At 62.3% G+C, this 50,012-nt stretch carries 45 protein-coding genes and 2 pseudogenes; 24 read left to right on the forward strand and 23 right to left on the reverse strand.

The window, feature by feature from the left end; translation table 11 throughout:
* Window positions 1-587 precede the first annotated feature (587 nt).
* Complete coding sequence (locus BG61_RS29140) at window positions 588-899, reverse strand: DUF4148 domain-containing protein (protein WP_035938682.1); 312 nt, start codon at window positions 897-899, stop codon at window positions 588-590.
* A 542-nt stretch (window positions 900-1,441) separates the two neighbouring features.
* Between BG61_RS29140 and BG61_RS29145 the strand changes: the two genes are divergently transcribed.
* Window positions 1,442-5,122, forward strand: a complete 3,681-nt coding sequence (locus BG61_RS29145; protein ID WP_232256415.1) for an AAA family ATPase — start codon at window positions 1,442-1,444, stop codon at window positions 5,120-5,122.
* Window positions 5,123-5,181: 59 nt separating this feature from the next.
* Complete coding sequence (locus tag BG61_RS29150; protein WP_035938730.1) at window positions 5,182-5,439, forward strand: DUF4242 domain-containing protein; 258 nt, start codon at window positions 5,182-5,184, stop codon at window positions 5,437-5,439.
* Window positions 5,440-5,707: 268 nt separating this feature from the next.
* On the opposite strand, the gene BG61_RS29155 is transcribed toward BG61_RS29150, so the two are convergent.
* Entirely contained in the window at window positions 5,708-6,757 is a 1,050-nt protein-coding gene (locus BG61_RS29155) for an alpha/beta hydrolase (protein WP_035938679.1), read from the reverse strand.
* A 286-nt stretch (window positions 6,758-7,043) separates the two neighbouring features.
* Here BG61_RS29155 and BG61_RS39445 point away from each other — a divergent pair, with 286 nt between their 5' ends.
* Window positions 7,044-7,844, forward strand: coding sequence for an AraC family transcriptional regulator (locus BG61_RS39445; RefSeq protein WP_051672856.1), 801 nt, complete (start codon window positions 7,044-7,046; stop codon window positions 7,842-7,844).
* Window positions 7,845-8,033: 189 nt separating this feature from the next.
* On the opposite strand, the pseudogene BG61_RS40460 reads toward BG61_RS39445, so the two are convergent.
* A pseudogene (locus BG61_RS40460) lies at window positions 8,034-8,261 on the reverse strand (transposase); the annotation flags it as partial.
* A 217-nt stretch (window positions 8,262-8,478) separates the two neighbouring features.
* Between BG61_RS40460 and BG61_RS29170 the strand changes: the two are divergent.
* Together BG61_RS29170 and BG61_RS29175 are read left to right on the forward strand one after the other, a co-directional pair.
* Window positions 8,479-9,618, forward strand: a complete 1,140-nt coding sequence (locus tag BG61_RS29170) for a sensor histidine kinase (protein ID WP_035938674.1) — start codon at window positions 8,479-8,481, stop codon at window positions 9,616-9,618.
* A gap of 80 nt (window positions 9,619-9,698) precedes the next feature.
* Complete coding sequence (locus BG61_RS29175; RefSeq protein WP_035938672.1) at window positions 9,699-10,178, forward strand: VOC family protein; 480 nt, start codon at window positions 9,699-9,701, stop codon at window positions 10,176-10,178.
* A 261-nt stretch (window positions 10,179-10,439) separates the two neighbouring features.
* On the opposite strand, the gene BG61_RS29180 is transcribed toward BG61_RS29175, so the two are convergent.
* Both BG61_RS29180 and BG61_RS29190 read right to left on the reverse strand, forming a co-directional pair.
* The gene (locus tag BG61_RS29180) at window positions 10,440-10,931 is read right to left on the reverse strand and encodes a universal stress protein (protein WP_035942501.1); all 492 of its coding nucleotides are present in this window, start codon (window positions 10,929-10,931) and stop codon (window positions 10,440-10,442) included.
* Window positions 10,932-11,224: 293 nt separating this feature from the next.
* Window positions 11,225-13,126: an FAD-binding monooxygenase gene (locus BG61_RS29190; protein ID WP_035938667.1), complete on the reverse strand. Its 1,902-nt coding sequence runs from the start codon at window positions 13,124-13,126 to the stop codon at window positions 11,225-11,227.
* 762 nt (window positions 13,127-13,888) lie between these two features.
* Between BG61_RS29190 and BG61_RS44200 the strand changes: the two are divergent.
* The 5 genes and pseudogenes from BG61_RS44200 to BG61_RS29210 all read left to right on the forward strand — a co-directional run.
* Window positions 13,889-14,005: pseudogene (locus BG61_RS44200) on the forward strand (3-oxoacyl-ACP reductase); the annotation flags it as partial.
* A gap of 59 nt (window positions 14,006-14,064) precedes the next feature.
* Window positions 14,065-14,265, forward strand: a complete 201-nt coding sequence (locus BG61_RS29195; RefSeq protein ID WP_035938666.1) for a hypothetical protein — start codon at window positions 14,065-14,067, stop codon at window positions 14,263-14,265.
* 415 nt (window positions 14,266-14,680) lie between these two features.
* Complete coding sequence (locus BG61_RS29200) at window positions 14,681-16,204, forward strand: CoA-acylating methylmalonate-semialdehyde dehydrogenase (RefSeq protein WP_035938665.1); 1,524 nt, start codon at window positions 14,681-14,683, stop codon at window positions 16,202-16,204.
* Window positions 16,205-16,568: 364 nt separating this feature from the next.
* Entirely contained in the window at window positions 16,569-17,111 is a 543-nt protein-coding gene (locus BG61_RS29205) for a helix-turn-helix domain-containing protein (protein WP_035938664.1), read from the forward strand.
* Window positions 17,108-17,524 carry a VOC family protein gene (locus tag BG61_RS29210; RefSeq protein WP_035938663.1) on the forward strand — a complete coding sequence of 139 codons (417 nt, stop codon included), beginning with the start codon at window positions 17,108-17,110 and terminating at the stop codon, window positions 17,522-17,524. The genes BG61_RS29205 and BG61_RS29210 overlap by 4 nt, the downstream gene beginning before the upstream one ends.
* Before the next feature lie 259 nt (window positions 17,525-17,783).
* Here the strand turns inward: BG61_RS29210 and BG61_RS43595 are convergent, their stop codons facing one another.
* Window positions 17,784-18,332 (reverse strand): hypothetical protein, encoded by a 549-nt coding sequence (locus BG61_RS43595; RefSeq protein WP_035938661.1) that lies wholly within the window; start codon window positions 18,330-18,332, stop codon window positions 17,784-17,786.
* A gap of 97 nt (window positions 18,333-18,429) precedes the next feature.
* Here BG61_RS43595 and BG61_RS29220 point away from each other — a divergent pair, with 97 nt between their 5' ends.
* Complete coding sequence (locus tag BG61_RS29220; protein ID WP_035938659.1) at window positions 18,430-20,445, forward strand: VTT domain-containing protein; 2,016 nt, start codon at window positions 18,430-18,432, stop codon at window positions 20,443-20,445.
* A gap of 262 nt (window positions 20,446-20,707) precedes the next feature.
* Here the strand turns inward: BG61_RS29220 and BG61_RS29225 are convergent, their stop codons facing one another.
* The 5 genes from BG61_RS29225 to BG61_RS42235 form a co-directional block, all read right to left on the reverse strand.
* Window positions 20,708-21,451: a FadR/GntR family transcriptional regulator gene (locus BG61_RS29225; protein WP_035938657.1), complete on the reverse strand. Its 744-nt coding sequence runs from the start codon at window positions 21,449-21,451 to the stop codon at window positions 20,708-20,710.
* A gap of 53 nt (window positions 21,452-21,504) precedes the next feature.
* Complete coding sequence (locus BG61_RS29230) at window positions 21,505-22,305, reverse strand: ATP-binding cassette domain-containing protein (protein ID WP_051672857.1); 801 nt, start codon at window positions 22,303-22,305, stop codon at window positions 21,505-21,507.
* Entirely contained in the window at window positions 22,305-23,306 is a 1,002-nt protein-coding gene (locus BG61_RS29235) for an ABC transporter permease (protein ID WP_370818099.1), read from the reverse strand. The genes BG61_RS29230 and BG61_RS29235 overlap by 1 nt, the downstream gene beginning before the upstream one ends.
* Before the next feature lie 8 nt (window positions 23,307-23,314).
* On the reverse strand, window positions 23,315-24,439 hold the full coding sequence (locus tag BG61_RS29240) for a sugar ABC transporter substrate-binding protein (RefSeq protein WP_035938652.1): 1,125 nt from the start codon (window positions 24,437-24,439) through the stop codon (window positions 23,315-23,317).
* A 106-nt stretch (window positions 24,440-24,545) separates the two neighbouring features.
* Complete coding sequence (locus BG61_RS42235) at window positions 24,546-24,728, reverse strand: hypothetical protein (protein ID WP_129572302.1); 183 nt, start codon at window positions 24,726-24,728, stop codon at window positions 24,546-24,548.
* 670 nt (window positions 24,729-25,398) lie between these two features.
* On the opposite strand from BG61_RS42235, the gene BG61_RS29245 reads away from it, so the two are divergent.
* The gene (locus BG61_RS29245; protein ID WP_035938725.1) at window positions 25,399-25,635 is read left to right on the forward strand and encodes a hypothetical protein; all 237 of its coding nucleotides are present in this window, start codon (window positions 25,399-25,401) and stop codon (window positions 25,633-25,635) included.
* A 48-nt stretch (window positions 25,636-25,683) separates the two neighbouring features.
* On the opposite strand, the gene BG61_RS29250 is transcribed toward BG61_RS29245, so the two are convergent.
* Window positions 25,684-27,459 carry a sigma-54-dependent Fis family transcriptional regulator gene (locus BG61_RS29250; RefSeq protein ID WP_051672859.1) on the reverse strand — a complete coding sequence of 592 codons (1,776 nt, stop codon included), beginning with the start codon at window positions 27,457-27,459 and terminating at the stop codon, window positions 25,684-25,686.
* A 526-nt stretch (window positions 27,460-27,985) separates the two neighbouring features.
* Here BG61_RS29250 and BG61_RS29255 point away from each other — a divergent pair.
* The 7 genes from BG61_RS29255 to BG61_RS29285 all read left to right on the forward strand — a co-directional run bounded on the left by BG61_RS29255 (window position 27,986) and on the right by BG61_RS29285 (window position 34,323).
* Entirely contained in the window at window positions 27,986-28,213 is a 228-nt protein-coding gene (locus BG61_RS29255) for a phenol hydroxylase subunit (RefSeq protein WP_232256414.1), read from the forward strand.
* Window positions 28,214-28,239: 26 nt separating this feature from the next.
* Window positions 28,240-29,259: an aromatic/alkene monooxygenase hydroxylase subunit beta gene (locus BG61_RS29260; protein ID WP_035938648.1), complete on the forward strand. Its 1,020-nt coding sequence runs from the start codon at window positions 28,240-28,242 to the stop codon at window positions 29,257-29,259.
* On the forward strand, window positions 29,237-29,524 hold the full coding sequence (locus tag BG61_RS29265; protein WP_199241986.1) for an MmoB/DmpM family protein: 288 nt from the start codon (window positions 29,237-29,239) through the stop codon (window positions 29,522-29,524). The genes BG61_RS29260 and BG61_RS29265 overlap by 23 nt, the downstream gene beginning before the upstream one ends.
* 19 nt (window positions 29,525-29,543) lie before the next feature.
* Window positions 29,544-31,139 carry an aromatic/alkene/methane monooxygenase hydroxylase/oxygenase subunit alpha gene (locus BG61_RS29270; RefSeq protein WP_035938646.1) on the forward strand — a complete coding sequence of 532 codons (1,596 nt, stop codon included), beginning with the start codon at window positions 29,544-29,546 and terminating at the stop codon, window positions 31,137-31,139.
* A 22-nt stretch (window positions 31,140-31,161) separates the two neighbouring features.
* Window positions 31,162-31,524, forward strand: a complete 363-nt coding sequence (locus BG61_RS29275; RefSeq protein ID WP_035938644.1) for a phenol hydroxylase subunit P4 — start codon at window positions 31,162-31,164, stop codon at window positions 31,522-31,524.
* A gap of 42 nt (window positions 31,525-31,566) precedes the next feature.
* On the forward strand, window positions 31,567-32,631 hold the full coding sequence (locus tag BG61_RS29280) for an NADH:ubiquinone reductase (Na(+)-transporting) subunit F (RefSeq protein WP_035938642.1): 1,065 nt from the start codon (window positions 31,567-31,569) through the stop codon (window positions 32,629-32,631).
* Between the two features lie 687 nt (window positions 32,632-33,318).
* Window positions 33,319-34,323: a hypothetical protein gene (locus BG61_RS29285; RefSeq protein ID WP_129572301.1), complete on the forward strand. Its 1,005-nt coding sequence runs from the start codon at window positions 33,319-33,321 to the stop codon at window positions 34,321-34,323.
* Window positions 34,324-34,580: 257 nt separating this feature from the next.
* Here BG61_RS29285 and BG61_RS29290 read toward each other — a convergent pair whose 3' ends face one another.
* The 10 genes from BG61_RS29290 to BG61_RS29335 form a co-directional block, all read right to left on the reverse strand.
* Window positions 34,581-35,915: an acetamidase/formamidase family protein gene (locus BG61_RS29290; protein ID WP_035938638.1), complete on the reverse strand. Its 1,335-nt coding sequence runs from the start codon at window positions 35,913-35,915 to the stop codon at window positions 34,581-34,583.
* Between the two features lie 77 nt (window positions 35,916-35,992).
* Complete coding sequence (locus BG61_RS29295; protein ID WP_169743323.1) at window positions 35,993-37,048, reverse strand: alpha/beta fold hydrolase; 1,056 nt, start codon at window positions 37,046-37,048, stop codon at window positions 35,993-35,995.
* Between the two features lie 11 nt (window positions 37,049-37,059).
* Window positions 37,060-37,836, reverse strand: coding sequence for an HvfC/BufC family peptide modification chaperone (locus tag BG61_RS29300; RefSeq protein ID WP_035938637.1), 777 nt, complete (start codon window positions 37,834-37,836; stop codon window positions 37,060-37,062).
* Entirely contained in the window at window positions 37,833-38,684 is an 852-nt protein-coding gene (gene bufB, locus BG61_RS29305) for an MNIO family bufferin maturase (protein WP_035938635.1), read from the reverse strand. Before bufB ends, BG61_RS29300 begins: the two co-directional genes overlap by 4 nt.
* 69 nt (window positions 38,685-38,753) lie before the next feature.
* Entirely contained in the window at window positions 38,754-39,023 is a 270-nt protein-coding gene (gene bufA2, locus BG61_RS29310; protein ID WP_035938633.1) for a BufA2 family periplasmic bufferin-type metallophore, read from the reverse strand.
* An 86-nt stretch (window positions 39,024-39,109) separates the two neighbouring features.
* On the reverse strand, window positions 39,110-39,880 hold the full coding sequence (locus BG61_RS29315) for an alpha/beta hydrolase (protein ID WP_035938631.1): 771 nt from the start codon (window positions 39,878-39,880) through the stop codon (window positions 39,110-39,112).
* Between the two features lie 88 nt (window positions 39,881-39,968).
* A complete protein-coding gene (locus tag BG61_RS29320) occupies window positions 39,969-40,463 on the reverse strand; it encodes a DoxX family protein (RefSeq protein ID WP_129572300.1) in 495 nt (164 codons plus the stop codon).
* Window positions 40,460-40,738, reverse strand: a complete 279-nt coding sequence (locus tag BG61_RS29325; protein WP_035938628.1) for a BufA1 family periplasmic bufferin-type metallophore — start codon at window positions 40,736-40,738, stop codon at window positions 40,460-40,462. The genes BG61_RS29320 and BG61_RS29325 overlap by 4 nt, the downstream gene beginning before the upstream one ends.
* Window positions 40,739-41,512: 774 nt before the next feature.
* A complete protein-coding gene (locus BG61_RS29330; protein WP_035938626.1) occupies window positions 41,513-42,130 on the reverse strand; it encodes a hypothetical protein in 618 nt (205 codons plus the stop codon).
* Window positions 42,131-42,257: 127 nt separating this feature from the next.
* Complete coding sequence (locus BG61_RS29335; protein WP_035938624.1) at window positions 42,258-43,283, reverse strand: AraC family transcriptional regulator; 1,026 nt, start codon at window positions 43,281-43,283, stop codon at window positions 42,258-42,260.
* Window positions 43,284-43,493: 210 nt separating this feature from the next.
* Between BG61_RS29335 and kce the strand changes: the two genes are divergently transcribed.
* The 4 genes from kce (at window position 43,494) to BG61_RS29355 (ending at window position 47,483) form a co-directional block, all read left to right on the forward strand.
* Window positions 43,494-44,432, forward strand: a complete 939-nt coding sequence (gene kce, locus BG61_RS29340) for a 3,5-dioxohexanoate:acetyl-CoA acetone transferase (RefSeq protein WP_035938622.1) — start codon at window positions 43,494-43,496, stop codon at window positions 44,430-44,432.
* 95 nt (window positions 44,433-44,527) lie between these two features.
* Window positions 44,528-45,874 carry an MFS transporter gene (locus BG61_RS29345; RefSeq protein ID WP_035938621.1) on the forward strand — a complete coding sequence of 449 codons (1,347 nt, stop codon included), beginning with the start codon at window positions 44,528-44,530 and terminating at the stop codon, window positions 45,872-45,874.
* A 45-nt stretch (window positions 45,875-45,919) separates the two neighbouring features.
* Window positions 45,920-46,660, forward strand: coding sequence for a 3-oxoacyl-ACP reductase FabG (fabG, locus tag BG61_RS29350; RefSeq protein WP_035938619.1), 741 nt, complete (start codon window positions 45,920-45,922; stop codon window positions 46,658-46,660).
* A gap of 31 nt (window positions 46,661-46,691) precedes the next feature.
* A complete protein-coding gene (locus tag BG61_RS29355) occupies window positions 46,692-47,483 on the forward strand; it encodes an SDR family oxidoreductase (RefSeq protein WP_035938617.1) in 792 nt (263 codons plus the stop codon).
* Window positions 47,484-47,852: 369 nt separating this feature from the next.
* Here BG61_RS29355 and BG61_RS29360 read toward each other — a convergent pair whose 3' ends face one another.
* Window positions 47,853-48,878, reverse strand: a complete 1,026-nt coding sequence (locus tag BG61_RS29360; protein ID WP_035938615.1) for a GlxA family transcriptional regulator — start codon at window positions 48,876-48,878, stop codon at window positions 47,853-47,855.
* A 191-nt stretch (window positions 48,879-49,069) separates the two neighbouring features.
* Here BG61_RS29360 and BG61_RS29365 point away from each other — a divergent pair.
* The coding region (locus BG61_RS29365) for an MFS transporter (RefSeq protein ID WP_035942502.1) at window positions 49,070-50,012 on the forward strand (943 nt) is incomplete at its 3' end.

The raw sequence follows: 50,012 nt of genomic DNA on the forward strand, positions 1-50,012 counted from the left end.
CCACCCACTGAGAATTCAAAAGAGGCGCTGTTAGTTTGTAATCGCCGCCGGAGTCCGTCAGCCGAGCGAACGCTAGCGGGTATGCAGCGACTCAGATGTGCGCTTTCATTCTCCAACGCCTAAGCTCCCGCGCGACGCCTTGTTGGTGCCGTTCGGCGGGCTCTTGAAATCGAGCGTCGTTTCACCATGTCTCGACGAAGGGTCTCAATCCTGCTTATTAACTCTTCCAGAATGTTTAACTGAAACGAAGCCGATATGACCGTCGATGGGTCACTGATAAAAGACTCTTGGAACTAGAACGCTTGATGGCTTTGTCTGATTCAGCATTCATGCAGCCACAACAGTTGGCGCGTCGAACCAAGCCCGAAAGGCGAGTGCAGAGATACTCTAGTTCGATCGAGAGAGAGTGACGCAGGAGACGGGAGGCGATAGATAGAGGTTGCCTGACGCAGAAAACACAGACTCGGCTCCGGCCTGAATTGCCCGGCCAGAGACGTTGGGACACTCCGCGTCGGCATCTCTCACATCGGGGACCGGCCACAAGTCAACCGCAAACAAGGCGGCGAGCCGACGTGGTGTCGCGCGCCTCAGTTGGGTGGCGGCGTCTGCTGGCAATCCGTCTGATACCAACGATCGACCTGACGCTGCGCCGCCTGCAGATCATCCGGATAGTACGGATCGAAGGACCTGAATGGGTCGTACCCCGCCTTTTCCAGCGCCGCCAGTTCACTTCGGTTGCGCTCGGGCGTGACGGGCGCATTGCTCCTGCGAGCGGCGAGATCGCGGCATTCCGTTGGGCTCAGATGCGCCGTGCCTTCGGGGGTGCCGCTTGCGGCACAGCCCGCGAGCGAGAACGTCAACGCGGAAATCATCGGCCAGATCTTCGGCGAGTGCTTCATGTCACGTCTCCCTTATTGAAACAACGCAGTATGACCAATGACAGCAGCGCCGGAGCAGCGGCTCGTGCGGAAGCCAGTGTGTGGCTTCGACTTTCACGCCCGCGCAAAAGCCGTCCATCGTGGAGACGGGCGTGCTTCCCCGAAGCCAGTCGCGGCATCAGTGAACGAACTTGCACGCCGGCGGTCGGCCACGCGCAGCAGGGTTTCGAGTAGATTGAATCAAACACCGATTCAAACTTGGATGGATCCGAGTTTGCTGTTCTTAGACGTGTTGGTCGCAAAACCACAAATCGTCGGTATGTGCTGTTCAACGGTACATCAATATCGACCACTCGACAAACCAGTGCGGCGAGAGCTTCGGACAGTTGACGCTATTTTTCGTCGAGTGGACGACAGGGAGTGTGCGCGGGTGACGCGCGATCAGCCGTGGCGTCAGTCGGGCCAATGTTCGTTACTCTTACTTAAGCGATGCCGCGGGACGCGCAGGCCGTCCTGGAGCAGTGCGCCAACCGGTGCTTGGTCGAACGGTCGGGAGAGGGCGCATGGACAAGTTGCGTTACGTGGCCGATCATAGTTCTGGACGTTACACCAGAGACCCGGCGATGACCGACGATCTGACGAAATGGCTGGTGCAAATTGGCCTCGGTGAGCATGCCGCGAAGTTTGCCTTGCAAGGGATCGACTGGGATGTGCTCGGTGACCTTTCCGAGGACGACTTGAAGGAACTCGGCCTGACGCTCGGAGACCGAAAGCGGTTCACAAAAGGGCTTGCGGCACTGTCCGGCGCTCATACGCCATCACCTGAACGCGCTACGGGACGACCCGTGCCGGGTTCGTCGCCTGCTGCCGCCGTCGAGGCCGAGAGACGACAGCTCACCGTGATGTTCATCGACCTGATCGACTCGACGGCGCTCGCTGAGCGATTCGATCCCGAGGACATGCGACGCCTGCTAGGGATCTACCATCAAGCCTGCGCGACTGCAATCGAAGCTTATGAAGGTCACATCGCGCTCTACGTCGGCGACGGGGTACTCGCTTACTTCGGCTACCCGAATGCGCACGAAGACGACGCGGTGCGCGCGGTACTCTCCGCTCTCGCCGTCGTGTCGGCGCTTCGCGTGGCCAACAACCGGATCGTAGCCGAGCATGGCGTACGGTTGCAGGTGCGAATCGGGATCGAGACGGGTCTTGTCGTCGCCGGGTCAATTGGCGCTGGATCTACGCTGGATCGCCATGCGATCGTCGGAGAGGCGCCGATCGTCGCCGCAAGGCTGCAATCACTCGCTCTGCCCGATGCGATCGTCGTGGGCCCGGCCACCCAACGCCTGATCGAAGGATCGTTCCTGCTCGAGAACCTCGGCTGGCAAAAACTGAAAGGGGTCTCGGGACCGGTCCGGGTGCACCGCGTGCTGGCGCAAACGGATGCGATCGACCGCTTCGGGATCAGGGCGGGTCATGGCATGACACCGCTCATCGGCCGTTCCGCGGAACTCGACATGATCCGGCAGCGCTGGAAGCAGAGCGTCGACGGTGAAATGCGCTGTGTCCTCTTGACCGGCGAGCCGGGGATCGGAAAATCCCGCGTGCTGCGGGCGTTCGGCGACAGCATCAGTGGAGACACCCATGAGGTCGTTGCGCTCCACTGCTCCTCGTACTATCGCAACAGCCCTTTTTGGCCGGTGCTGCGCTGGTTACAGCGCGTCTTTGGCCTCTGTCCCGACTCGTCCGACGCTTCTGATCTCGAACGGCTGGAGGCCGGAATCGCAAGACTCGGAGTCGAGGTCGACGAAACGCGTCTCGTGCTCACAACCTTGCTGGGAATTCCGGCGGGCGTACACCATCCGGCGATCGACGCCTCATCCCCTTCATTCAAGAGTCTGACGCTGGACGTGCTCGTCGCCATCATCGAAAGGTCGACGCGCGTTCAGCCAGTGCTGATGGCCGTCGAGGATGCGCACTGGATCGATCCTTCTTCGCTCGAATTCGTCCGGCTCGTGCTCGAGCGGCTGGTAGCCGTCCCGCTTCTGATCCTGCTCACAGCGCGGCCCGAGTTCGAACCGGGATGGACGTGTCCTCATCTCATACAGATCAACCTCGATCGCCTCGCGCGCCGCGATTGCGTCGCGATGATCGAACGGCTGACCGATGGAAAGCCGCTTCCGCACGTGGTGCTCGATCAGATCGTTTCGAAAACGGATGGCGTGCCGCTTTTCGTGGAGGAGCTGACGAAGACCGTCCTCCAGGGCGATCTGTTGCAGGATGCGGGCGTCAGCTACGAGTTGAGAGGAACGCCGCAGACGATTGCGATTCCGGACACACTGCAGGGCTCGCTGCTGTCGCGGCTCGACCGGCTGGAGCCAACCGTCAAGGAAACCGCCCAGATCGCGGCGACGGTCGGGCGGGAATTCGGCATGAAGCTGCTTGGCCTGATTGCACCAGGAGCGGACGGCGAGCTGCGCGAATCGCTCGACCGCCTGATTGCAGCAGAGATCATCGTTCGCGCTTCGGGCACGCCAGGGCAGGGAGACACGTATCTGTTCCGTCACGCGCTGATTCAGGAGGTCGCGTACCAGTCCCTGCTGCTTGCGCGCCGCCGCCATTACCACGCTCTCATCGCTGCCGCTCTGGAGGAACATTACCCGGAGATCGTCGAGCGGCAACCCGAACTCATCGCTCAGAACTTCGCTGCGGCCGACCTGCCGGACCGCGCAATCGGCTATTGGCAGCGTGCCGCGGAACGGGCGCTTGCGGGTGCGGCCTACGAGGAGGCCACCGCTCACGCGCAGCGCGGGCTTGAACTGGCAAACCGATGCTCTTACAGTGAGCAGGATCTTGCAATGCACCGATTGCCTCTGCTGCTGACAAGAGGCGGGGCGGAGCTCAGGCTGGGCCGCCGCGAGGCGATAGCGACCTTCGGGCAGGCGGCTCAGATTGCACGGGAACGGAACCTCCCGTCGTATCTCGTGCAGGCAGCGCTGGAGTTCGACACCGCCGAGACGTTCCTCGAAGGCTCCGGCAAGGCATCGCTTTCCTTGCTGGAAGATGCGCTTGCCCTGGTCGGCACCGGGGAGTCGGTCGAGCGTTGCCGCCTGTTGAGCCGACTGGTCCGCACCGTTCACATGACCGGTGCAGCTGAACAGGACGGCGAGGTCGCTTTGGAGGCAGTCGCTCTCGCGAGGCGCCTGAACGATCTGCCGAGCTTGTTCGATGCGTTGGCGTGCGAGGTGATGCATGTCGGCGCCCGTCCTTTGCCTTCGGACAAGTTCGGGGAGCGCGAAAGCGTATTGCAGGAGTTGAGCCAGATTGCAGAAACACTTGGCGATGCGCACTCCATCGGTCACGCATGCGCCCGATGTCTCACCGGCTACCTTGAGATCGGCGAGGTGGAACGCTTCGAGAGCGCGCTGGAAAGATATCGGCAGATTGCCACCTCCGGGCAGCATTTCGTCGACAGGTGGTGCTTGACGGGCGCGCAGGCGATGCGGGCGATACTCGTCGGCGATTTCACTTTGGCGCAGCAAAAGGCGCGAGAGTCGATGCAGATGGCGCAGAGCGTCGACGCTGAACTTGCGGCGGGTGTCTACGGCATGCAGATGTTCACAATACGCCGTGAACAAGGCCGGCTCGCCGAGGTAGCGCCGCTCTTCAAGCAGTTCGTCGACGAGCATTCGGAAGACAGCACGTGGCGCCCCGGGTTGATGTTGATCTGCTGCGATCTTGGCTTCGAAGCGCAGGCCCGCGCCAACCTCGATCGGATTGCGGAATCGGAATTTGGCATCCCCGTGGACAGCAAACGGCTCATCACGTTGACCTATCTGGCGGAGGTCGCGGCGCGCCTCCGGGATGCCGAGCACGCCGAACGCGTCTATGCCCTTCTCCTGCCGTTCCGGGCTCAGGTCGTCACGGTTCCCGTTTTTACGCTGTGCTGCGGATCAGCGGCACGCTATCTCGGCATGCTCGCCCATGCCCTGGGCGATTGGTCCGCCGCCGAAGAGCATTTCGAATATGCGCTGCGCATGGACGAGCGCTTGCGAGCTTGGCCATGGCTCGCGCATGGCCGGCACGAATTCGCGCTCATGCTTGCAGCGCGCAATCGCATCGAAGACAGAGCGCGGGCTCAAGACTTGCTCGCCACCGCGGCCGCCGCAGCCAAGGAACTGAAGATGTTCGCTCTCGTCGAGCGCATTGGTGGCGTTCAGACGGGCCAAGGGCTCAGAAATTAGCACACGGCTTTCGCACGGTTCGACGTGCAACGATGCAACCCATACTCAAGGAGAACCCCATGCCACGCTTCATGATTGAACGAAACTTTGCGGAACAACTCGAGGTCACCGGCGAAACTGCGCTGGCTGTGAAGCGGATCAACGAGGAGGAGGGCGTCGAGTGGCTCTTTTCGTACCTCAGCGCCGACAAGAAAAAGACTTATTGCCTGTATGAGGCGCCCAACGTCGAGGCCATCCGCGTTGCCGCACACCGTGCGAACCTGCCGGCCGATGTGATCATCGAGGTAAGCGACTTGCGGCCGGAAATGTTCAATTAGAGGACTGGGCGCGAATGGCGTCGCTATATTGCAGGGGCGATGCAACGAAGGAGCACTGCCGCCGCTCCCTATGCCCTTCGGTCACCTGCGTGCTTCTCCTTTACCCGCGCGTGGGCGAGGCTTGTGGCAGAAATACTGTCCACTGGGGTGTGCGCTGCACCGGCGAACGTTCGCTGCCGGAGGTTCGTATGGCTCGAGCATGCCTGTCCAATAGCTTCTGGCCGTGCCGCTCGTTGCGATCCGCGAAACCGGACCGCAACGAGCGCCGTTACTTGGCTAAATGATCCCGGATCCCATCGCTGATCTGCTGAAGGGCTGCTTCAGTCGACGGAACGTGACGGAGCGCGTTGAGAAGCACGAAGTCGTGAATGGTGCCGTTGTACCTGACAGCGGCCACCGTGACGCCAGCTGCCTTCAGTTTTCGTGCGTAGGCCTCGCCTTCGTCGCGTAGTGGATCGTTCTCAGCCGTCACGACGAGCGCCGGAGGCAAACCGGCAAGCTCCTCTGTGCTGGCACGCAACGGTGAGACGTAGGGGTTGTCGCGGGTTTCAGGGTTCGGCGCATAGAGGTCCCACCCGTATTGCATGAACGCGCGTGCAAGGAAGCGACCTGTGCCGAAAGCGTGATAGGAATCGGTGTCCACGCTCGCGTCCGTCGCCGGGATGAGCAGGGCCTGGTACCTTATCTTGGGACCCTTGCGTTCCTTGGCCATGATGGGCAGGGCAGCCGCCATGTTGCCGCCGACCGAATTTCCGACCACTGCAATCCTGCTGCCGTCCGCACCGAACTCATTCGCATGGGAGGCGACCCAGGTCAGCGCCGCATACGACTCCTCGAGTTGCGTAGGAAACCTGGCTTGAGGCAATGGCGTGTATTCGACAAACACGCCGACCTGGCCGGACCCGACAACCAGGTCGCGCAGAAGTCGTCGATGGTTGGCGAAGTTCCCGACGATCCACACGCCGCCGTGAATAAACAGGAGGACACCCGACTCCCCACGGATGTGCTCGGGCTTCATGATGTACAGCTTGACGGTGCGGCCATTCGCCGTGATGGTGCGCTCGCTTGTCGTGACCCCCGACATGTCGACGGGCGTCTGGTTTTGCAGGTCGGTCAGAATATCCTGCGGCTTCGGCTGGGGTAGCTCCCAGAACGGACTGCTATCCTTATTGATTTCGACGAGGAATGAACGCACCCGCGGATCGATATGTTCGTCCGTTGCGGGATCGACCGCCGCGGGTGCTGCGCGGGCCGCTCCCATCGATACAACTGCCGTCATCGCGGTCGTGGCCACTGCTTTCACGATATGCCTCTGCATGCTGATACCTCCTTTTTAGTTTCGACAGTCCATTTGATGATGTGTCCCTCAGGTTCTCACTGCTCCGATTCCGCTCCAGTTTACTGAGGGCGTCGTTTTGGCTTTGGCGAGAAATAATCATTTTTTTGAAGGTGGCGCGCATGACGCATGACGAGCGAGGCGTTGCCTGCGCGCTTGTTTTTGTGTTGCTAGAATGCGCCGGCATGAACGCGGGCTTTCGTCGGGAGAGGGAGTGAGGCTACACAGTGCAGAGCTTGTAACGAGAACCGCGGCTAGTTGGGGTGGCGTGAGTGCGGAGATTGTCGACCGCCGGTTCGACAGAAGCCCCGCGACGATACACACGCTATCGACGCGGCACGCGCTCTACGTCGAACTTACCAATGGAATCGTTTGTGAGCGGGAAGTGGTCGGGTTTCATTGCCGTCAATATATCTCCCGCATCCACCTGATGTCGTTCCGGCCCGCGGGCTGCACGGTCCGCGGCACGGCGAGCGGTTCGGGAGTCCACTCTTATGGCGTGGTATTTATCGATCCGGAATGCGAGGATCTGCGTCAGCACCTGGCGCAGATCGGCCGCGAGTGGGCGCCTTTCACCGGCCTGAGAAACCAGCGGCTCTGGGATGAGATGGCGCCATTGCTTGCGGAGTGTGTGTCGGTCGATACGAAGAAGCGACCACTCGCGCGTTTCTATGCAATGGGGCGGGCAATCGCATTGCTTGCCTTGCTGGCCGACGAGGCCGAACAAGCGTCGTGCCCGGGCAACGGCGACCGCCGCGTCAGGAGCGCGCTCAGCTGGATTGAGGACAATCTCACTCGCGAGTTCACGCTTGAGCATCTCGCGGACGTCACAAATACGAGCGCGTCACAGCTCGTCAGGCTCTTTCGCAAGACGCTCGGGTTGACGCCAATGGCCTATGTATCGCTCAAGCGTGTCCGCGAGGCGCAACGGCTGCTGGAGTCCTCTTCGATGTCGGTCGGGCAGATCGCACTGCATCTTGGATATTCGGACCAGAGCCATTTCACCCATCGATTCAGAGCGAACACGGGCGTTACGCCCGCTGCCTACCGGCGCGGCCTGCGCGTTTGACGCCGTGGCGCGCAGGCCAAGCGGACGTTCTCGCGGCGCGATCGTATCGCGGCCTGCTCACCGGGTAGATGGTTCGCGGTCGTCGCGGAGAGGGCGCATCCGCTGGCGCGGCATGGATCGCTGGTTGATTGATGATTCATCGCGCTGCCGGTATGTCAACGTGCGCTTCTTCGGGCACCACCGCGTATGCATTCGCTCGCTGTGCACCGAGTAGAACACCTGCAATAGCAGCGCATGCAGCAGCTTCCCGGGCGCAATCGAGGTCCGGCCGCTGTCCGCATACATCACACTAAACAGCCCATTGAGCCGCTTCAACGCCTCATTGACCAGCAACGAGTCAGCCGCAGCGGATGATCCGCCGGCACAAAGTCCTCCGGTTCCGACCGTTGTGAACAAAGGCTCATGCATTTCGCGCATCGCAGTCATTGCCCAAAGTCATGAACACGATATCCATGACGCGGTGGGCCAACCTCAGACGTTTTGACCGCATCCGGCGAACAACCGCTTCCGATAAATTGAGCCGTTCCCGAACCTGCGGCTTCCTCAGTCCAAAAGTGCGTCACCAGTTTGCGCGTAAGATGAGTACACGGGTCGATCCTGTTGCACCCCGTTTTATGCATCCGGAGATGCGAACATGCGCCTTGCTGACTTTATCTTGCGAGATATGGAGCCGATTCTGGCGCAATGGGAGGCGTTCGCGGCCACCCTCATGCCGGCGGCGGCAAACATGGGAGCGTCGGGGTTACGCAATCACGCGCAGCAGATCCTGCGCGCCGTGGCGCAGGACTTGCGAAATTCGCAAACCAGGGAAGCCCAGCGCGACAAATCAATGGGGCGAGCCCCAGCTCTGATCGACGCGACCGAAACAGCGGCGCAAACGCATGCCCTTCTCAGGGCACGCGCCGGTTTCAACATCAACCAGCTCGCCGCCGAATACCGCGCACTGCGCGCAAGCGTGCTTCGCTTATGGGCGGACGAATGCGAGCCCGTAGTGCCTGATCTGGACGACGTCATTCGTTTCAATGAAGCGATCGACCAGGCACTCGCTGAATCAGTCGCGTTCTTCAGTGCGCAGGTCGAGCAGAGTCGTAACCTCCTGCTCGGCATGCTGGGACACGACATGCGGAGCCCTCTGCAGGCGATTCAGGCGACTGCGTCGTATCTCGCAGCACTGAACGCAGGAGAGCGAGTGTCGGAAGCCGCCGGCCGCCTGATACGTAGCGGTGTGCGAATGCAAATGCTGCTTGATGATTTGACCGACTTCAATCGGACCAGACTTGGCCTGGGCATCAACGTCGTACCCGCAAATATCAATCTGGCGGATGTGCTTGCCGACGAGCTGGACGAGTTGCGCGCAATTCATCCCGACAGGCAGATGGATCTGCAAGTGAGCGGCGATTTGCAGGGGGCCTGGGACGGCCACCGCCTGCAGCAATTGCTTGGAAATCTCGTGCTCAATGCCGTCAAGTACGGGGCGCCAGACACGCCAGTGCACGTGGTCGTGACCGGCGACCTGACGCATGTCCGCATCGACGTCAGAAATCGCGGGCCTGTCATCGAGCCCGCAACGCTCGAGCGGATCTTCGATCCCCTGTTGCGGGGGCCGGGCCATCGGAGCAAAGACGACAGGGCGGGCGGCCTCGGACTGGGTCTGTATATCGCACGCGAAATTGCCAATGCACATCACGGCGCGATCGAAGCGCGGTCCGACGACACCGAGACCTCATTTTCAGTCTCGATCCCGCGTGCGGACGGAAGCCGCGACACGGCATAGACGAGCCCTTTCAGCAAGGACGAGTGACCCCGTGTCGTCGATTATCGCGTGCACATGCTGCACCGAATTAGGAGATTGCGATGACTGAGCTTGTAACATGCCTGTGGTTCGATGAAGGCAGAGCGCGCGAGGCGGCGGAGTTTTACGCCGCCACCTTTCCCGGCAGCCATGTCGGCGCCGGTCATATATCCCCTATCCCTGGCGTGGGTCAGGGCGCGGAGTTGACGGTGGAATTCACCGTGCTCGGCCGGCGCTTCATAGGACTGAATGGCGGTCCCAATTTCAAGGCGAATGAGGCGGTAAGTTTCATGGTCGAGACGGATAGCCAGGAAGAGACCGACCGATACTGGAACGCCATTGTCGGCAATGGCGGAGAGGAAGCGCCGTGCGGCTGGTGCAAGGATCAATGGGGTTTTGCGTGGCAGATCACGCCCAGACGGCTGCTGGAGTTCGTCACCGGGTCTGATCGTGGTGCCGCAAGGCGTGCGATGGAGGCGATGATGACAATGAAGAAGATCGATATATCCGCGATAGAACGCGCAGCGGCAGCGAACGATTAGCAGGCAGACGCGGCGGTTCGTCGGGTCAATCGATGTCGCCGGGCACGAAGCATTGACGATGCTCGACCACGTCTGCGCGTACCGCGAGCTGTCTTTTGATCACCGCGCGGACACGTCACTCGAACGGGAACTTCGATTTGTCGGCCGCATTTGACCTGCAACGTCTCGTAGGGTCGGGTGCGGCCAATCGGGAGCACTACGAGAGCAGGTTGGGCTACAGCAACGTCACCGGACCGCGATCGGCGAACACCGCTCATTCGACTACGTCGACGCGGGCGACACGCCCTGGGCTGTAGCGGGAGGTTGGGCCAGCAGGATCGAAAACGGCGGGTGCTGGTGAATGATCCATTCGGCGACGCTCGAGCGGAACACATTGCCCGCACCGCGGTGATGTTGATGACCAAGCACCAGCAGGTCCACGTGAAGATCGCTGGCTCGTTGCAGGATCACGCTCGCGACATTGTGCGTAGTGGCGCTCACGATCTCGCCGTGCGCGTCGACGCCCGCTTCGGACAGCCGGTCTATCAGCGCCTGGACCGCTTCACGGTCGGCATCCTCGGCATCGTCGTCCGCGGAGCGCACGCCCGGCCCCGCACCACCCGTGATATCTCCGGGCACGATATGGCTCTTCGCGACATGCAGGATGTATACGGTTGCACCCGTCATTCGCCCGATCTGCTCTGCACGAGCCTGCGCGGATCGGTTCTCTTCGGTGGGTAACGCATCGATTGCGACGAGGATGCGGTCGTACATGGTGCTGTCTCCGGTCTTTAGCCTTTCTCGACGGCCGAGCTGGCGAGCTTGCCTGGCTCGGCCCGGAGGGACGGTTCGATGAACGTCGAATGCAGCTCACGCGGACCGCGTGCACTCGGCACCAAGAGCGTCAAAAGCACACCCAGTATGCCGACGGCCGCAAGAATATAAAAGATGGAATTGAGTGCGAGCCCGGCACTGATCGGCAAGCCACCCAGCAGCGGACCAACAACTCCCCCGAGACGCCCGAATCCGGCGCGCCACGCAGCGCCAGCACCGCGCACGTTGATACGTCATGGCGTTGCAGAGGTTCTTGTGCCCCTTCGATCCAGCAGGAATCTTTCGAAGAACGTCGTGAGTTCGTCGTGTGCGTCCAGCCCGAGTACGGTCGAAACGTACTGATCGGGGCGGACAACGACAATCGCGCCCCTCTCACGGTCGATGCCCCGCAGGTCGAAGATGTCAGGACCGTTCTTGAGGTCGGGGGAGTAGGCCTTCTCGTAGTCGACAAGCCCGAAGCGCCCCTTGCGCGGAAGCAGTATCGACGGCAGCTCTTCGACCTTGAGGTCGCGGGGACCCTGCTGAAAGACCGCGCGAACGTCGATCACGCTGTCGATGTCCGCGCCTGCCGCCGTGAAGCGGCGGATCGGAGAATTCGGAGACTCTGCCAGGAAGGCGGCGAGCTCGCGCAGTCGCCGCCCGCTTGCGTCGGCAAAGGCATAAATGCGCCAGGCGCCATCCGCACGGGCCGCGTGTCCGAGGTGCTCCGGCTTGGCGTCGGCGACGCGCACGACAGGTGCGGAGTGGAAACGCATGCCGACTGTGAAGCCCCTTGCGAGATTCTGCTGGGGCGCCTCGGCGGTCAGAACCGTCGCCGGCGGGTAATGCGTCGCGACACCGGCCGTATAACGACCCGACCTCACGAAATACGCCTGAAGTTCGGCCGGGTCGACACCGCCCAGCTCCGGGTGGTTCGGATCCTTCGGCGGTGACGCCATGATTTTCGACCACTCCTTGTCGAAGTCGATGAGGCCCTGGGCAATCGCGTGGCGCTCGATGTTGTAGGTGCGCAGCAGTTCCGGTCTGGCACGTCCCTCGAGCACCGAGACCAGCTTCCAGCCGAGGTTGAAGGCGTCCTGCATCGAAACGTTCATGCCCTGGCCAGCCTTCGCGCTGTGCGTGTGGCAGGCGTCGCCGGCGATGAAGACGCGCGGCAGGCGCGAGTCGGCCTGGTCCGCGGGGACATCGTCGAAACGGTCGGTGACGCGCTGGCCGACCTGGTACACCGCGAACCACGCCACGCTTTTCACGTCGAGCGTGTAGGGGTGCAGCACACGTTGAGCGATCCCGATGACCTTCTCCTGCGTGTTTTCACGGAAGGCTTCGCGGTTGTTCGGGTCGATGTCGCCGAGGTCGACGTAGAGCCGCACCATGTAGCCGCCCTCGCGCGGGATGAGGAGGATGTTGCCCTCGTCCGCAGACTGGATCGCGGCCTTGAGCCGGATGTCCGGGAAATCGGTGACGGCCAGCATGTCCACGACACCCCAGGCGTGGTTCGCGAAATCGCCGCTCGGCACGGCGCCAATCGAATCACGCACCCGGCTGTGTGCTCCGTCACAGCCGACAACGTATTTGGCGCGAACCGTGCTCTCTGCTCCATTGGCCACTTTGCGCAGCGTGACCACCACCGGGTGCTCGCCCTCGGGCTCGACCTCGAGGTCCACGAATTCCACGCCGTAGCTGGGCTCGAATCGCATCGGCGAATTGCGCATGTAGTCGAGCAGGTACTGCTGCATGCGGGCCTGGTTCACGATGAGATGCGGAAACTCCGACAAGCCGTCCTCGGTATCCTGGACGCGACCGGTGCGCTCGATCCGCGAGCGATCCGCCTTTGACGGTCGCCAGAAGACAGTCTCGTTCACCCAGTAGGCCTCGCGCAGGAGCTTCCCGCTCAGCCCGAAGGCGTCGAACATTTCAACTGTGCGGCAGGCGACGCCGTCGGCCTGGCCTACCTGGAGCGGGCCGTCGCGACGCTCGACGAGTCGCGTGCTGATGCCTGGGAAAGTCGACAGTTGTGCCGCCAGCAAGGCTCCGGCAGGACCGCTGCCAACGATCAGGACGTCGACGGCGTCGGGAAGCTCCTCGGTGAGGATGTCAGGGTCGCCGGGCTTGTAGCCATCGAGATAGAACTGCACGTTCCCTCCTTTCTCGCTACGCCTGAACGGTTACTGCCTGGCTCTGGGCCATACTCGTCTTCACTAAGGACTGGTGGCGTCGCAAGGATTCCGGATCAAGCTCAAAGGACCTTTGGGTGGAATCATGTCGCGCGCGCGGAATTGGCAGACGAGTCGGACCCCCGGTATCGCGGGGACGTGGCGCAACTCGAATTACACTAACAGTAGACCATGGTAGCCTCGACGTCCAGCCATCGCTCCTGGACGTGGCTTGAGCCCCAGTCCTGATTCACGAAACAGCGGACAAGCCGCGCTTTGTGCCGCCCCACATTTCTCGTGCGCAGCATTTGCGCTCTGCACGACAAGATTCATCGTGGAGATGTGCTGGCGCATGCATACGCCCCGTCAGCGAATTCATTCCCACTCTGAAAACAATGACACGGATGTCAAGGAATGAATCTTTACGCCATTCCCCGCGTTCCATGAGTGTCACCGTTCCTTCGGCTTTTAGTTGCCGTTTTGCCAGGACGATTGTGAAGGAGTGGACCACATGGACGTTTAACGCAGCTCACCGGTCGCACCAGCCGGAACCGCCGATGGAACGGATGTTCTGCAAACGCCGCAGCCCGATTTCGATTTGTTCTTGCTGCGCAATACTGTTCGTCCAGCGCGGGTATGCAAAACCTGAGTCAATGCGTCTACATTTGCTTCCATCGGAGCCATTGACCCGATCGGCGTTGAACCCAGGGAACTCATTTTAGGTTCATGCATGGGCACCTCACAATGGTTGTCGTCGTTACCGGCGCATCGCAAGGCACTGGTGGAGAGGTGAAGGCACTTCGCAAGTTCGACTGCCGCATTGTAGCGACGGCACGTTCGATCAAGCCGTCTGAGAATCCATCGACCCGGATGAGTCAATAGGTCCTGCCACATTGGGTTATCTAGTGGAGAAGTGACAAATGAAATTCTCGGTGAAAGATGAAATTCGCTCTGACGATATTTCAATGATTGAGCGTGCGATGAAATCCGTCGACGCCGACGCGAAGGTCAACGTTGACATTGGCACGAAGACAGTAAGCGTGGATTCGTGGCTGATGCCTGAGGAGTTTCTTGTCGCTTTCGCGGATGAGGACTATGACGTGACCATTGCTGAATGGTAGCCGGGCATTTGACGGGGGCCGGTGAGGGTATGCAAATCACCCCGGCGCGTGTATCTGCGTTCAGCGCGTCCTTATCCGAATGCAGGTCTTTTGCGTCGCAAGACGGTCCGACATACAAACGACACGTGATTCTGGAGGTTTCGACATGATGGCCAGAAATGCGCAGGAAATGTCCCCAAGCCGTCACAGATAGAGCGCCAGTGCAAGCACGTAGAACGTAAAGTGTTCTCATCGGCGGTTGGAAGATCGCCAATCCTGGCGGGCACAGGGACCTGGTGGCAGGCGTCCGGGGGCACAAGCTGACGCGGACTGGATGGGCACTGAACGGTCGCACCCGCCGCGTGTGGCGTGGCGCGCGCGAGGGACGCGCAGGTTGCTCAAGCGTGTACCGCCAATCCATCTTATGGGAGGACGTATGTCCGAAGCAGATCAAGGCACCGTGCGCGTGCGCGAACTGAGTCATTTCATCAACGGTCAACGCGCTGCAGGCGCGAGCGGGCAGTACAGCGACGTATTCGATCCCGCGCAAGGCCGAGTGGCGGCCCGCGTGCCGGTCGCAAACGCAACTGAAGTCGCCGCCGCCGTCGCCGCTGCGAAAGCCGCGTTCCCGGCCTGGAGCGAAACTGCGCCGCTGAAGCGCGCTCGTCTGATGTTCAAGTTCAAGCAGTTGCTCGACGCGCATCAGGACGAACTCGCCGAGCTCGTTACGCGCGACCACGGCAAGCTGCTTTCGGACGCGAAGGGCGAGGTGCTGCGTGGTATCGAAGTCGTCGAATTCGCGTGCGGCATTCCGAACCTGCTCAAGACCGATTTCACCGATCAGATCGGCGGCGACATCGACAACTGGAATCTGCGTCAGCCGCTCGGCGTGGCCGTGGGCGTCACGCCGTTCAACTTCCCGATGATGGTGCCGTGCTGGATGTTCGTGATGGCGGCCGCATGCGGCAACACGTTCGTGCTCAAGCCCTCCGAGCGCACTCCGTCGGCATCGATCCGGCTTGCCGAGTTGTTCATCGAGGCGGGCTTTCCCAAAGGCGTCTTCAATGTCGTGCATGGTGGCAAGGCCGTTGTCGACGCGCTGATGGAGCACCCCGATGTGGCCGCGGTATCCGTCGTCGGCTCGACGCCGGTGGCCGAATACATCTACAGCGAAAGCGCAAAGCGCGGCAAGCGCGTGCAGGCGTTGGGCAGTGCAAAGAACCATCTCGTCGTCATGCCCGACGCCGATCTCGATCAAGCCGTCGATGCACTGATCGGCTCGGCGTATGGCTCGGCCGGCGAACGCTGCATGGCGACCTCGGTCGCGGTGGCGGTAGGGCGTGTTGCCGATAAGCTGATCGGGCGCCTCGCGCCGCGCGTGCGCTCGCTCAGGATCGGCGGCGGCATGGAGCCCGATTTGGACATGGGGCCGCTCGTCACCGCCGCGCATCGCGCCAAGGTCTCGGGCTATATCGAGGCGGGCGTCTCGGCAGGTGCGAAGCTCGTTGTCGATGGTCGGGGACACACCGTGCCCGGCCGCGAAGAGGGCTTCTTTCTCGGCGGCTCGCTGTTCGACGACGTGAAACCTGACATGAGCATCTATCGGGAAGAGATTTTCGGGCCGGTCCTTTCGGTTGTTCGCGTGCCTGATCTCGCGAGTGCGATAGCACTCGTCAACGCGCACGAACTGGGGAACTGTGTATCGCTTTTCACGTCCGACGGCGGCGCGGCGCGCGTATTCTCCCGGCAGATTCAGGCGGGCATGGTGGGCATCAACGTGCCGAGTCCGGTGCCTTCGGCGTGGCATTCGTTCGGTGGCTGGAAGCGATCGCTGTTCGGTGATCATCACGCGTACGGCCAGGAAGCCGTGCGCTTTTACACGCGCTACAAGAGCGTCATGCAGCGCTGGCCCGACAGCATCGCCAAAGGGGCGGAATTCGCGATGCCCGTGGCCGGGTAAGCCGATCCGGTCATGCACGACAGCATGTGTCCCGCCGTGAAAGGCATGGCCGCGAGCGTGATGATGCTGTCGACAGCGCTACGTTTTGTATTCGGTATCTCCCAAGGCGAGCGGCGAAAGCAGGCGGGTTGAGGGCCAATATCGTGGAGATGTCTCCTCGGCGCTAGCGTGTTCAGAGGTGCCGTCGTGATGGGCGACAGTGTTCCGCTGGCGGAAGTCGTTTCTAAAAGGCAGAAGTTCTGTTGGCTCGCACCGCGGCCGGCGGCTCTACGAGGCGCTCGCCTGGGCAAGCGCAAGCGCGGCGCTATGCGGGTACCCATGATGGGCCTAAACTACGCGCATACCGTCCGCGCCCTTGGAACTCATGCGCCCTCGCGAATACCAGAGAGCCCAGCCGCCAGCCCCGTCTTCCGCACCGGCCAGCGCCGGCCAATTGCAAGACCCGTCCCTGCTGCGGCGCCTGCTACGCGCCAGGGACCGCATGGATGCTGCATCGCACGAGGCTTGGCCGGTCGAACGCCTGGCCGCGGTCAGCGGCGTCTCCGAAGCCCATTTCGCTCGCTCCTTCAAGCGGGCGTTCGGTATCCCGCCGCATCGCTACCTTCTGACGCGGCGCATCGAGCAGGCCAATACGCTGTTGCGCGATACCGCGCTCAGCATCACGGAAATAGCCTTTGCCACCGGCTGGGAGAGTCTGGGCACCTTTGGCCGCACGTTCCGCGACATCACGGGCCGAAGCCCCAGCGCCATGCGCCGGGAGGCGCAAGCCAACATGCTTGAACTCGACCGAGTGCCCGCCTGCGTGCTGAAGGCCGCCCAGCGTCCCGATCTCACCAGCGCAGTTTTGGAGAAGCGCCGACGCACGGCCAAGGGTAAATTCCCGCCATCAACCAAGGAGGTGTCATGAACCAAGGCATTAATGTGGTGGGCTTGTATGTCGACGACCAGGACGAAGCGCTCGCGTTCTACGTCGACAAACTCGGATTCCGCGTCCACACGGACGTGCGCAACGGTCCCTACCGGTGGCTCACGGTCCAGCATCCGGATCAGCCGTCGTTTCAACTCGGCCTGTTCACACCCGGCCCGCCCATCCACGACGAAGCCACCGCACAAACCCTGCGCGCGATGGTCGCCAAGGGGGCGATGCCGCCGCTCGTCCTCTCGGTGTCGGACTGCCGCGCCGGCTACGCCCGGCTAAAGGCCCGCGGGGTGGAGTTCACGCAGGAGCCGATAGACCGCTTCGGCAGCGTCGACGCCGGTTTCCGGGACCCCGCCGGTAACGGCTGGAAGATGATTCAGGCCCCGCAGAGCACGACATGAACACCAGCCCGTGCATTCGCGGGTTTCGCTGGTGGATAGGGAAGCTCGGCGTTTCTTGGCAGGCGACTTTCAAGCGCGAAAATCCCGGCCACCAGCGACGTTTTGACCTCGGGTGATTGCTCTGGACCGAGTTTGCGCCCAACGATTGGTGCCATGCGCAATGATCCGGTTGAAGCTGGTAAGCGGACAGGTTTTGAGGCACATGCTCGAAAATTCCGGGCGCCTGGGCTCCCTCAGGATTTAACGGAAAGGTCATACATCAGGAACAATCACGCACAGGCGACCTGAGGGCTCCGCTTAAGCTGGCGCGCGCAACGACGCCGGCACTGGGATCTTGCGCGAAATCACGAACGAGAGCGGTCACTATCGTCCCGCGCCCGCCAATTTGGCGGAGTGTTTGAGGGAACTCGTCGCTGCCGGCGCGCGCATGAACGATGCAAATGTCACGGCGCACACGGCAACTGCACAGATTGGTCCTCTGCCGCTGCAACCGTCCTGATGAACCAGAATGCGGCCGCCGCGCCTCCGCCGCTTGTCGCCCCGCCCGTCGCAGCACCGCCGGGGGGGCGACGTCGAAGGTGCCGATGCTCGGCTCGCCGGTACATGACGCGGTCCGCGCGGCCCGCCCGGGCACGCTCGCGTCGGGCGTGCCGCATGTGGCGGCGGAGCCGGCGTCTCCCGCCAGCACGCGCACCTGCCATACGGTCTGCATGCGCGAACTGAACTCTACCGCAACCGCGCTTTCCACCAGATCGGGCCGTTCGAGGCGCGTGACCTCGTTCTCGGCGAGCAGGCGGCCCACTTGCATCCGGACTCGGCGATTTGCAGGGTGCCCGCCGCCGCAGCAGCACTGAAGCGGCGCGGCAACCGGGCTAGAATCCGGGAAGCGGGACGCGGAGACCCTGATGGAGCACGCCTACTTCAATCTGTTGCATGTGTTTTCAAGCCACCCCGCCTCGGCGCTCGCGGTCGTCCTGTTGGCGGCCTTCCTCGAATCCGTCGCCTTCATCGGCACCTTCATTCCCGGCAGCAGCGTCATGTTCCTGGCGGGTGCGCTCGTCGGGACGGGCTCGCTCAATCTCGGCTGGGTTTTCGCCTGCGCAATCGCGGGCGCCGTGGCAGGCGACGCGGCGAGCTACTGGTTCGGCTCGCGCTACAGGGAGACGATCACGCGGATGTGGCCGTTTCGTACCCACCCCGGCGTGCTCGCGGCAGGCCAGCGCTATTTCGAGGCGCACGGCGCGAAAAGCGTAGTGCTCGCGCGCTTCGCACCTCCGCTACGGGCCATCGTACCGGTCGTGGCGGGGACGCTCGGCATGGCGCCGGGCCGCTTCCTCGTGATCAACATCGTCTCGGCACTCATCTGGGCGCCCGTGCATATCCTGCCGGGTGTCGCGGTCGGTGCGTCGATCGAACTGGCGGGCGCGGTGTCGTTCCGCCTCGTGGTCATCATCGCGGTCCTGGTCGCGGCCGCGTGGCTCACGTACAACATCGTTCGCATCGCCGCGTACCACGCGCGCTCGTGGACGAACTCGTCGCGCCGTGCCCTCTTGCGCTGGGCGGATCGCCACCATGGGGCCGCCGGACGCGAGATCCTGCGCGTGCTCAATCCCGAGAACTCGCCAGCGGGACTGCTCGTGACGATCTCGCTGTTCGTGATCGTGTCCGCATCGGTGTTCCTCGCGATGGTGAGGAGCGTCGCGCGCGGCGACCCGCTGGTCCAGGTGGACATGTCGGTGCAGCGCTTCCTTCAGTCGTTTCGCTCCGCCTGGGCCGACGATGTCTTCTCCGCATGCGCGACGCTCGGCAGCGTGCCCATGCTCGCCGCGCTCGTCGTCATGATCGTGCTGTGGATGACGCTGGAGCGCCGCTGGCGTGCCGTTGTGTACTGGCTCGTCGCAGTCGTGTTCTCGCAGTTGCTGATCCTCGCGATGCAGCTTGCCGCGCGGCACGCACCGCTCGCGTGGATTTCATCCAGCCTGCATGCATTCCCGAGCAATCGCATCGCTGCGGTGGTGGTCATCTACGGCTTCCTCGCCGTCGTGATCGCGCGACGGGTGGGCATGGTGTCGCAGATTCTGGTCGCCGTGGCGACGGTGGCGATCATCACGGTAACGGCCGTGAGCGGGCTCTATTTCGGCCGATTCACGTTTTCCGACGCGATGGGCGGGGCCGCGCTCGCGGCGCTCTGGGTATTTCTCGTCGCGCTGACCGTGGTGTGGCGGCATCCGGAACGCCCGCCCGCACGCCCGTTCATGCCACTCGCGTTTCTGGCCATGATCGGCGCGGGTGTCGCGGTGCAGCTCGGCACGCTCCCGCAGGATCGGGTGGCCGCGAACGCGCGCGCGGCGGCGGTCACCGTGATTACGCCGGCGCAATGGACCGATTCCGTCTGGAGGACGTTCTCGTGCTATCGATCGAGCATGGAAGGCGACAGGCGCGAGCCTATCGTCGTGCAGTGGACGGCGAGCGCCGAGCAAGTGGAGACCCAGTTGCGCAGCCTGGGCTGGATCGAGGGAACGCGGCTGGGTGCGAGGAGCCTGCTCACGCTCGTGTCGCCGAACGCGGTCGCGACGGCGCTGCCCGTGCTGCCCCGTCTGAACAACGGTGAGCCGTCGGCGCTCGTCTTCACGCGCCTTCACGCGAGCGCCGACGAGCGCGACGTCCTGCGCTTCTGGCCGACCCGCTATGCCGTCGAGCATCGGAACGGCGCGCCTCCGACACCGATCTGGCTCGGCTCGCTCGTTCACGAGCGCTTGCGCCGGCCATCATGGCCCTTCAACGTGCTGCGTCCGACACGCGAGGTCGATTCGCTGATTTCCGAGCGTGGAGATGGGTCGCCGTGGCGCGAGATCGAAGTGGCGAGAAGTGCGAGCTGCGAAGGGGTGAGGGTGACGCTCATTGCGTCGAGAGGACGATGATGTTCGACGCGCGATGGTTCGACATATGCCGCCCGCAATGACGAAACCGGCGCAACGGCGCTCATCCGGGCGCGGTACGCGAATCAGGTGATGTGCGCAGCCCCGCACGCAAAGGAACCCGCGAGCTCTGAGGTTGCCCACGAGCCGGTCAGCGGCGGTTTCTCCATGCGAAGCAGGGGCACGATGAGCCATGTGCGATCACCGATCTGCGCGGCATGAAGGGGAGCGCGGGACAATTGCTGCCAGGGTCCCGATGCGGAACTCACTGCGAAAGAGGCCCTTCAGGTTCCAGCGCCGCGCCTCCGAGTATCGAGTTGGCATCGGCGCGCGCGTTGTCGAGCTGCACCACGCTCGCCTGCCGTGCCGCGAGCGCGTCGCGATGTGAGATGGCCGTGAAGATCGCCTTGTGGCGAGGCAGCGAAAGCGCGTGCGTGTTGGGATGGCGGCTCGTGAGCCTGATCGACTCGGAAAGCGCGAGCGACAGCATGTTGCCGATATACGCGAGCATGTCGTTGTGCGTGGCGGTCATGATCGCGCGATGGAATGCCAGGTCGGGTTCGAGCAGCGCGTCCGCCGTTTTCGCGTCTTCCATGCGCGCATAGGCGGCGCCGATGCGCGCGATGTCTTCATCGGTCGCCGAGATCGCGGCGAGCGCCGCGGCGGCGGGCTCGATGATCTGGCGCACGGTCAGGAGCGAGCGGAAGAACGCGCCTTCGGGAAGGAGCTTGACGGTCCAGACGAGCACATCCGGGTCCAGCATATGCCACTCGTCGCGCGCGCGTACGACGCTGCCCACGCGTGGCTTCGAGACGACGAGCCCCTTTGCGACGAGCACGCGTGTCGCCTCGCGCAGCACCGGACGGCTTACGCCATAGCTTTCGCACAGCGTGGGCTCGGCAGGCAGACGCTGCCCCGGCACGAACGCGCCGCTCACGATCTGCATGCCCAGTTCCTGCACGATGCGCGCATGCAGGCTCTTGCGTTTCCCTGGCGTGCGGTAATCCATGATTGTGCGGCCGCGTCACCGCGACCGGCGCGTCCTCGTTCGAGTTCGAGTGGTCAATGCACGGTCGTAGCGCGCATCGCCCGATATTCCCGTCTCACGATGTCCATCAGCTCTGCCACCGACGTGTTTGCACTGCGCTGCTCGTACGTCACGCGGCCTCGCTGCATCAACATGATGCGGTCCGCGATGTCGAGCGTCTGCGCATAGTTATGCATGATCATGATGATGGAAAGCCCGCCTTTTTCCTTCAGCCGCATGATCAGGTCGATGATCAGGGCCGCCTCGCGGGCGCCCATCGCCGCGAGCGGTTCGTCGAGCAGGAGAATCCTCGCGTTCGAATGCACCGCGCGCGCGACGGCAATGGCCTGGCGCTGGCCGCCCGACAGCCGTTCTACAGGCAGATCCACCGAAGGCACATGCACGCCGATGTCGTCGAGACACTGCGCCGCGCGCTCGCGCATCTGCTTGTGATCGAGGAGCCGGAACGGCCCGCGTCGCACGATCTCGCGGTTCAGGAACATGTTGTGATAGATGCTGAGGGAGTTCGCGAGCGCAAGGTCCTGATACACGCATTCGATGCCGAGCGCGCGAGCGTGATCGACGGAGCGCAGAAGGGTTTCCTCACCGTGCACGTGGAGCGTGCCGCCCGACTGCTGGTGAAAACCCGTGAAAATCTTGACGAGCGTGGATTTGCCCGCGCCGTTGTCGCCGAGGATGCCGAGAATTTCGCCGCCGCCGAGCGTGAGCGAGACGCCGTCGAGCGCCGTCACCGCGCCGAAGCGCTTGACGAGATTGTCGGCACGCAGCGCCACTGCGCTTTGGGCGGCTTGCGGGGCGGTCTGGGTAGCCTCCATCACCGACTTCCTTTGCGGCGGATGCGCCCGATGTGGATGTTGAAGATCATCGCGGCGAGAATCGCGGCCCCGAGGATGATGTTGAACGTGAACGCGTTGATGCCGATGAGCGTGAAGCCGTCGTTGAGAATGCCGAGCACCGCGGCGCCGAGGAGCCCGCCTATGATCGTCCCCGAGCCGCCGGTGAGCGGCGTGCCGCCGATCACGGCGGCAGCCACGGCGAGAAACATGATCTGGTTGCCCCCCGCTTGCGGGTCGATCGAGGTGATGCGAAAGCTCTCGAGGATGCCGGTGAAAGCCGCGAGCACAGCGGCGAGGATGAAGTTGCCGAAGCGCAGCCGGTTCACGTGAATGCCGGCCTCGCTCGCGCCGACGGGATTCGCGCCCGCGGCCTGGGTATGCAGGCCCCAGCGCGTATGGCGCAATAGCGTGTGCATGACGAACGCGATCACCACCGTCCAGATGATTTCGCTATAACCCGAGGCGCCCATGATTGCGGCGAACCCGGGCGACCCCGGTGTCGCCGCCGGGGTGCCGCGCGAAAGAGTGAGTGTGACGCCGTTGATGAGGAAGAGCGTACCGAGCGTCGTCACGAACGAGGGCAGGCGCAGCCACACGGTCACGGCGCCGTTCACGAAGCCGATCACGGCGGCGGCCGCGAGACCTGCAACCAGCGCAAGCCACATGGGCGCGCCGGCGTCGCTGGCGAACACCATCATGAACGGCGCGAACGCGAACACCATGCCCGCCGAAAGATCGATGTCGCCTCCGATCATCAGCATGATCTCGCCGAATGCGATGATCGCCACCGGCGCGATGAACTGCGAGAGATTCACGAGGCTCGCATGCGTGAGCAGGAAGTCGTGATTGGCGAACTCGAAATAGGCGGCGAGCAGCACGGCCACGAGCAGGATACGCAGCTCGGCCGCCCAGTTGGAAATCAGCGCACTGCGCGGCCGCTCCGGCCGCGCAGGGGTTTGCAGCTCGTGGGATTCGTTCACCGTATCGGTCACGATTTGATTGCGCCGCTCATCGGGACGATCTGCGGCTTGGCGGTCTTGCCTTCATAGCGCGTCGACGTATTCAGATACGGCTCCACGGTGCTCTTCGTCACGAACTTGAGGCCCGTGTTGACGTTCGCGGGTCCGACGAGCCCGCCCGACGCGAGGAACACGAACGCTTCGACCACTGTATAGAAACCCTGGACGTATGGCTGCTGATCGATGGTGAAATCGAGGAAGCCTTCGTGAATGAGCTGAATCGTCTGCGGCAGCAGATCGAAGCCGCCCCCATGCACGCCCTTCGAAGGCAGGCTCGATTCCTTCATTACTTGCGCGACGCCCTGCGTGCTGCCCGCATCGACCGCGAACATGCCTTTCAGGTCCTGATGGCCCAGATAGAAGGACTTGATCTTCGAAAGCTCTTCGTTGACCGTTGCGCCCGTCGCGACGGTCTGGATGTCGATCTTCTTTCCCGACTTCTTTATCGCGTCGCTCGCGCCATCGAGACGCGGCTGGATGTTGAGCTGGCCGGGCGTCGCGATGAACAGCGCGACGAGGCCGCCGTCGACGATGCTCGCGATGCGCTCACCCATCTGATAGCCCGAGAGATAGAGATCCTGCCCGATATACGCGAGGCGCGGATTGGTCTTGCCGCGCGGCGCATCGGCGTTGTACGCGAGCACCGGGATGCCCGCGTCGAGCGCGGCCTGGATCGGCTTGTCGAAGGCAGAGGGATCGACGATAGGCACGGCGATCGCGTCGGCTTTTGCCGCAATCGCGGAGTTCACCGCGCGCACCATTTCGCCCGCATCGGAGGTCGCGGAGCCGGTCCACTGATAGTCCATGCCGAGCATCGAACAGGCATCCTGAATCCCGTATTGCGTCGGCACGAAGAACGGATTCGTGGTGACGTGATTGACGAACACGATCTTCCATTTCTTGTGCTGCGGGAACGCTGTTTCCGCGGCTTGCGCCGCCGAAATCAGCGCGCTCGAGCCGCCGCCCGCCGCACCCAGCAGCGAGAGCGCCGCACCCAGCCCGGCGCCCTGCATGAGGCCGCGCCGGCCTGTGCTGAGCAAACCGTTGCCGTCCCGCGTGCTGGTGTCATTCGCGTCATCCCGATTCTGCGCCATGTCAGTCTCCGTGCTTTTCTTAGTTAGTCGATTTGATCGACTTGTCGCCGATCGCCTTCAGATATGGAACGGCATCTGCGTATCGCGTTAAAGCAGCTTTCATGAATCAAAGGCGTGAGAGAAATGCACGTCCCGCGTGATGCATGGGTTTTGTCATCACGCTCGCGTGGCGCAGCGGGTATGGGTTTTCCTGCTTGTCGTAATTGTGTGAGACGTCGAGCTTGAGGCCGACGCCCTTCGCGACTGCTGCATGGAGGAGGGGGCACCTCAATCGAACGGGCAGTTTCATGCGTGCCTCCGATGCGGCTCGGAATTCTTGATGTCTTCCATTCATGGCGCTTACGCCAGGCCCGAGCATTGAACGGGAAATGCTGCGCTATCCCAAATTCTGGCTTTCTCGCTGCCACTTGCCTTTGCCTCAATAGGCAAACTATATGCAGCGTACTCTCCTGTTTCGATAAGCGTTTTCCCGATAAGGCCTGGGCAATAGTCATGCTATTGGATGCCCTCCTGAGGCAAGAAGGTGTCTGCTCGGCATCGGCGGGGCCGGTGTGAACCTTCTCGTTGATCGTCGGCTTTCGAAGCCATGCGCGGAACGTGTGGTGCGTTCGCCGAGCATCGACAGGAACTCGGGAGGGGGTATTCCCTGATGCTGAATTGATCTACCACGACACCGCGACGAAGCTGCGGACTCGATCTTCTCGTCGATTCGCCCGGATCGGAATGCTTCACTTCGCCGTGCCATGCGCTGGGCTTCCGACGCCCGTACGCGCCGCCCGGATTGCCCGGGGACATCGGGGCCGACGCCTTCAATCGCCGATCAAGCTTGGCACATTGATTGCCTTGAACGTACCGTAGCACCCGGATTTCATGAAATCGTCGATGACCGGTTCCACATGAACGGGTGCGAGGCGGCAACGCGCCCGCAATCGCGCGAGGGAACGCAGTTGGAGGAAATCATGAATCCCGGTGCGATGTCTTTGCGTCTGCTGGTCGAAAAATGGCTTGCACCTACGCCGGCGATGCCGGCGCGCATCGCGCGCTTCAGCCGCATGACGCCGGATCAAAGGCGCTACGTTTGCGTCGAGTCTTTGCGGCCTGGCGGTACGCTCGTGATTTTCTTCTTCAGGCACGACGACCGTTCATGGCGAGTGTTCCCGCCAGCCGCCCCGCGGCCCGCAATGAAAGCCTGCTGATACGTGCGCACGCCGGGCACGTGATCCGCCGGTCTGGATGGAAGCGCCTTACACGCGAAGTCCACGGCTCTTCAGGCGATACACCAGTTGCGGCCGGGTGATGCCGAGTGTGCGGGCAGCCGCCGAGAGGTTGCCGCCAGCTCGCTGCACGGCACTCTTGAGCAGTGCCGTTTCGATATCGTCGAGCGACGTGGGTTCCACATCCCCGCCGATACCCAGCAGCAGGCTGTTCACCTTGCGGGTCACGCGCTCCACCTCTCCGCTGCCGGTCCTGTTCGCCTGATCCAGCAGCGACCCCGACGCCGTCAGCGAACCGTCGTCGCCGATGCCGAACATCTGCGCGTCGACGGTCTCGCCGCTGATGAAGAGATGACTGATATCGATCGCGCCGCCATCGGGCGCGAGAATGACGCCGCGCTCGACGATGTTCTCCATTTCACGGATATTGCCGGGCCAGCCGTAGTTGAGCATCGCGTCGAGGGCGCGGCCGGTAAAGCCCGTGACGTCGCGCGCATGGCGCTCGCGGTACTTGCGCAGCATGTGGTTGAGCAGGATGGGCAGGTCTTCGCGGCGTTCGCGCAGTGACGGCACGCGAATCGGAAACACGTTCAGGCGAAAGTAGAGGTCTTCCCGGAAGCGGCCGGCGCGAATTTCATCTTTGAGATCGAGATTGGTCGCTGCGACCACGCGCACGTTCACGCGCCGCGTCTGCGTGTCGCCCACGCGCTCGATCTCGCCCTCCTGAAGCGCGCGCAGCAGCTTGCCCTGCGCGGTCATGCTGAGAATGCCGATTTCATCGAGGAACAACGTGCCCCCGTTCGCGCGTTCGAAGCGGCCCGGACGGCTTTGCGTCGCGTCGGTGAAGCCGCCCTTCTCGACACCGAAGAGTTCCGATTCGACGAGCGCCTCCGGGATGGCCCCGCAGTTCACGGCAACGAACGGGCCGTCGCTGCACGCGCTGATCCTGTGCAGCGTGCGCGCGCACACTTCCTTTCCGACGCCGCTCTCGCCGAGAAAGAGCACCGTGGCCCGCGTGCGCGCGACGCGCTGGATCATGTGACAGATCGCATTGAAGCCGGGCGATGCGCCCACCATGTTCTCGTCGCCGAAAGCGCCGGGTGCGCTCGTGCCACCGAGCGATGCGGCCGCGCGATCGCTGTGCGCACCCGCGGCGGAAAGGCCCTGCGTGAAGGTTTGCGCCTGCATGAAGCGAAGGTCGTCGGCGGCTTCCTCGCCCCAGTCCTCGACAGGCTTGCCGATGATGCGGCACTGCGATTGACCGAGCGCCCGGCACTCCACTTCGCGATAAAGAACCGGGCGTCCCATGAATACGCTCGTGTAGCCGGCCGCATAGCCGATCTGCGTCCAGCAGACGGGCTCCGCACCGATACCGTAGATGCGTATATGCTCCTCGTCCTCCGCGCAGTTCTTCCAGACGAATTCGCCGTAGTACTTGCCGCGCTCGACGTCGATCTCGAGCCGTACCGGCTCGACCACCGTCATGCCTTCGAGCATGTGCAACTGCGGGCCGACGGCGAACATCTCGGTGATGCTGTTATCCGGGCGGACCTTGCGCGCCAGTTCCGCATCGCGCGCGCCCGAGTGGTAGCCCATGCGCGTGAGAAGGCCCCGCGCGGCGTCGATGCCGAGGCTTTCGATCAGCTCGCGACGCATCGTGCCCACCGCGCCGGTATGGACGAGCAGCATGCGCTGGTCGTCCAGCCAGATGCGTCCATCGCCTGGCGAGAAATGCAGGCGGGACATCAGGTCCGCGATGTCGGGATATCGGAGGCTGTCCACGCACGCGCCGTTCGGCGCCACCATGGCCATCCCTTCCTTCGATTGCGCTTGTGCCTTGTCGCGGCTTGCCATCTGCTTCGTCTCCGACAACTTTTCGCTTCAAGGCCCAACGATAGGCGATGTTCACGCGCGGCGCAATGCTCCGCGACGATGCCCGCCAATCCGGCCATGCCGGCTAGTGGTGTGTTCCCTGATGCGGATTTGATCAAGCGAAAACCAGAGCGACGCGGCGCTCTTCGAGCATTTCGTCAAGCCGCTTCAGCGCGGCGTCCGCTCGCCGCACTGGCGCGCTCGACAACTTCGCGCAAGCCCAGCGGGGCGCAAGCCAGGCGCCGCAACGGTCGAGCGCACAGCACGTGCAGCAGAGGCACGACAGGTCGAGCACATTGGCATGCCGATTGCCTTTATAGCGTCGCCATGCCGGATCTGAATGAAATCGTGAACAGGCAGATCCGGTCCGTTCGAGCAGGCGAACGGGACACCCAAGCACAAGAGACAGGAGACAGCGATGCCATTGCACGCGCATGCACGCACACCGCAGGATTTCGATATGACCCGTCGGTATGTCCGCTTCCGGCACCGCCGCGACGACGGCTTCGTCGAGTTCGACTTCTCGATCGGCGACCCGGGGCTGAACGTCGAACTCGTGATGTCCTTGCGCGACTACCAGTCGTTCTGCATCGCCAACCGCGTGATCCAGCTGACGCGCGACGAGGGCGAGGCGCTCGACCTGGAACACCTGAAATGGCGCTACGGGCAGCCTGGGCTCCCGGAGTGACCGACATACAAAAGGAGGAGTGAATCATGCAGATCGATATCAAGACGTCCACGGTTCAGCAGGTGCGCCAGACGTTCTCTCACGTAGCGCGACGGCTCGGCGCGGACAAGCCGGCGTCGCGTTACCAGGAAGCCACGCTGGAGCTGCAGCCGGAAGTGAACTTTCACTATCGGCCTCTGTGGGAACCGGAGTTCGAGATCTACGACAAGGGCCGCACGGCGATCGTCATGAGCGACTGGTACGCGTTCAAGGACCCGCGCCAGTACTACTACGGCGCGTACACGATCACGCGTGCGCGACAGCAGGAATCGATGGAGAAGAACATCGACTTCGTCACCAGGCGGCGCCTGCTCGCCGATCTGTCCGACGAAGCCAGGACGCATATCGCCGCGCTCATGGTGCCGCTCAGGCACATCGAGTGGGCGGCCAATACGAACAACTGCTTTGTGACGGGTTACGGCTGGGGCACGGCCATCACGCAGGCGACCATGTTCCACAGCATGGACCGGCTGGGTATTGCGCAATACCTGTCGCGCATCGGGCTGCTGCTCGACGGCAATCAGGGCACCTCTCTCGTCGAAGGCAAGGAGCGCTGGCTGCACGACCCGATGTGGCAGGGCCTGCGGCGTGTCGTCGAAGACATGATGGTCGTGAAGGACTGGTTCGAGACGTACGTCGCGCAGAACGTCGTGCTCGACGGCCTGATCTATCCGCTCGTCTACCGGCACATCGATGCGCGCATCGCTCGTCAGTACGGCCCGGGCCTCGGCTTGCTCAACGAGTTCGCGAGCACATGGTTCGACGAATCGAACCGCTGGGTCGACGCGACGTTAAAGACGGCAGCGGGCGAATCGCCTGAGAACGCAGCGCTCCTCGCACGATGGATCGCGAAGTGGCAAACGGCCGTGCTCGATGCGCTGAAGCCGCTCGCAATTGCGGGGCTCGACGACGAAGCCCATCACGCGCTGCGGGAGATCACCGAGGCATTCGATGCGCGCATCGCGAAGCAAGGCGTGCCGCAGGATGCGGAGGCGAGCCGTGGCTGATTCCGTATTCATCGCGTTTCAGGCGAACGACGACTCACGCCCGATCGTCGAGGCGATCGAAGCCGACAACCCGCACGCCGTCGTCAACGCGTTTCCGGCGATGGTCAAGATCGATGCGGTGGGAAAGCTCGTGATCCGGCGCGAATCGATCGAAGCGCTCATCGGACGTGACTTCGACTTGCGCGAACTGCAACTGAACCTGATCTCGCTCGGCGGCAACATCGACGAGACCGACGACGAGTTCATCCTCGAATGGAAAGCCTGAGCGGCGACGGGAGATACACATGAGCACGAACAACGCAGCACCGAAGAAGCTTGGCATCAAGGAAAACTACGCGATGCTCACTCGCGGGCTCGGATGGGAAACCACCTATCAGCCGATGGACAAGGTCTTTCCCTACGACAGGTTCGAGGGCATCAAGGTCCACGACTGGGACAAATGGGAAGACCCGTTTCGCCTCACGATGGACGCGTACTGGAAGTATCAGGGCGAAAAGGAACGCAAGCTCTACGCGATCATCGATGCGTTTCAGCAGAACAACGGCCAGTTCAACGTCACTGACCCGCGCTACATCAATGCCCTGAAGCTCTTTCTGACAGGCGTGAGCCCGCTCGAATATGCGGCGCATCGCGGCTTCGCGCTGGCAGGGCGGAATTTCCGGGGCGCGGGTGCCCGCATCGCGTGCCAGATGCAGGCCATCGACGAATTGCGCCACGCGCAGACGCAGGTCCATACGATCAGCCACTACAACAAGTTCTTCAACGGTTTTCACGACTTCAAGCACATGCACGACCGTGTCTGGTACCTGTCGGTGCCGAAGTCGTATTTCGAGGACGCGATGAGCGCCGGTCCATTCGAATTCGTGACCGCCATTTCGTTTTCGTTCGAGTATGTGCTGACCAATCTGCTGTTCATGCCGTTCATGTCGGGTGCTGCCTTCAACGGCGACATGGCGACCGTGACATTCGGCTTCTCGGCGCAGTCCGACGAATCGCGCCACATGACGCTCGGGCTGGAGGTGGTCAAGTTCCTGCTCGAACAGGACCCGGGCAATGTGCCGATCATCCAGAAGTGGGTCGACAAATGGTTCTGGCGCGGCTATCGCTTGCTCACGCTCGTCGCGATGATGATGGACTACATGCTGCCCAAGCGGATCATGTCGTGGCAGGAGGCGTGGGAAACCTACTTCGAGAAGAACGGCGGCGCGCTTTTCCACGACCTGGAGCGATACGGCATCCGCATGCCGAAGTATCACGAAGTCGCGATGAAGGAGAAGGACCGCATCTCCCATGAGGCGTGGGGCATCTTCTACAACTACACGCACGCGGCCGCGCTGCATACGTGGATTCCGTCCGACGACGAAATGAAGTGGCTCGCAGAAAAGTACCCGAAGACATTCGACACGCTATACCGTCCGCGCTTCGAATACTGGCGCGAGCAGCAGAAGGAGGGCAAGCGCTTCTACAACGACACGCTGCCGATGCTCTGCCAGGTCTGCCAGATTCCGATGGCATTCACCGAACCGGACGACCCGACCAAGATCTGCTATCGCGAAAGCGATTACCTCGGCAACAAGTTTCACTTCTGCTCGGACGGCTGCAAGGACATCTTCGACGACGAGCCCGACAAGTACGTACAGGCGTGGATGCCGGTGCAGCAGATCTATCAGGGAAACTGCTTCGAAAAGGATGCCAACCCGGCGGCAGCGGACTTCGACCCGTTGCGTGAGGTGCTGCGCTACTACCACATCAATGCTGGCGAGGACGGCCACGAATTCGAGGACTCTCCCGATCGCAGGAACTGGTTGCGCTGGACCGGCAAGCCGAGTCACGGGGGAGAGGAAGCGCCGGAAGCCGGGGCTGCTCAGAAGGCCGCCTGAAACGATTCAAAGGAGACGAGAGATGCCAGTTATTGCGTTGAATGAAGGCTACACGGGCGAGATCAGGGACCGTGAAGAGAACTTTCACGGCAAGCAGTTGCTGTTCGTGGGGTGGGAGGATCACCTGATGTTCTGCGCCCCGCATTGCATTCCTGTCGAGCCATCGATGTCGTTCCGCGTACTCGCCACTGAAGTGATCGCGGCGATGTACGCGGTGCATCCCGACTGGAAGAAGGTCGATCTGCGGCAAGCCGAATGGTTCAGGTCCGGCGATGCGTTCACGCCGGATTTCGACAAGACCCTGAGGGAGAACGGCCTCGGCCACAAGGCGGTGATCCGCTTTCGCACGCCGGGCCTCACCGGCATCGGCGGATCGTGCAGCTAGGCACGTGCGGCGACCGCGAACAGGAACCAAGGAGAAGCTGCAATGAGCTACCAACTGACCATCGAACCGATCGGCCAGACAATCGAAATCGGCGATGACCAGACCATTCTCGATGCCTGCATGCGCGCGGGTGTCTGGTTGCCGCACGCATGCTGTCATGGCTTGTGCGCAACGTGCAAGGTGCAGGTGCTGGATGGCGAGATCGAGCACGGGCACGCGTCGCCGTTCGCTCTGATGGATTTCGAACGCGACGAGCGCAAGTGCCTCGCATGCTGCGCGACGGCGCAGTCCGACATCACGATCGAAGCGGATGTCGACGAGGACGTCGATGCACGTCACTTTCCGGTGCGGGACCATACCGGCCGCGTGAAGGAAACCATCGATCTGACGCCGACCATCAAGGGCATCTTCATCGAACTGGAGGGTGACGGAATCGAGTTCCAGGCCGGCCAGTACGTGAACGTGCACATTCCGGGCGAGAACATGCCGCGGGCGTTTTCGCTCGCGGACAAGCCGGCGTCCCGCACGCTGATCGAGTTGAACGTGCGGCGCGTGCCTGGAGGGAAGGGCACCGGGTACCTTCACGAAGGGCTCAAATCGGGCGACGAGATTCGTCTGAGCGGTCCGTTCGGGCGATTCTTCGTGCGCAAGTCCGACTCGCGGCCCGTGATCCTGATCGCGGGCGGCTCCGGGTTGTCGAGTCCGAAATCGATGCTGATCGACATGCTGGAGGAGGGTGAAGAGCGGGCGATCACGCTCGTCTATGGTGCGCGCAGCCGGGCGGAACTCTACTATCACGAACTCTTTCTGGACCTTGCGTCTCGGCACGCGCACTTCACCTATGTGCCGGCGCTTTCGGACGAGGCGGCCGAATCGCCGTGGAGCGGCTTTCGGGGCTACGTCCACGATGCCGCCAAAGCACATTTCAACGGCGACTTTCGCGGCCATAAAGCCTACCTCTGCGGGCCGCCCGTGATGATCGAAGCGGCAATCAGGACGCTCATGCAAGGACAGTTGTTCGAACGGGACATCTACACGGAGAAGTTTCTCACCAGCGCCGACGGTGCCGAAGCGCTGGCGAAGAGTCCTCTCTTCAGATCAATTTGACTCGAACTCCCGCACTTGCAGGCAAACAGATGAAATCCACGCGCGGCCTGGGCGTCACGCTCGACTGGGAGCGCATCGGGCGCCTGCGGCGCGATGCGCTGAACGCGCCCGCAACACGCAGGGGAAAGGCATCGGCCGCAAGGGGTAGATGAGGATCTGGGCGGGGAAGATCGAACGAAAGCGCATCTAAACAGGCGCGCTTTTCAATCTGATTCCCCAATCCCCTGGGGCGCTATATTTCCATTCTTCGTCCAGCACGACAGGATTCAGGCGATCTGGTGACGGTCGGGAATTCCGCACCTTTCTCGCGCATGACCTATTCGGCTGCGAGCGTGGGGTCCAATTTATCGAGCTTTTTTAATGGTCCGATAAATGTCGATCTCCCACGTGGCTTGCGAAGCAGAGGTAATGCGGTCAATCGGCCCGGAACATGCAGACATCAAATCGGCGGCGTTTGAAGCGAGGACGGAAGCGCGAATGGTGTGAGACATCCGCGAAAACCCATCGTATTAATATTTTCGAAAGCGAACCCCAATTGTATTTTCAAATGCTTTTTAGCCATCCTGAATCCGAATTTATCAATCATCTGAAGGTGAAAGCTCACTGAAAATATCCTATGCTGTCAGGCGTCGATCCGGTTGTGACGGAGCGTAAGCGTCAGCGAAGAATAACTCCCGAGGAGTATGCATGCGCAGGTCTTCCCGAACGCGACTGTCGCCGCCGGTCAAACCAGGCGAATCACTGCTCACGAAAGACCCCATCGGACTTATCGTTCCGCCTGTCATGAAGATGCTTGACGGAAACACCGTCCCGAGCATCTTCACTGTGTTGGAGAATCAGCAGCAAGAGTTGGAAGACGCGGTAACTGCCGCACTGGAGCACGAGGATTACAAGGCTCTGAGTCAATGGCTGGAGTTTTTGAAATTCGACCAGGACTCGGTGGGCAAGATTGTCGATATTGTCGCTACTGCGGCAGGGCTCGTGTCTGTGATCGGCGCGGTGGTCTCCGTCTTCGAAACCGCCAGGAAGCTATCGGACCTGCTGGGCATCGTTGATTCCCATGACTTCGGCCTGGAAGCGACAGTCCTCGAAATCAGCGCCAACGTAAAACAGCTATATGGCTGCCTGGAGCAGGCGCAACGGAACGGGCTGTCCAAAGAAGCAAACGTGTGGCGAACCCTGGTTGACCAATTCGACGAGCGAGAGGGTGATGCCAGAGTCCGCGTACACATCGAGTTCCGGCCGCTGGCGGGGAATAATGACGCCGCTCATCCGGGTAAAGTGGCGGTGACCCTCACCCCGCTGACCGTGGATTTCCAGCCCGACGCTTTTCTGATTTACATGGATGTACCTGCGATGCATGAGAGCGACGCGAGCGAACGCGAGCAGTCGCCTCAGCCACAGGATGTCGTAGTGCAAGGGCTGTCAGTGCGCGTGATTCCGAGCTACCTCGTCGTCGACTCCGACTTCTTCGATGCGTATTGGGACGTGATGCACAGGATGCTGACAGCAATGGTGCGGACACAGCTCAGGGTTCGGTTCGGGCCCGATGCACCGAATGTTCCTCACGCGCCGAACCCGGACCCGGAAATCGTCACCGTGAACGGTTCTCCCTCGAACCACACGAGCGACAAGGAAAAAGAAAAGCCTCCGGATGAGGAGGCTTCGAGAGCAGAGCAGCGAGTCCTCTAATGAGCCGACGCAATGAGCGCGCCGTTACGGGCGGCCAATTCTCATCGGATTAGAACAACTCGTCATCCGGTGCAACTGCTGCCGACCCGGTGATGCAGCCTTCGTCGTCGAGGGCATGAGGCGTTTGCAACGGCCCGGTGTCACGTTCCGTCAAGATCACGAGCTCCCGGCGATCGTCGATGGTGCCTTCGGAATACAACTACAAGAGACCGCCAACACCCATCCAGCCCGGTACAGGTTTTCATGGACGTCGGCCTTTACTGGAGTTGATACTTCTCGCGCACCAGATGACCGATCCCCATGCGATCGAGGATGTCCAGCGGACACAGCAAGGTGACGCGGACGGTGCCGGGCAGCCGGCTGATTTCAACCGATCCGGCGATCGTCGCGCGGTTGAGCACCTCGTCGTACGAGAGCCCGGTCACGGCTGCGGCGCGGTGCAGGCCGTTCTCGGTGGCTTCGTTGAGGTTGACGCCACTGCCGATGAAGGTAATCGGACCGTTTCTCTCCACTTCATGCTGGCCCCAGCGCGCACCGAGTTGCGCCACCTTCTGCCGTTGCTCCGCCGTCATCGGTCGAGCCATGGGCGGCAGGTCGTCCACGTTCTGCAGCAGGATCGGGCCGTCGAGCGTCAGTCCCTTGATGACCTCGACCGTCAGTTCGGTTTCGCCCGACACATCCGTCGCGTGCCCGGCGATCTCGCCGTTGCCCTGCTGCGCGTGCATGTCGCCCATGTACACGCCCGCGCCCGGCACCTTGACCGGGCAGATCAGAATGGCGCCCTCGCGCACGGAATTGGTGTCCATGTGACCGTCGGTTTTGGCAGCATGCAGTTCCTCTTTCGTCAGGCCAAAGCGATGCGGCGCCCCGATCAGGTACTGGCCGAAATCGGCGCAATTGTGCGAATCGGGCAAATCGCGGGCCGGCGTGGTGCCGATGTTGCCGAGGAACGGCCGCATGTGCGCCGCGAGGCCGGGCATGTCGGCGCGAGCCAGCGACAGAATGGAATGCTGTGCCGCCAGTTCCGGCAGCGCTGAAAAATGCGGCGCGTCGCCCGCCAGCCGGTCTGCGACTTGCTGGTTGACCGTGAGGCTGACCTGATTGTCCGGGTCCAGCACGATCACGTAACCGTGCCTGAATTGGAATGCACTGACTTCAGCGCCGCAGTGGTTGCAGCGAATCGCTTCCTCGCCGATGCCTTCGACATGGCTGGCGGGATGCTCCGTGCCGCACGCGGCGCAGAACTTTGCGACGAACGGGTCGCCGTGATACCGGCCCTCGACGAACTTCATCACGCCCGAGGACGTCGCGAGCGAGGTGACGCGCATGCGCCGGATGCTGAGCGCGACCGCGTCCCCGACCTCGGCACCGGCGATGGCCACGGGTTGCGTGACCTCGTGGCCGCCCTGAAAGGCCGGCGTGATCATCGGCCCCCAGCAGCCCGGGGGCGTGCCGGTGATCAGCGTGCCGCCATCGGCGAGGGGACCCAGCATCGGCTGGCTGGGACCCAGAATTCCGTTCGTGTAGGAATCGACGCGAAGCTGCCTGGCGGCAGGTTGCTCGGTGGTTGCATCAGGCAGGGTGAGATTCATTTTGTGTCTCCATGTTCAGCATCGAATGACGGGTGTCAAAACGGAACGAGTGAATAGATTGCTGGTGAGGGTGATCGTCACGTGCGCCATTTGCCGTTGCGCGCGAGTTCGGCGACGGCATCGGCGAACGCCTTCGGCGCTTCTTGCGGCAGGTTGTGACCGGCGCCGGGAATCTGGCGATGAACGCGCGGACCGGAGAAGCGGCTGGCGGACGCGCGGCCGTCGGTGGCGGGAATCACGCCGTCGGCGAGGCCGTCGAGTGTGATGGCCGGCACGGAGATCGGCGGCGACAGCGCGAGCTTCTTCTCCGCGTCCTCGTATTGCGGATAGCCCGGCGCGAGGCCAAGGCGGTGGCGATAGGAGTGGATGACGATATCGACGTAGTCGGGATTGTCGAACGCCTTCGCCGCGCGATCGAACGCTGCATCGCTGAAGTGCCACGTGGGCGAATTGTTCTTCCACAGAACGCGGGCAAGGTCGCGGCGGTGCGCTTGCAGCCCGGCGCGGCCGCGCTCCGTCTGGAAGTAGTACTGGTACCAGAGCCCCCACTCGACGCGCGTCGGCAGGGGCTGACCCGCCTTCGCGATGTCCTGGATCAGATAGCCGTTCACGGAGACCAGGCCCACGCACCGCGTCGGCCGCAACGCGGCAGCCACGCAGGCGGCCCGGCCGCCCCAGTCGTAGCCGGCGAGCACGGCTTCGGGAATGTGGAGCGCGTCCATGAGCGCGATCAGGTCTGCGCCGAGCGCGGCCTGCTGGCCCGCGCGCGGCGTGTCCGCGGCGAGCAAGCGTGTGGTTCCGTGGCCGCGCAGATACGGCACGATGACGCGATAGCCTTGCGCCGCCAGCATCGGTGCGACGTCCACGTAACTGTGGATGTCGTAGGGAAAGCCGTGGAGCAGGATCACCGGTCGGCCGTTCTCCGGCCCCGCCTCGTGATAGCCGATGTCGAGCAGGTCCGTGCGGACCTGGCGGATCGGCAAGGAAGACAGCGCGCCGGCCGCCGTGCGCGCGGCCCCGTCTTGCGCGGGTGACGCGGCGAGCGCGGAGGGCACGTCGGCGAACGCGAAGGTCGCGACACTCGCGGCGGCCGACAACAGGAACCGGCGGCGGTGCGGGAGTTCTTCTGACATGAAGTTGATCCTCAGTTCGATTGATGACGATGGGAAGCGATGTGATCGACGCCGGCAATCAGCTCGTTGCCGAGCCAGCCAGCGAGCAGGGCGCCGGCCTTCGCAATGGCGTCGGCTTCGCCCAGGCGGTCGACGAGCATGTCGCAGAGCGCCACGAAGCTGCCGTCAGACTGCAGATGAACGAGCGCCTCGTACTCGAGCGCATCCACCTTCTTCAGGCAGGAAGTGAAGCCGCGGCGCCAGACGATCAGGCCGGCGGGTTCGGCGAGCATCTCTCCATCGGGCGGCTCGCGCTCTTCCTGCAGCGCCGTCCAGATGCTGTCCGCGTTGGTCGTGGCAGCGCGGCTCATGAGCGAGGGTGACAGGCGAAGCTGCGCTGAGTCCCAGTCGATGGCCGACAGTGCGTCGATCGAAACGGGCTCGGCGTCGGGCGCGACGAAGGCCTCGGAAAGCGCGTTCTCGATCCACGCCAGCTCGTGCAGATCCGGATTGTCCGGAAAGAGCGTCGTCAGCGTTTCGTCGAAATTGCGCGCATACACGTCGAGCGTCCACGCGCCGGGCGGATGACTGTCGATATGGGTGATGGCGGCGCGCAGGAACGCGTCGTCGCCGAGCCACGCGTGAACCCGCGGAAACGACTGTTCGATGCAGCCCACGAGCTGGGCGCGGTAGTTGTTCTGGTAGACGGTCAGCCCGGCGGCAGCGCCCGCGCCAAAGGAGCGGGCGGCATCATCGGACCCATCGACGAGCCACGCGCGAAAGTCGCGCTGCAGTTGGGCGAGGCTCATGCGGCCACCCTTGCGCGCGCGTGCGCATCGATGGCGCCGAGCCGGCGCGCGATGGACAATTCGTCGAGCAGGCTCGCGAGCGCCGGGATATCGCCGTCGCGCTCGATCATCGTCGCGACGGGGCCCAGCCGCGCGATGGCCCGGGCGTAGAGTGTCCAGACGTCGCTGCAGACCTCGCGGTCGTGCGTATCGATCAGCAGATCGACTCCCTGGCTGTGCCCCGCAAGATGGATCTGGCGCACGTGCTCGGCGGGAATGCCGTCGAGAAACGCGAGGGCGTCGAAGCCGTGATTCGTCGCGCTCACAAAGACGTTGTTCACGTCGAGCAGGAGCTCGCAACCCGTGCGCCTGCACATGGCGGCGATGAACTCCCACTCGGTCATCGCCGCAGCGCCGACGGCGAGATAGCTGGAAGGATTTTCGAAGAGCATGGTCCGGCCGAGCGCATCCTGCGCCATCGAGATATTGGCGCAGACGATGTCGAGCGCTTCCTCGGTATAGGGAACGGGCAGCAGGTCGTGCGAGTTGAAGCGGCCGATCCGTGACCAGCTCAGGTGATCGGAGACGAAGAGCGGCTCGGTCTCGTCGACCAGCGCTTTCAGACGCCGCAGATAGTCGCGGTCGAGTCCGTCCGCCGAGCCGATCGACATGGAGACGCCATGCAGCGCGACGGGATGCCGCTCGCGCACCTGCCGAAGGATATGGCGTGGCTGACCGCCGTCGACCATGAAGTTCTCGGATATGACTTCGACGAAATCGACCGGTACGGCCGTCTCCAGAAAGTCACGATAGTGTTCCTTGCGCAGGCCGACGCCGTAGCCTGAGAAGAGCGGGTTGGATGCGGGCATCGCGGATCTCGTCGAGGACATTGTTTGAAGCGACAGGCCCGGCCGTCTCCGGCCGGGCCTGCAAGGCCTTTATTTCGGCTCGGTCAGGGTGCCGCCAGCCGCCAGGCATTCGGCCGCGGGCTTCACCACGACGCCTTTGCCCTTGCAGGTGTTGAGGCCCTTGCAGTCGTTCTTCGCCGTGGCACAGAGGCTTTGGCCCTTGCAGCTGTTGACGCCGTAGCAGCGCCCGGGCTCATCCTTGGCAGCCGCGCTCGCGGGGCTGGCAATCGTTGCGGATGCAATGGCGAGGAGCGCCGCTGCTGCGGCAAAGCTCATGCGGGACTTGACGATGTTGGACATGAAAATTCTCCAGAGTGGTTCAGGGAAAAATGGCGCTCGCTCCGTGATTCGTCACGAGGCCGGTGGATTCAGTCGAGACGATGCGGTCATCGGGCGTTGAGTGCGGCTTCCTCGATGACTTTCGCTACGGCTTCGGGCTGTGAGATGTAGACGGCGTGGCTCGCCTTGACCTCGGTCACCTTCGAGCCCGCGCGCTTGTACATCCAGCGCTGCAGGTCCGGGTTGAGCGCGCGGTCTTCGGTGGCGACGATTGCGTAGCTCGGCTTGTCGTGCCAGGCGGCCACCGGTGCGCCGGCAGCGAAGGCGGCGGTGGTCGCCGGGACCTGAGAGACGGCCATGAAGTTGGTGCGGTTTGGCGCCAGGTCGCCTGCGAAATCCGCGCCGAAATTCGCGGGGTCGAAGTAGAGATGCCCGTCACGGGTGGGACGAACGTTATCGCTCGCCGCGGGCATCGATGCGGAGAGCTGCGCGACGCTTTCGCCCACGTCGGGTTCGAGCGCCGCGACATAGACGAGCGACTTCACCTTGCTTCGCGCACCGGCGACGGTTATGACGGCGCCTCCGTAACTGTGTCCTACGAGTACGACCGAGCCCTCCTGCGCATCGATTGCATCGCGGGCGGCGGCAACGTCCGCGTCGAGCGTGGTGAGGGGTTGCTGAACCACGCTCACCTTGTAACCCTTGTGGATCAGGATGTCGTGCACGACGCGCCAGCCGGAGCCGTCGGCGAAGGCGCCATGGACGATGACGATGTTCTTGATGCCCGCGGGGGGTGTCGGCGTGGCCGCCGCGGCGAACGCGGGGGCTGCCAGCGCCATCGCCGTGACGGCGAGTGTGAGGGTCGATCTCAATCGCATAATGCTTCTCCGAAGGCCTTGCTGGCCTCATGGGGTGATGGGGTTCGTGATTCGCTTCAGGTTGTGTTTCAGATGCGCTGGCGCGGGACTATCGGCGTGAGCCGGACCTCGCGCGGTGCAGCAGATGATCCAGCGACCATGCTCCGCCGCCGCTCGCGATGAGCGGCAGAAGCAGGCCCGCCCAGCTCAGATGCGTCGGCCACGCATCCGGGTAGACGAAGATCTCGATCACCGCGGTCATGCACAGCAGCGCGGCGGCAGCGGGCCGCGTGAGCAGCCCGATCACGAGCAGGATCGGGAACAGATGCTCGGCGTAGGTGGCAAGATGTGCGGCCAGTTCGGGCGAAATCAGCGGCAGTGCATATTCCGAGCGAAACAGCGCGTAGGTCGAGGGCTTGATGCTCAGGAAACCTTCCACCTTCGTTCGTCCCGAGAGGAAGAAAATCGAAGCGATGCCGATGCGGGCGACCACGAGCAGAAGCGCAGGGGGCAGCAGGTTTCGCAACCATGCGGCCGGGGCCGGACGGGTAACTGACCCGCCCGATCTTGCTGCAGGGGCCAGCTTCGTATGCGAAGGCATCATGACGTGGCCTTCAGGGAGCCATGGCCCTTGGGCGTCTTGATCTGCGTGCAGGTGCCCTTGTCGACGAGTACAAAGGCGTTGCCCTGGTAGTCGGTCTTCGACGTACCCGCGCAAGAAGTACCCGCGCCGGCCGCGCAATCGTTCTTGCCGGCCAGCGACACGCCGAAGCATTTTTCCTGCGGCTTTGGCTGTGGATCAGCTGCGTTTGCGTTGGTCGCAAGGGCGGTGAGCGAAAGTGCGAAGGTGGCTGCAAGGGCCGCATAAGAGCTTTTCATGGCGATCTCCGGGCAAGTAGGAGGTTGAGGTCGATTGAGGGTTGAGTCGGATTCATCCGGTTCGCTGGCGCTCGGGGTTACACGTAAACCGCACGCCGGGTAATCGGATAAGCGGTAAAGGCAGGTCGAAGACGAATTTTAAATCCTGTCCGATGAAATCGCATGCGAGGTAATGTGTGTCGCATGGCAGTTGCTGTTTCATCGGGCTGACAGCATTGGAACGTCCGAACGTATCTGGCTTGTGTCCGCAATGTCGGGCATATGCGATGTCTTGTATCCGCACGGCGTCCAGATACATTGCGACACAAATCGATGCATGCATTGGGCCGCATCGACGCGCGGCGGGGCTTGAGCGTAAAGGGCTTCGCGCGCGCTCCCGGGCCTTGTTCGAAAGATGGAATCGCTCGGGATCGATCCGTATCGCCCGGGTAGCTTCCAGGCTCAGCGCGCTGATAGCGCGGAGGGACGGGGGACATCTTTCAGACCGTCGGCCTGAACAGCGCGTTTGTACGTTTGGTATGTCACCGCTTGTGTTGCGGACGGATTGCTGCCCGCCTGCTCGCCCCGTCGCAATGTCTCATGGCGCAGGGGTTCGCTCGTGCGCGACAATCGGCTGCGGCCGTTCGACGTCGGGGGTGTAGATCGTCAGGCAATCCAAGAATCGAGGTCTGCAGCGCGAATGCCCGCTGCCTGCGATGCGAAACCGACAGCAAAAAGAATCCTGTCGGCCTACCCGAAATAGCTTGACCAATACGGGCGAACACCGATGGCAATTCAGCGTGCCGGATAGCAGTGAAACGACACGTAGCGCTTTCCCCCTAGAAGCATGCAATATCCCTCGTAGGATCGCCCTTCAACGACGTTCGCCTGACCGTGCTCCTTCTTCTGCCCCTCGACCAGATCGGTCAGGCCAGCGGCCCACTGCGCCATGTAGACCATCGTATTCTGGCCATGCCAACCTGTCGTGGCGAAAGTGCCGAACTTCTCGCCGCCGTGCGTCTGCCGGGTGCCGATCGGCAGGCCGGGCGGCTGATGCTTGTTCTGGTCGTTGTCGAGCTGCACGTAGATATTGTCGATCTCGGCTGCATAGCCGCAGTCGGCTTTGATCTTCGCGATCTCCTTGGCCACTTCGACGGGTTTTGGCGGTTCCTTTATCTGGATTGTCACCGCTGGCAACGGCGGCCGCGCTTTCGAGATGATCGTCGCCGCCTCAACGACATTGGCATGCACCGCGTTCACAGTGAGCGTCCCGAGCAGCGTCTTGATGGTCGTATAGTTGAGCTCCCTGACCTGGTCGGGCGGCTGTATCTGGTTGACGGTCAAGGTTCCACGCACGAATGCCAGATGCGTCTTCAGATGATCGTTGAGCTTCTTCTTGTCGCCGCTATTCATGATAAAAGGGCCTCCAGACGAAATGATCGAAACCGATGTGTCGCTGCAACGCGACCGAAGCAAGGACGGCGCACCCGGTGAGCCGTCTTGCAACGTACCTGACGTCAACCGAATTCGCAGACGGGTATCACCGCCGCAATTCGCCCGGGCCTTTCCCCGTCCACCGCTTCAATGCACGGCGAAAGTTTGCAGCATCGCTGAACCCCAGCAGCATAGCGACATCTTCCGTGCTCATCTTCGTCGATTGCAGATACTCCAGAGCCAGCGAGCAACGCACATCATCGACGATCGCGGCGAAAGATACGCCTTCCGCTTCGAGATGCCGTCGCAGGGTACGGCTCGTCATGTTCAACCTGTGCGCGACCTCTTCCATGCCCGGAAAGACGCCCGGCGTGCTCATGAGAACCTGATAAACCTCGCCGGACGTTCCGACCGAAGTCTTCGCCTGCCCGATCAGGCGGTCACATGTTTCCTGTAGCAGCGTTGCCGTGAGCTTGTGCGCGAGTTGCGGCTTCTGGCTGAGTATCGCGCTGTCGTAGATGAGTTCGCATTGCGGCGCTTCGAAGAAACAGGGGCAGCCCAGATACTGCGAATAGAGATCGGCGTGCGCGGGTGCAGGATAGGAGAAACACGCCTTGAGCGGCGGACAGCTGTGACCGGCGACATCCTGAAGATGCGTGACGTGCTGCGTAAATTGCTGCTCGATGATGAATTCGCGCAATTCGCGCGAAGGGCTCGAAACGAAGGCATCCGGAAACGACCACACGGCACTGTCCGGATACTCGGCCCATTCGATCGTAAGCGTTGGTGTCGCGAGGCGATGGTACTTGACACCGAGACGGAAGTAATCGCGCAACGTAAGACATGACATCAATGCATAGCCGTACATGCCATACGCCGACAGATGCAGGCGCGAGCCGACCTTGAACGGTGTTGCCGGATCGCGCGACAGCAGTACCGCGTTGCGGGCCACGATTGCGTATTGACGCACGGATGTCATCACGGACGCGTCGTAAATCTGATCGACGGTTACGCCGCTTCCCTCCAGGCTGTCTTCGGGCGCAATGCCTTGCTCTGCGAGAACTTCAACCAGCGCGGCGATTTTGTACGGCGCGTAAATGCGTTCGTTGAGGAGTGGGCGAGTCGATGCCACGAAAGCTCCAAAGATTGTCCTCGGAAGACATCCCTGTGTCCGAAAATGACCTTACGGACGCAATCGTATCCCACTAATATCCTCATCACAAGCGTTGCGCCCGCAGAGCGGCCGGCGCCTGAACACAATTTCGGAGACAGCGTGAGCGGCGTCCCTCCACTGGGCCGAGCCGGTAACGTCGAGCACGCGACACAGATCAGGGTTTTCTCAATGAGCGACACCAGCCGCAAGGTCATCATCTCGTGCGCCATCACAGGCGCTACGCATGTCCCGTCGATGTCCGACTTCCTCCCGATTACCCCTGCGCAAATCAGGGACCAGGCCATCGAGGCCGCCGAAGCCGGAGCCGCCATCATTCACCTGCATGCGCGCGATCCCGCGGACGGCCGTCCTACGCCAGACCCGGAAGTCTTCAAGACCTTCGTGCCAGCGATCGCCGAAGCGACCGACGCCGTCATCAACATCACGACAGGCGGCAGCACGCGCATGACCCTCGAAGAACGTCTCGCCTACCCGCGACTGGCGAAGCCCGAAATGTGTTCGCTGAACATGGGGTCGATGAATTTCTCGATTCATCCCGTCGCCGGGAAGATTTCGTCGTGGCGCTACGGCTGGGAGAAGGATTACATCGAAGGGATGGAGGACATGATCTTCCGAAACACATTCAGGGACATCAGGAAGATCCTTCTGGAACTGGGAGAAAACGGCACGCGCTTCGAATTCGAATGCTACGACGTGGGCCATCTGCATAACCTGGCGCATTTCGTCGATCAGGGTCTCGTCAAGCCACCGTTTTTCATTCAATCGGTGTTCGGGATTCTCGGCGGGCTTGGCGCGGACCCGGAAAACATGGTCGTGATGCGCTCGACGGCAGACAGGCTTTTTGGTCGCGAGAACTATCACTTTTCCGTCCTCGGCGCCGGTCGACACCAGATGCCGCTCGTGACCATGAGCGCGATCATGGGTGGCAACGTGCGCGTGGGCCTTGAAGACAGTGTGTACCTGTCGAAAGGCGTGAAGGCCGAGACGAACGCCCAGCAGGTCCGCAAAATCCGGCGGATTCTCGAGGAACTGTCATTCGAGATCGCCACGCCAGCGGACGCGCGGAGGATGCTGGGCTTAAAGGGCGCCGACAAGGTCACCTTGTAGTCGGCCGCCGTAGTCCCTGCGAGACCATCATCTGATGGTCTCCAGCCCTGTTATCAACGACCAAAATATAGCTAGTTAAAGATATTGGAGACGTCATGGATACCACCCTGGTCGACCATCGCGATGGACAGCTGCATCGCATCGCCACGCGCAAGGCGATGCTCAGATTGATTCCGCTGATGTGCGCGATCTACTTCATGTCATTTCTCGATCGGACCAACGTGGCGCTCGCCAAGGTTCAGCTTGCAGCAGACGTAGGCATCAGTGCGGCTGCCTATGGTTTCGGGTCGGGAATTTTCTTTCTCGGCTACGCGCTGCTCGAAGTTCCGAGCAACCTGGCAGCCCATCGGATCGGTCCGCGACGCTGGATCGCGCGCATCGCAGTGACGTGGGGCATCCTGTCGACCGCGATGATGTTCGTGCAGGGAACATCATCGTTCTACGTGTTGCGCGTACTGCTGGGCATTGCAGAAGCGGGTCTCTTTCCTGCGCTGATGTATATGGTGACGCTCTGGTTTGCGCCCCATGACCGGCCCGTCGCGGTCGGCTGGATCTACATCGCGCCCGCGCTCGCGCTCATGCTCGGCAATCCGCTGGGTGGAGCGCTGATGCAACTGAACGGCTTCGGCGGGCTGCACGGCTGGCAATGGATGTTCATGCTCGAGGGCATTCCGAGCGTGATCGTCGGCGTCACACTGTTCTTTGCCATGCCTGAGCGGCCGAGCGAGGCACGGTGGCTGTCGGCGGCGGAGCGCGATGTGCTCGAAGCGCATGCCGTCATCGACGTGCACGGAGGTGCGGAGTACTCGTCCGCGAACTGGGTCGCCGCACTCAAACGACCCACCACCGTGCTGATCGGGCTGATCTATTTTCTGAATCAGGTTGCGTTCGTCGGACTGTACTTCTTTACGCCGTCGATCATTCACCAGATGCATATCGACTCGCCGCTTCTTGTCGGGTTTCTTGCCGCGAGCGTCGGTTTCGGCTTTCTGCTCGGCGTGCTCGTTCTTCCGCGTCTCCACCGGCGAACGAATAACGACTGCGTGTTTCTCGGGATTCTGACCGCGGGGCTCGTCGTAGGCGCCTGCGCTTATCTTGCCGTGACGAATCCCGCCGCGCGCATTGGCCTTCTCACGGTGACGGCGTTTTTCGCGGGCGGCGTGCTGCCGTCTTACTGGGCCATCGCCATGAAGCGTCTGCAAGGCATCCAGGCCGCTGCTGGTCTCGCGTTCATCAATACGATCGGACTGTTGGGCGGCTTTGTCGGACCGTATCTGTTCGGAATGGCAGAGACGGCCTCCGGTCGAAGCGATGCCGGGTTCACCGTGATTCTGGTCGCGGCGGTGCTCGGTCTCGCACTGATTCCGCTGCTGGCGAAGGCAATTCGCGGTGAGACACGCGTACAGCCCTCGTGCGAGCCGGCTGCACAGATGAAACCATAACGGGCACGCGGGAAGTGTGTGCTCTCAGAAAGGGATAGTCCAGCAATGAGATTGAGTGGAAAAGTCGCCATCATCACAGGCGCGGGGCAGGGGATCGGTGCAGCAACGGCGTTGAAGTTTGCGCGCGAAAAAGCGGTCGTGATTGCCTGCGACATGAATCTTGATTGCGTGGCGACGGTCGCGCACGTGTGCGCGGAAGCGGGCGCCGAAGCGAAAGCGTTCGCCGTCGACGTCACGGAGCGTACGCAGGTCGATGAAATGGTCGCCAAAGTACGCGACACATATGGACGCATCGATATCGTTGTGAACAACGCCGGTATCACGCGCGACGCCCGTCTGCAGAAAATGACGTTGCAACAGTTCGACGATGTCATCGATGTCAATCTTCGCGGCGTTTTCCATACCGCGCAGGCGGTTGTCGATACCATGATCGAACAGGGCTCAGGCGTCATCCTGAACGCAAGCTCCGTCGTGGGCATCTACGGCAACTACGGACAGACGAACTATGCCGCAACGAAGTTTGGCGTGGTTGGATTCACCAAGACGTGGAGTCGCGAACTCGGTCCGAAGGGCATACGTGTCAACGCCGTCGCGCCCGGCTTCATCGATACGCCGATCCTGAGGACGATCCCCGAAGACGTACTGTCGAAGATGCGCCACGAGGTGCCGCTGCGCCGGCTTGGCAAGCCCGAAGAAATCGCCAGCATCTACGCGTTTCTCGCGAGCGACGAAGCGAGCTACATCAACGGCGCCGTGATCGAGGCGACGGGGGGATTGTCGTTGTAGGAGGTTTGCAAATCATGGAAGAGACAAAAGCATGAATATCATCGACCTTTTGAAACCGAGGTCCGGGCTGCGCGTGCTCGTATCGGCGGGCGCAGGCGGGATCGGCGCGGCAATCGCCGAAGCGTTCCTCCAGGCGGACGCAAGGGTGTATATCTGCGATGTGAACCCGAATGCGATCGAAAGCGCCAAATCGCGGCTTCCCGGCCTTTACGCGGGTGTCGCCGACGTGTCGGACCGGACGCAGGTCGAGACCGTCATCGACGATGCGCGGCAGAAACTCGGCGGGCTCGATGTCCTTGTCAACAACGCCGGAATTGCGGGACCCACGGGTGCGGTCGAAGATATCGATCCGGCGCAGTGGGAAGCCACAATCGCCACCAACCTCAACAGTCAGTTCTATTTCTTGCGCAAGGCTGTGCCCGTCCTGAAGGAGACGTCGGACTGCGCAAGTATCATCGCCATGTCTTCCGTGGCGGGGCGTCTTGGCTATCCATTTCGGTCACCGTACGCATCGACGAAATGGGCGATTGCGGGACTCGTGAAATCGCTTGCGGCAGAACTCGGGCCGAGCAATATCCGCGTCAACGCCATCCTGCCGGGTGTCGTGGAAGGCGAACGGATGAACCGGGTGATCTCCGCTCGCGCGGATGCCCTCGGCATTTCGTTCGACGCGATGCGCGACGAGTATCTCAAGAAGATATCACTGCGCCGCATGGTCACCGTCGATGACATTGCGGCGATGACCCTGTTTCTCGCGTCGCCGGCTGGCAGCAATATTACGGGGCAGGCAATCAGCGTGGACGGCAACGTCGAATACCTGTAGAGACAACGCCGGCACCGACGCTGATCTGCACGCCGGCTTCGACGGCGCAGGAAGGGCAGATGGCACTCCGTGCGCAGCCGGGTTTGCCCGCTTCCGGCGCGCGAATGAAACGCCGTTCAATCCGGTGCTGGAAGCACGGTTATAGCATTGCCTCTGTGCGCATGGGTCGCGCAAGCAATAGGAACTCCCTGCATGGCCGGTGCTGGCTAAAGTAATCGTGTTGCTAAAGCGTTGTCCCCAGCACGCCGTGCTGCTAACTTGTCTGCCCATGGGAGCAATTTGCACTCGTTCATGAGCAGATCGAGTCGGGCGCGCGGTACGACGGTGTCTGCCCGCGGTCGAGATGTCTGCCGCGGCACGACTCGCCAATCATCCAAGCTCGGAACGAGGCGCACGTTTTGCAACCGTGGCCGGCGAAGGGGCTTCCGCACCGCTACCGTCGGGCATTTCTGGCGCTGCACGGCTTTCCTTGCCAGTGCGCCGGATGGCCTGTGGCGGCTGGCCCAAGGTACGGAGGAACGCGTGCCTCATCCGATCGCGGTCGAAGAAGCCCACTTCATCGGCGATGACATCCATCGAGTGGCGCCCCTGCTCGATCATCAGTCTCGCGGCTTCCACACGAAGATGCTCGATCGCTTTCCCGGGCGACTGACCGGTTTCCGCAGTGAAGGCCCGACTGAACTGGCGCGGGCTGAGATTCGCGACTTCGGCGAGTTCTTCGACGGATAAGGCGTTGCGCAGATTGGCGCTGGCGTAGTCGATGGCCTTCTGGATCCTGTCCGATTTCGGCTCGAGTTCGAGCAGCGCGGACAACTGCGACTGGCCGCCCGCACGCCGATGGTAGACAACGAGCTTGCGCGCCACCGTGCGCGATACTTCCTTGCCGTGGTCTTTCTCGATCATCGCAAGCGCCATGTCGATGGTTGCCGTCATGCCCGCTGACGTCCAGACCGAACCGTCGACGATAAAAATCTGATCTTCCTCGACGGCCACCTTCGGGAAGCGTCGCTTCAGATCACCTGCGAATCGCCAGTGCGTCGTCGCACGACGGCCGTCGAGCACACCTGCCTCGGCCAGAACGAAAGCCCCGGTGCATGGAGCCACCACGCGCCTGGATGTCTTGAGCGTGCGTTTGACAAAACCGCTCAGTGCAGGCGAAGCGAGGTCGGTTTCTACACCCGAAGCGAACATGACCGTATCGAAGACCGCATCGCCGAAAGGCTCGCTGTCTATCCTGATGCCCGCCGAGGCGGACACGAGTCCGCCCGCTTCGGAAAGGACGGTCACTTCGTAGGCCGGCTCATCGAGCACGAGATTCGCGAGTTCGAATACGCTGACTGCCGCGAACCCGATCATATGGAAATTGGGGAACACAACGAAGCCGATCGTGTGCATGCTGACCCTCCTGCGGCATGTCATAAATCGAGTGTCTTTATGACGTTTCCGACACCAACAATATTCCCTATCCTTGGCTCATGCCCTCAGCGCCTCAGCATCAATGCCGGGCGCCATGGCACGCAATGCCGCGCGACGACCTGTGTCCGACCGCTCCGAAGGCATCAGTAGACCCGGTAAGGAAAGTTGATATGGATCGTCGTTTAGTCATTCTAGCGCTTGGCATGTTCGCAATGGGCACCGACAACTTCGTGGTGGCGGGCATTCTTCCAGGCGTTGCGGCATCGCTGCATACCTCGGTCAGCGTCGCCGGCCAGATGGTGACTCTCTACGCGCTCTCGTATGCGGTCATGGCGCCGGTGCTGGCGGCCGTGGCCGGAGGGTGGCCGCGCAAGCTCATTCTCGTACTGGCGCTTGGCATCTTCGTCGCCGGCAATGCGATCAGTGCGCTCGCCACCGACGTGAACACGGTTCTTCTCAGCCGCGTGCTGGCGGGGTTCGGCGCGGCTCTGTTCTCCCCCACCGCGCTGGGCGTTGCTTCCGCGCTTGCTGCTCCCGAGAAGAGAGGCAGAGCGCTTTCGATCGTGACCGCCGGACTGACCGGAGCAACCGCTCTTGGCGCTCCCATCGGCACGTTCATCGGAGGATTCGGAAGCTGGCGGACCACGCTCTGGTTCGTCACGTTGCTGGGCCTTGCTGCAATGCTCGGCGTGTGGACGCTGCTGCGCTCGCTTCCGCAGCCCCCAGTCGTGACGCTGAGGGCCAGGCTGGCGCCGGTTCGCGACGTCCCCATTGCGCTGACCCTGCTGACTTCCCTGTTTGCGTTTGGCGGCTTCCTGATGGTCTACACGTACGCGGGCCTCGTGCTCGATCGCGTGACCGGCGGCGACGAACGCGTGCTCGCCGGCATGCTGCTCTTCTGGGGTATCGCCGGGACGATTGGAAACGTGCTGTGCGGCCGGCTGGTCGATCGCTTCCCCAGTCGCACGATCGTCAACGTGGCCCTGTGGATTGCCATCGTCAATTTTTGCGCTTTGCCGTGGACCTCCATCCATGTGATGAGCGCTGCCATTGCCCTGACGATCTGGGGGATATGTGGATGGGGCCTCATCGTGCCGCAGCAGCACCGGCTGG

It is taken from the genome of Caballeronia glathei, from assembly GCF_000698595.1.
Lineage (GTDB): Bacteria > Pseudomonadota > Gammaproteobacteria > Burkholderiales > Burkholderiaceae > Caballeronia > Caballeronia glathei.

Coding starts and splice junctions, on each gene's coding strand:
- BG61_RS29360 (WP_035938615.1), bottom strand. CDS start 48,878: ATGCACACGATCGGCTTCGTTGTGTTCCCCAATTTCCATATGATCGGG.
- BG61_RS29140 (WP_035938682.1), bottom strand. CDS start 899: ATGAAGCACTCGCCGAAGATCTGGCCGATGATTTCCGCGTTGACGTTC.
- BG61_RS29260 (WP_035938648.1), top strand. CDS start 28,240: ATGCAGATCGATATCAAGACGTCCACGGTTCAGCAGGTGCGCCAGACG.
- BG61_RS29285 (WP_129572301.1), top strand. CDS start 33,319: ATGCGCAGGTCTTCCCGAACGCGACTGTCGCCGCCGGTCAAACCAGGC.
- BG61_RS42235 (WP_129572302.1), bottom strand. CDS start 24,728: ATGAAACTGCCCGTTCGATTGAGGTGCCCCCTCCTCCATGCAGCAGTC.
- BG61_RS29175 (WP_035938672.1), top strand. CDS start 9,699: ATGACTGAGCTTGTAACATGCCTGTGGTTCGATGAAGGCAGAGCGCGC.
- BG61_RS29355 (WP_035938617.1), top strand. CDS start 46,692: ATGAATATCATCGACCTTTTGAAACCGAGGTCCGGGCTGCGCGTGCTC.
- BG61_RS29290 (WP_035938638.1), bottom strand. CDS start 35,915: ATGAATCTCACCCTGCCTGATGCAACCACCGAGCAACCTGCCGCCAGG.
- BG61_RS29240 (WP_035938652.1), bottom strand. CDS start 24,439: ATGGCGCAGAATCGGGATGACGCGAATGACACCAGCACGCGGGACGGC.
- bufB (WP_035938635.1), bottom strand. CDS start 38,684: ATGCCCGCATCCAACCCGCTCTTCTCAGGCTACGGCGTCGGCCTGCGC.
- BG61_RS29245 (WP_035938725.1), top strand. CDS start 25,399: ATGAATCCCGGTGCGATGTCTTTGCGTCTGCTGGTCGAAAAATGGCTT.
- BG61_RS29155 (WP_035938679.1), bottom strand. CDS start 6,757: ATGCAGAGGCATATCGTGAAAGCAGTGGCCACGACCGCGATGACGGCA.
- BG61_RS29210 (WP_035938663.1), top strand. CDS start 17,108: ATGAACCAAGGCATTAATGTGGTGGGCTTGTATGTCGACGACCAGGAC.
- BG61_RS29320 (WP_129572300.1), bottom strand. CDS start 40,463: ATGATGCCTTCGCATACGAAGCTGGCCCCTGCAGCAAGATCGGGCGGG.
- BG61_RS29220 (WP_035938659.1), top strand. CDS start 18,430: ATGGAGCACGCCTACTTCAATCTGTTGCATGTGTTTTCAAGCCACCCC.
- BG61_RS29280 (WP_035938642.1), top strand. CDS start 31,567: ATGAGCTACCAACTGACCATCGAACCGATCGGCCAGACAATCGAAATC.
- kce (WP_035938622.1), top strand. CDS start 43,494: ATGAGCGACACCAGCCGCAAGGTCATCATCTCGTGCGCCATCACAGGC.
- BG61_RS29345 (WP_035938621.1), top strand. CDS start 44,528: ATGGATACCACCCTGGTCGACCATCGCGATGGACAGCTGCATCGCATC.
- BG61_RS29270 (WP_035938646.1), top strand. CDS start 29,544: ATGAGCACGAACAACGCAGCACCGAAGAAGCTTGGCATCAAGGAAAAC.
- BG61_RS29180 (WP_035942501.1), bottom strand. CDS start 10,931: ATGTACGACCGCATCCTCGTCGCAATCGATGCGTTACCCACCGAAGAG.
- BG61_RS29225 (WP_035938657.1), bottom strand. CDS start 21,451: ATGGATTACCGCACGCCAGGGAAACGCAAGAGCCTGCATGCGCGCATC.
- BG61_RS43595 (WP_035938661.1), bottom strand. CDS start 18,332: ATGCAAGTGGGCCGCCTGCTCGCCGAGAACGAGGTCACGCGCCTCGAA.
- BG61_RS29195 (WP_035938666.1), top strand. CDS start 14,065: ATGAAATTCTCGGTGAAAGATGAAATTCGCTCTGACGATATTTCAATG.
- BG61_RS29255 (WP_232256414.1), top strand. CDS start 27,986: ATGACCCGTCGGTATGTCCGCTTCCGGCACCGCCGCGACGACGGCTTC.
- BG61_RS29330 (WP_035938626.1), bottom strand. CDS start 42,130: ATGAATAGCGGCGACAAGAAGAAGCTCAACGATCATCTGAAGACGCAT.
- fabG (WP_035938619.1), top strand. CDS start 45,920: ATGAGATTGAGTGGAAAAGTCGCCATCATCACAGGCGCGGGGCAGGGG.
- BG61_RS29325 (WP_035938628.1), bottom strand. CDS start 40,738: ATGAAAAGCTCTTATGCGGCCCTTGCAGCCACCTTCGCACTTTCGCTC.
- BG61_RS29275 (WP_035938644.1), top strand. CDS start 31,162: ATGCCAGTTATTGCGTTGAATGAAGGCTACACGGGCGAGATCAGGGAC.
- BG61_RS29295 (WP_169743323.1), bottom strand. CDS start 37,048: ATGTCAGAAGAACTCCCGCACCGCCGCCGGTTCCTGTTGTCGGCCGCC.
- bufA2 (WP_035938633.1), bottom strand. CDS start 39,023: ATGTCCAACATCGTCAAGTCCCGCATGAGCTTTGCCGCAGCAGCGGCG.
- BG61_RS29265 (WP_199241986.1), top strand. CDS start 29,237: ATGCGGAGGCGAGCCGTGGCTGATTCCGTATTCATCGCGTTTCAGGCG.
- BG61_RS29315 (WP_035938631.1), bottom strand. CDS start 39,880: ATGCGATTGAGATCGACCCTCACACTCGCCGTCACGGCGATGGCGCTG.
- BG61_RS29300 (WP_035938637.1), bottom strand. CDS start 37,836: ATGAGCCTCGCCCAACTGCAGCGCGACTTTCGCGCGTGGCTCGTCGAT.
- BG61_RS29250 (WP_051672859.1), bottom strand. CDS start 27,459: ATGGTGGCGCCGAACGGCGCGTGCGTGGACAGCCTCCGATATCCCGAC.
- BG61_RS29200 (WP_035938665.1), top strand. CDS start 14,681: ATGTCCGAAGCAGATCAAGGCACCGTGCGCGTGCGCGAACTGAGTCAT.
- BG61_RS29145 (WP_232256415.1), top strand. CDS start 1,442: ATGGACAAGTTGCGTTACGTGGCCGATCATAGTTCTGGACGTTACACC.
- BG61_RS29205 (WP_035938664.1), top strand. CDS start 16,569: ATGCGCCCTCGCGAATACCAGAGAGCCCAGCCGCCAGCCCCGTCTTCC.
- BG61_RS29150 (WP_035938730.1), top strand. CDS start 5,182: ATGCCACGCTTCATGATTGAACGAAACTTTGCGGAACAACTCGAGGTC.
- BG61_RS29170 (WP_035938674.1), top strand. CDS start 8,479: ATGCGCCTTGCTGACTTTATCTTGCGAGATATGGAGCCGATTCTGGCG.
- BG61_RS29230 (WP_051672857.1), bottom strand. CDS start 22,305: ATGGAGGCTACCCAGACCGCCCCGCAAGCCGCCCAAAGCGCAGTGGCG.